Origin of the sequence: Brachybacterium massiliense (genome assembly GCF_900184245.1) — a bacterium.
Lineage (GTDB): Bacteria > Actinomycetota > Actinomycetes > Actinomycetales > Dermabacteraceae > Brachybacterium > Brachybacterium massiliense.
Genome location: NZ_FXXB01000005.1, coordinates 114,198 through 171,173 on the forward strand (window position 1 = coordinate 114,198; position 56,976 = coordinate 171,173).

The 56,976-nt window shown below is 71.3% G+C and carries 50 protein-coding genes and 2 pseudogenes (1 of these 52 cut by a window edge); 31 read left to right on the plus strand and 21 right to left on the minus strand.

Features of this window, described 5'->3' with window-relative positions:
* Positions 1–188 precede the first annotated feature (188 nt).
* The 3 genes from BN4251_RS03500 to BN4251_RS03510 form a co-directional block, all read right to left on the minus strand.
* A complete protein-coding gene (locus tag BN4251_RS03500) occupies positions 189–971 on the minus strand; it encodes a hypothetical protein (RefSeq protein WP_087483761.1) in 783 nt (260 codons plus the stop codon).
* Positions 968–1,885 (minus strand): ATP-binding cassette domain-containing protein, encoded by a 918-nt coding sequence (locus BN4251_RS03505; RefSeq protein WP_087483762.1) that lies wholly within the window; start codon positions 1,883–1,885, stop codon positions 968–970. The genes BN4251_RS03500 and BN4251_RS03505 overlap by 4 nt, the downstream gene beginning before the upstream one ends.
* 114 nt (positions 1,886–1,999) lie before the next feature.
* Positions 2,000–2,707 carry a response regulator transcription factor gene (locus BN4251_RS03510; protein ID WP_087483763.1) on the minus strand — a complete coding sequence of 236 codons (708 nt, stop codon included), beginning with the start codon at positions 2,705–2,707 and terminating at the stop codon, positions 2,000–2,002.
* A 188-nt stretch (positions 2,708–2,895) separates the two neighbouring features.
* Here BN4251_RS03510 and BN4251_RS03515 point away from each other — a divergent pair, with 188 nt between their 5' ends.
* The gene (locus BN4251_RS03515; protein WP_087483764.1) at positions 2,896–3,075 is read left to right on the plus strand and encodes a hypothetical protein; all 180 of its coding nucleotides are present in this window, start codon (positions 2,896–2,898) and stop codon (positions 3,073–3,075) included.
* Positions 3,076–3,091: 16 nt separating this feature from the next.
* Here the strand turns inward: BN4251_RS03515 and BN4251_RS03520 are convergent, their stop codons facing one another.
* The 3 genes from BN4251_RS03520 to BN4251_RS03530 form a co-directional block, all read right to left on the minus strand.
* Positions 3,092–3,865 (minus strand): response regulator transcription factor, encoded by a 774-nt coding sequence (locus BN4251_RS03520; RefSeq protein WP_425426180.1) that lies wholly within the window; start codon positions 3,863–3,865, stop codon positions 3,092–3,094.
* On the minus strand, positions 3,850–5,130 hold the full coding sequence (locus BN4251_RS03525; protein WP_087483765.1) for a sensor histidine kinase: 1,281 nt from the start codon (positions 5,128–5,130) through the stop codon (positions 3,850–3,852). Before BN4251_RS03525 ends, BN4251_RS03520 begins: the two co-directional genes overlap by 16 nt.
* A gap of 83 nt (positions 5,131–5,213) precedes the next feature.
* Positions 5,214–5,900: an NADPH-dependent F420 reductase gene (locus tag BN4251_RS03530; protein ID WP_087483766.1), complete on the minus strand. Its 687-nt coding sequence runs from the start codon at positions 5,898–5,900 to the stop codon at positions 5,214–5,216.
* Positions 5,901–6,053: 153 nt separating this feature from the next.
* On the opposite strand from BN4251_RS03530, the gene BN4251_RS03535 reads away from it, so the two are divergent.
* On the plus strand, positions 6,054–7,115 hold the full coding sequence (locus BN4251_RS03535; RefSeq protein ID WP_087483767.1) for a CAAX protease: 1,062 nt from the start codon (positions 6,054–6,056) through the stop codon (positions 7,113–7,115).
* Between the two features lie 21 nt (positions 7,116–7,136).
* On the opposite strand, the gene BN4251_RS03540 is transcribed toward BN4251_RS03535, so the two are convergent.
* Genes BN4251_RS03540 through BN4251_RS03550 form a run of 3 tightly spaced genes read right to left on the minus strand, consistent with a single transcriptional unit; the run spans position 7,137 to position 10,329 of the window.
* Positions 7,137–8,402: an ABC transporter permease gene (locus BN4251_RS03540; protein WP_087483768.1), complete on the minus strand. Its 1,266-nt coding sequence runs from the start codon at positions 8,400–8,402 to the stop codon at positions 7,137–7,139.
* Positions 8,399–9,259, minus strand: a complete 861-nt coding sequence (locus BN4251_RS03545; RefSeq protein ID WP_342744506.1) for an ABC transporter ATP-binding protein — start codon at positions 9,257–9,259, stop codon at positions 8,399–8,401. Before BN4251_RS03545 ends, BN4251_RS03540 begins: the two co-directional genes overlap by 4 nt.
* Complete coding sequence (locus tag BN4251_RS03550) at positions 9,256–10,329, minus strand: efflux RND transporter periplasmic adaptor subunit (protein WP_087483770.1); 1,074 nt, start codon at positions 10,327–10,329, stop codon at positions 9,256–9,258. The genes BN4251_RS03545 and BN4251_RS03550 overlap by 4 nt, the downstream gene beginning before the upstream one ends.
* A 206-nt stretch (positions 10,330–10,535) precedes the next feature.
* Here BN4251_RS03550 and BN4251_RS03555 point away from each other — a divergent pair, with 206 nt between their 5' ends.
* From BN4251_RS03555 to manA, 7 genes are all read left to right on the plus strand, one after another.
* The gene (locus BN4251_RS03555; RefSeq protein WP_087483909.1) at positions 10,536–11,471 is read left to right on the plus strand and encodes a serine hydrolase domain-containing protein; all 936 of its coding nucleotides are present in this window, start codon (positions 10,536–10,538) and stop codon (positions 11,469–11,471) included.
* 61 nt (positions 11,472–11,532) lie between these two features.
* Positions 11,533–12,873, plus strand: coding sequence for a hemolysin family protein (locus tag BN4251_RS03560; RefSeq protein ID WP_087483771.1), 1,341 nt, complete (start codon positions 11,533–11,535; stop codon positions 12,871–12,873).
* A gap of 134 nt (positions 12,874–13,007) precedes the next feature.
* Entirely contained in the window at positions 13,008–14,759 is a 1,752-nt protein-coding gene (locus BN4251_RS03565; RefSeq protein WP_087483772.1) for a pyruvate dehydrogenase, read from the plus strand.
* A gap of 67 nt (positions 14,760–14,826) precedes the next feature.
* Complete coding sequence (rfbA, locus tag BN4251_RS03570; protein WP_087483773.1) at positions 14,827–15,750, plus strand: glucose-1-phosphate thymidylyltransferase RfbA; 924 nt, start codon at positions 14,827–14,829, stop codon at positions 15,748–15,750.
* Entirely contained in the window at positions 15,747–16,751 is a 1,005-nt protein-coding gene (gene rfbB / locus BN4251_RS03575) for a dTDP-glucose 4,6-dehydratase (protein ID WP_087483774.1), read from the plus strand. The genes rfbA and rfbB overlap by 4 nt, the downstream gene beginning before the upstream one ends.
* Before the next feature lie 43 nt (positions 16,752–16,794).
* Entirely contained in the window at positions 16,795–18,237 is a 1,443-nt protein-coding gene (locus BN4251_RS03580; protein ID WP_087483775.1) for a sugar nucleotide-binding protein, read from the plus strand.
* Between the two features lie 1,113 nt (positions 18,238–19,350).
* Complete coding sequence (manA, locus tag BN4251_RS03590; protein ID WP_087483910.1) at positions 19,351–20,553, plus strand: mannose-6-phosphate isomerase, class I; 1,203 nt, start codon at positions 19,351–19,353, stop codon at positions 20,551–20,553.
* A 48-nt stretch (positions 20,554–20,601) separates the two neighbouring features.
* Here manA and BN4251_RS03595 read toward each other — a convergent pair whose 3' ends face one another.
* Entirely contained in the window at positions 20,602–21,651 is a 1,050-nt protein-coding gene (locus BN4251_RS03595; RefSeq protein WP_087483776.1) for a MauE/DoxX family redox-associated membrane protein, read from the minus strand.
* 72 nt (positions 21,652–21,723) lie between these two features.
* Here BN4251_RS03595 and BN4251_RS03600 point away from each other — a divergent pair, with 72 nt between their 5' ends.
* The 4 genes from BN4251_RS03600 to BN4251_RS03615 all read left to right on the plus strand — a co-directional run bounded on the left by BN4251_RS03600 (position 21,724) and on the right by BN4251_RS03615 (position 27,567).
* Complete coding sequence (locus BN4251_RS03600; RefSeq protein ID WP_087483777.1) at positions 21,724–23,184, plus strand: aldehyde dehydrogenase family protein; 1,461 nt, start codon at positions 21,724–21,726, stop codon at positions 23,182–23,184.
* Positions 23,185–23,666: 482 nt separating this feature from the next.
* The gene (locus BN4251_RS03605) at positions 23,667–24,788 is read left to right on the plus strand and encodes a M48 family metallopeptidase (protein WP_245810176.1); all 1,122 of its coding nucleotides are present in this window, start codon (positions 23,667–23,669) and stop codon (positions 24,786–24,788) included.
* Positions 24,789–24,885: 97 nt separating this feature from the next.
* On the plus strand, positions 24,886–26,316 hold the full coding sequence (locus BN4251_RS03610; protein WP_087483778.1) for an MFS transporter: 1,431 nt from the start codon (positions 24,886–24,888) through the stop codon (positions 26,314–26,316).
* A 24-nt stretch (positions 26,317–26,340) separates the two neighbouring features.
* Positions 26,341–27,567 (plus strand): hypothetical protein, encoded by a 1,227-nt coding sequence (locus BN4251_RS03615; RefSeq protein ID WP_087483779.1) that lies wholly within the window; start codon positions 26,341–26,343, stop codon positions 27,565–27,567.
* Here the strand turns inward: BN4251_RS03615 and BN4251_RS03620 are convergent.
* Both BN4251_RS03620 and BN4251_RS03625 read right to left on the minus strand, forming a co-directional pair.
* Entirely contained in the window at positions 27,521–28,417 is an 897-nt protein-coding gene (locus BN4251_RS03620) for an HTTM domain-containing protein (protein ID WP_245810177.1), read from the minus strand. The genes BN4251_RS03615 and BN4251_RS03620 overlap by 47 nt on opposite strands.
* Positions 28,414–28,866, minus strand: a complete 453-nt coding sequence (locus tag BN4251_RS03625) for a hypothetical protein (RefSeq protein ID WP_087483780.1) — start codon at positions 28,864–28,866, stop codon at positions 28,414–28,416. The genes BN4251_RS03620 and BN4251_RS03625 overlap by 4 nt, the downstream gene beginning before the upstream one ends.
* Positions 28,867–29,192: 326 nt before the next feature.
* Here BN4251_RS03625 and BN4251_RS18855 point away from each other — a divergent pair, with 326 nt between their 5' ends.
* Together BN4251_RS18855 and BN4251_RS18580 are read left to right on the plus strand one after the other, a co-directional pair.
* Positions 29,193–30,035 (plus strand): transglycosylase family protein, encoded by an 843-nt coding sequence (locus BN4251_RS18855; RefSeq protein ID WP_281255304.1) that lies wholly within the window; start codon positions 29,193–29,195, stop codon positions 30,033–30,035.
* Entirely contained in the window at positions 30,032–30,229 is a 198-nt protein-coding gene (locus BN4251_RS18580; RefSeq protein WP_245810178.1) for a hypothetical protein, read from the plus strand. Before BN4251_RS18855 ends, BN4251_RS18580 begins: the two co-directional genes overlap by 4 nt.
* Positions 30,230–30,283: 54 nt before the next feature.
* Here the strand turns inward: BN4251_RS18580 and BN4251_RS03635 are convergent, their stop codons facing one another.
* Complete coding sequence (locus BN4251_RS03635; protein WP_087483781.1) at positions 30,284–30,835, minus strand: TetR/AcrR family transcriptional regulator; 552 nt, start codon at positions 30,833–30,835, stop codon at positions 30,284–30,286.
* A gap of 100 nt (positions 30,836–30,935) precedes the next feature.
* Here BN4251_RS03635 and BN4251_RS03640 point away from each other — a divergent pair, with 100 nt between their 5' ends.
* From BN4251_RS03640 to BN4251_RS03665, 6 genes are all read left to right on the plus strand, one after another.
* Positions 30,936–32,471 (plus strand): MFS transporter, encoded by a 1,536-nt coding sequence (locus BN4251_RS03640; RefSeq protein ID WP_087483782.1) that lies wholly within the window; start codon positions 30,936–30,938, stop codon positions 32,469–32,471.
* Positions 32,472–32,952: 481 nt separating this feature from the next.
* On the plus strand, positions 32,953–33,324 hold the full coding sequence (locus BN4251_RS17905; RefSeq protein WP_140398380.1) for a hypothetical protein: 372 nt from the start codon (positions 32,953–32,955) through the stop codon (positions 33,322–33,324).
* Positions 33,321–34,175 (plus strand): PHP domain-containing protein, encoded by an 855-nt coding sequence (locus tag BN4251_RS03650; protein WP_087483783.1) that lies wholly within the window; start codon positions 33,321–33,323, stop codon positions 34,173–34,175. Before BN4251_RS17905 ends, BN4251_RS03650 begins: the two co-directional genes overlap by 4 nt.
* 183 nt (positions 34,176–34,358) lie before the next feature.
* Positions 34,359–37,028 (plus strand): hypothetical protein, encoded by a 2,670-nt coding sequence (locus BN4251_RS03655; RefSeq protein ID WP_087483784.1) that lies wholly within the window; start codon positions 34,359–34,361, stop codon positions 37,026–37,028.
* A 184-nt stretch (positions 37,029–37,212) separates the two neighbouring features.
* Positions 37,213–38,280, plus strand: a complete 1,068-nt coding sequence (gene tdh / locus BN4251_RS03660; protein WP_087483785.1) for an L-threonine 3-dehydrogenase — start codon at positions 37,213–37,215, stop codon at positions 38,278–38,280.
* Between the two features lie 158 nt (positions 38,281–38,438).
* Positions 38,439–39,653, plus strand: coding sequence for a glycine C-acetyltransferase (locus BN4251_RS03665; RefSeq protein ID WP_087483786.1), 1,215 nt, complete (start codon positions 38,439–38,441; stop codon positions 39,651–39,653).
* Between the two features lie 27 nt (positions 39,654–39,680).
* Here BN4251_RS03665 and BN4251_RS03670 read toward each other — a convergent pair whose 3' ends face one another.
* On the minus strand, positions 39,681–41,030 hold the full coding sequence (locus BN4251_RS03670) for an MATE family efflux transporter (RefSeq protein ID WP_087483787.1): 1,350 nt from the start codon (positions 41,028–41,030) through the stop codon (positions 39,681–39,683).
* 231 nt (positions 41,031–41,261) lie between these two features.
* Between BN4251_RS03670 and BN4251_RS03675 the strand changes: the two genes are divergently transcribed.
* The 4 genes from BN4251_RS03675 to BN4251_RS17910 all read left to right on the plus strand — a co-directional run bounded on the left by BN4251_RS03675 (position 41,262) and on the right by BN4251_RS17910 (position 47,521).
* A complete protein-coding gene (locus BN4251_RS03675; protein ID WP_087483788.1) occupies positions 41,262–44,651 on the plus strand; it encodes an efflux RND transporter permease subunit in 3,390 nt (1,129 codons plus the stop codon).
* 53 nt (positions 44,652–44,704) lie between these two features.
* Positions 44,705–46,285, plus strand: a complete 1,581-nt coding sequence (locus tag BN4251_RS03680) for a sensor histidine kinase (RefSeq protein ID WP_087483911.1) — start codon at positions 44,705–44,707, stop codon at positions 46,283–46,285.
* Positions 46,282–46,971 carry a response regulator transcription factor gene (locus BN4251_RS03685; protein WP_087483789.1) on the plus strand — a complete coding sequence of 230 codons (690 nt, stop codon included), beginning with the start codon at positions 46,282–46,284 and terminating at the stop codon, positions 46,969–46,971. The genes BN4251_RS03680 and BN4251_RS03685 overlap by 4 nt, the downstream gene beginning before the upstream one ends.
* Before the next feature lie 88 nt (positions 46,972–47,059).
* A complete protein-coding gene (locus BN4251_RS17910) occupies positions 47,060–47,521 on the plus strand; it encodes a hypothetical protein (protein ID WP_140398381.1) in 462 nt (153 codons plus the stop codon).
* Positions 47,522–47,588: 67 nt separating this feature from the next.
* Here the strand turns inward: BN4251_RS17910 and BN4251_RS03695 are convergent, their stop codons facing one another.
* Both BN4251_RS03695 and BN4251_RS03700 read right to left on the minus strand, forming a co-directional pair.
* Positions 47,589–48,377 (minus strand): ferritin-like domain-containing protein, encoded by a 789-nt coding sequence (locus BN4251_RS03695; RefSeq protein WP_087483791.1) that lies wholly within the window; start codon positions 48,375–48,377, stop codon positions 47,589–47,591.
* 1 nt (position 48,378) lies between these two features.
* Positions 48,379–49,179 (minus strand): hypothetical protein, encoded by an 801-nt coding sequence (locus tag BN4251_RS03700; RefSeq protein WP_245810180.1) that lies wholly within the window; start codon positions 49,177–49,179, stop codon positions 48,379–48,381.
* A 286-nt stretch (positions 49,180–49,465) separates the two neighbouring features.
* On the opposite strand from BN4251_RS03700, the gene BN4251_RS03705 reads away from it, so the two are divergent.
* Positions 49,466–51,229 (plus strand): hypothetical protein, encoded by a 1,764-nt coding sequence (locus BN4251_RS03705; RefSeq protein WP_087483792.1) that lies wholly within the window; start codon positions 49,466–49,468, stop codon positions 51,227–51,229.
* Positions 51,230–51,285: 56 nt separating this feature from the next.
* Here the strand turns inward: BN4251_RS03705 and BN4251_RS03710 are convergent, their stop codons facing one another.
* Positions 51,286–52,614, minus strand: a complete 1,329-nt coding sequence (locus tag BN4251_RS03710) for a pyridoxal phosphate-dependent decarboxylase family protein (RefSeq protein WP_087483793.1) — start codon at positions 52,612–52,614, stop codon at positions 51,286–51,288.
* A gap of 231 nt (positions 52,615–52,845) precedes the next feature.
* On the opposite strand from BN4251_RS03710, the gene BN4251_RS18585 reads away from it, so the two are divergent.
* The 4 genes from BN4251_RS18585 to dnaB all read left to right on the plus strand — a co-directional run bounded on the left by BN4251_RS18585 (position 52,846) and on the right by dnaB (position 55,211).
* Positions 52,846–52,995, plus strand: coding sequence for a hypothetical protein (locus tag BN4251_RS18585; protein WP_245810181.1), 150 nt, complete (start codon positions 52,846–52,848; stop codon positions 52,993–52,995).
* A gap of 38 nt (positions 52,996–53,033) precedes the next feature.
* Complete coding sequence (locus BN4251_RS18590; RefSeq protein WP_245810182.1) at positions 53,034–53,171, plus strand: N-acetyltransferase; 138 nt, start codon at positions 53,034–53,036, stop codon at positions 53,169–53,171.
* A gap of 47 nt (positions 53,172–53,218) precedes the next feature.
* On the plus strand, positions 53,219–53,728 hold the full coding sequence (locus BN4251_RS03725; RefSeq protein WP_087483795.1) for a mycothiol transferase: 510 nt from the start codon (positions 53,219–53,221) through the stop codon (positions 53,726–53,728).
* A 100-nt stretch (positions 53,729–53,828) separates the two neighbouring features.
* Complete coding sequence (gene dnaB, locus BN4251_RS03730; RefSeq protein ID WP_087483796.1) at positions 53,829–55,211, plus strand: replicative DNA helicase; 1,383 nt, start codon at positions 53,829–53,831, stop codon at positions 55,209–55,211.
* Between the two features lie 23 nt (positions 55,212–55,234).
* Here dnaB and BN4251_RS03735 read toward each other — a convergent pair whose 3' ends face one another.
* The 3 genes and pseudogenes from BN4251_RS03735 to BN4251_RS03740 form a co-directional block, all read right to left on the minus strand.
* Positions 55,235–56,017: a hypothetical protein gene (locus BN4251_RS03735; RefSeq protein WP_087483797.1), complete on the minus strand. Its 783-nt coding sequence runs from the start codon at positions 56,015–56,017 to the stop codon at positions 55,235–55,237.
* A 21-nt stretch (positions 56,018–56,038) separates the two neighbouring features.
* On the minus strand, positions 56,039–56,197 hold the full coding sequence (locus tag BN4251_RS18185) for a hypothetical protein (RefSeq protein ID WP_170931816.1): 159 nt from the start codon (positions 56,195–56,197) through the stop codon (positions 56,039–56,041).
* 12 nt (positions 56,198–56,209) lie between these two features.
* Positions 56,210–56,605: pseudogene (locus BN4251_RS03740) on the minus strand (transposase); the annotation flags it as partial.
* On the opposite strand from BN4251_RS03740, the pseudogene BN4251_RS03745 reads away from it, so the two are divergent.
* A pseudogene (locus tag BN4251_RS03745) lies at positions 56,549–56,794 on the plus strand (cation acetate symporter); the annotation flags it as partial. The pseudogenes BN4251_RS03740 and BN4251_RS03745 overlap by 57 nt on opposite strands.
* A gap of 132 nt (positions 56,795–56,926) precedes the next feature.
* On the opposite strand, the gene BN4251_RS03750 reads toward BN4251_RS03745, so the two are convergent.
* A protein-coding gene (locus BN4251_RS03750; protein WP_087483798.1) for a hypothetical protein crosses the window boundary here: on the minus strand, positions 56,927–56,976 show its 3' end. 880 nt of this gene lie beyond the right edge of the window; only the last 50 of its 930 coding nucleotides appear in the window; its start codon lies beyond the right edge, outside the window — the gene reads right to left on this strand; its stop codon occupies positions 56,927–56,929.

The following is a 56,976-nucleotide window of genomic DNA, read 5'->3' on the forward strand; positions in this document are numbered from 1 at the left end:
CACTTGGGCAGGATATGGCGCGTGTCTTGAATGTGCTCCGGCCGAATGCGAAACGAAGTGACGCGAAGAGGCGATGTGAAGCCTTTGCGCATAGTGCCAGTCAGGGACCCGTTCCTTCGTCGCCGCTCCGGGACTACAACGTCGTGACCCGCAACAGATAGAACCGTAGCTCGGAGTGGATCCCGCCCTCACTTCACGTCGGCCCGGCGGAAGATCAGCCAGGACACCAGCCCCATCACTGCGATGAATACCGCAGAGACCGCGAGGGTCCCCAGCAGCTCCCCGCCGCTGGAATCCACCGTGGGCAGGTGCTCGAGCGCGAAGGGGGTCAGCCTCACCAGCGCGTCGAGGCCCTGGATCTCGGAGAGCTCGCCGGCCAGCAGATCCGCGAGGAAGGACCACACGAATCCGGCCGCCATCACCACCAGCGGGCGCTTGAGCCAGATCGCGAGCGGTAGGCACACGGAGAGCTTCGCCGCGGTCAGCAGTCCGCTGGTCAGCGTGATCGCCAGGATCGACCGGACCTCCCCGGCATCCAGTGCCCCTCCCTCGGCGAGCAGCAGCGAGAAGGCGGTGGGGATCGCCGGGGCGAACTCAGCCTCGGTCGCCCGACCCACCAGCACGGCCAGGCCGTAGGGAAGCGACAACGCTGTGACCAGGCCTGCCGCGATCACCGTCTTCGAGGCGACAAAGGCGCCGCGCCCCGAGGCGAGCAGTGCATTGTGCACCGACTTCGTCTCGAACGGCTGGGAGACCACCACGCCGAACAGCAGCGGGCCCAGCAGCGAGACGAGCAGGATGTCGCTCAACCCCTGCACCCCGCTCGCGGCCTCCGGACCCAGGGAGCCCTGGGCCAGGACGTGCTGCAGCCAGGTGTACAGCACGGCCGCGACCGTGCAGGCCAGCAGGCACAGGACGGCCGGGCCGCTGTGTCGCAGCACGTACAGATCAGCACGCAGCTGGTTGATCATGACTCACCTCCGACGACGGACAGGAAGAACGATTCGAGGCTCTCGCCCTCACGGGCCAGCCGCGTGGGCCAGACATCTGCGGCGATCAGGTGGCGCAGCACCTGCTCGGCCTGATCGGCGTGATGGGGCAGGCGCACCGTGCCGCTCGGCATCACCCGCGCGTCCGAGCCGGGCAGTGCCTGCTCGAGCGCGGTGACCAGGGCTTCGGTGTCCCCTGCGGCAACCTCGAGGTACTGCTGGGTCTGCGCCTCGAGCTCCTCGAGGGTGAGGGTCATGCGCACCTCGCCGGCTTCGACGATCAGGTAGTCGGTGGCGGTCTGGAACAGCTCGGGCAGGTTGTGGCTCGAGATCAGCACCGTCATCCCGCGTTCCGCGGCGAGGTGCTGCACCAGGCGCCGCACCTCGACCACACCGAGCGGGTCCAGGCCGTTGACCGGCTCGTCGAGGATCAGCAGCTCCGGATCCGCGATCAGGGCGAGCGCGATCCCGAGCCGCTGCCGCATGCCGAGGGAGAAGTCCTTGACCTTCTTCCGGCCGGTGTCGGGCAGGCCCACCAGCTCGAGCAGCTGCTGCTCGATCGCCGCATCGGGCACGCCCCGCTGGAGGCGGTGCAGGTGCATGTTCTGGGCCGCGGTCATCCCGCCGTGCAGGCTGGGGGACTCGATCAGCGTGCCGATGCGGGCCAGGTCCCGTTGGCGGGGCGCGTCCGCGCCCGAGCCGAACAGCTCGATGCTGCCCGAGGTGGGGGTGCTCATCCCGGAGACCAGCCTCATCAGGCTCGTCTTGCCGGCGCCGTTGCGGCCGATCAGTCCATAGATCCGCCCGCGCCGCAGCCGGATGCTCATCGAGCTCACCGCTGTGTGCTCGCCGTAGCGCTTGGTGAGATCACGCGTCACCAGGACGTCCTCGTTCACGTCCCGCACCTCCTCCAGGTTGCCGTCGATGCTGTGACGCTACGGGCCGGGAGTGGGGCAAAGGTCAGGAGGTGGCCGCAGAAGGTCAGGAAAAGGTGAGGATCTCCGGGACGCTCAGGTCTCGGGCAGGGCGCGCAGTCGGTAGCCGAGCCCCCACACGGTCTCGATCGGATCGAGCGCCGGTGCGGCCTCACGCAGCTTCGCCCGAAGGTTGGAGACGTGGGTCTTCACTGCGGCGTCATCGCCCACGAACGGCTCCTGCCACACCGCCTCGTAGATCCGCGGCCGCGAGAACACCTGGCCGGGGGACTCCAGCAGCAGCTGGAGCAGGCGCAGTTCGGTCGCGGTCAGCGAGAGCGATGTGCCGTCCAGGGTCGCGCGGGCATTGGCGGGGTCGAGTTCGAGCGGGCCGTGGACCAGCGGTCCGGGCGCCGAGGCGGCGGGGGAGGCGCGGCGCAGCAGCGCCTCGATCCGGGCGGTGAGCTCGGTGAGGTCGAAGGGTTTGGTCACGTAGTCGTCGGCCCCCAGGCGCAGCATGTCCACCTTCGTGAACACGGCGTCCTTGGCCGAGAGCACGAGCACCGGCACCTCGCCGGCCCGGCGGATCTCAGCCAGCAGCACCGAGCCGTCCACGTGCGGGAGCATCAGGTCCAGCACCACCAGGTCGGGGCCCGACGCCGCCCCGGGCGGGTCCGCGGCGAGCAGGGCGCGGGCCTCCAGCCCGTCGCGGGCGCCGCGCACCTCATGCCCCTCGGCCTGGAGGGTCTCGGTCAGCAGGGCGTGCACCTCCGGGGTGTCCTCGACGATGAGGATGCGGGCCATCTGGTCCTCCGGGGACGGTGCGGTCGGTGCGGTGCCAGTATGCCGTGCGGAGCGGCGTATCGTTGAGCCTGCTGGCGGCGCGGTCGCGCGCACGGCCTGCCGAGGACGAGACGATCCGGCGCCTCCGTGAGCGCCGTCGAGAGAGGACCGAGGATGATGCGCCGGCAGAGCGGAGCGGGGGAGGCGTCGTGACCACGCTGACCTTCGTGCTGGTCCTGCTCACAGGGATCCTGTTCTTCGCCTCGATCATCGGCATCTACATCACCAACGTCACCGCGAAGCCGGGCGGGATCCCGCACTGGGTGCTGGGCCTGGGCCTGGCCACGCTCCTGGTGGGGGCCGCGGCGATGATCTCCGCGGTGGTGTAGGGCGCGGTGGTGCGGCTCAGCCGCCCAGCTCGAGCACCCGGATCGCGAGCTGCACCCGGTTGGTGACCTGCAGCTTGTGATAGAGCCTGCCCAGGTGGGTCTTCACCGTCGCGATCGACATGAACAGCCGCTCACCGATCTCCTGATTGGCGAGCCCCTCCGCGACCAGCCGCGCGACCTCCCATTCCCGGCCTGTCACACCCTCGGGAGCACGGGAGCGCGCCGTCGAGTCGGCCGACGGCGACCCGTCGGCCCCGCCGGGACCGGGACCCGCGGCGGCCGCTTCGCCGTCGGCGGCGAGGCGCACCAGGCGGGAGAGCACGTCGGGGGAGAAGCGGGGACGGTCGGCGGCGGCATCGAGCACCGCCTGGACCACCTCGGCGGGCGGGGAGTCCTTCAGCAGGAAGGACACGGCCCCTGCGCGCAGCGCCTCGAGCAGGAAGTCATCGGTGTCGAAGGCGGTCAGCATCACCACCCGCGCCGCGTCGCCCTCGGCCTGCAGGGCGCGCAGCGCCTCGAGGCCGGTCATGCGCGGCATGCGGATGTCCATGAGCACCACGTCAGGGGCCAGGGCGCGCACCTGCTCGAGGGCCGCGGCGCCGTCGGCCGCCTCGCCGATCACCTCGATGCCGTGGGCGCCGTCGATCATCAGCCGCAGGCCAGCGCGCATCAGCGCCTCATCATCGACCAGCAGCACCCGCACGCCGCCGCAGGAGCCGGCGTCGGACTGCCCAGACGGTTCCGACTGCCCGGGCCGCTCGGGCTGCGTGCTGTTCACCATGGCATCCATGCTTCCATCTCGAAGTCGTCCCCGCGCACGCCGTGGCGGGCGTCCCCGCCCAGCAGCCGGGCCCGCTCCTGCACGCCCAGCAGCCCGTGCCCCGTCGACGGTGCGGCCGACGGCGCCGCGGGAAGCGGGTTGCGGGCCCGCAGATGCACCTGCTCTCCCTTCCGGGAGATCGTGACCCGCAGCGCCGAGCCCGGGGCGTGCTTGGCGGCGTTCAGCGTCACCTCGCCGAGGATCCGCGCGAGCGCCACCACGGTGCTGCGATCCCGGCACTCGAGCTCCTCTGCGGCAAGACTCTCCCAGGTCAGGGAGACGTCCTGGCCGTCCACGCGGGCGCGCTCGATGATCCCCTCGAGGGTGGGGGCGGTAGCCAGCGGGGCATCGTCCTCGGCGGTGCGCAGACCGGACAGCACCGTGCGCAGCTCCCGATTGGCCTGCTGCGCGGCATCCCGCACAGTGCCCGCGGCGGCGCGCAGCGCCTGCGGCGAGAGGTCCTCGCGATAGGCCATCGCCCCCGCGTGCATCGCGATCGCGGCGAGGTGGTGGGAGATGCTGTCGTGCATGTCGCGGGCCAGCGCCGCCCGCTCCTCGGCCCGTACCCGAGCAGCCTCGGCGTCCCTTTCGCGCACGAGCGCCGCGGCCTCGCTCTCCGCGGCGGCGGCCTCGCGCCGCGCGGTCTCCCGCTCCCGCTCCGCGGAGGCGGCCCGCTCCCGCAGCGAGGCGAGCAGCTCGTGCCGGGTGCCCACCACATGCCCGATCAGCAGCGGGATCAGCGCGAGCACCATCATGATCCCCGCCGCGACCAGCACCTCGGCCTCCGGCTCCGCGCGCCGGAACCGGGAATCGAGGCTCATCGCCGTCATCGAGGTGCCTGCGACCAGCAGGATCACCGCGACATCGAGCACAGTGCGGCGTCGCAGCCCGATCCGATACAGGGCGATCCCGGCGGCCGGCGCCGCCCAGCTGCTCAGCCCCACGGAGGCGGCGATCAGCAGGTGCAGCGCGCTGTGCACGCGGCCGGGAGGCAGGAACCGCAGCGGCCCGATCAGCAAGGTCGCGCCCACGCCGATCAGCGCGTCCAGGACGTACATCCCCACCAGCCCCTGCGGCGGCTGATCGGAGAACTCCGTCAGCAGTGTGCCGAAGCTGATCAGGATCACCAGCAGTCCCAGCGCCGCGCTGACCAGGCTCTGCGCGAGCGCGATCACCCACTGGCCACGGCTGCGCACCGAGGGCGGCGCCGGGGCGCGGGGCACGAGACGGGTCATGGCACCAGCGTAGGGAGCAGGCTCGACCGACGGATCAGCCGCTCGGCCGATCCTGTGACGTCCGCCCTCCGCCGATCGGCGGGTCAGACCCCCTCGCCGAGCGCCGCCATCACCTCGCGGCCCCGCTCCGTCTGCTCGAAGCGCTCCACGATCTCGCGCAGCCCCGCCACATCGGCGCTGCTGCCGAACGCCTCGGTGTACGGCTGCAGCCGCACCCCCTCGGCGAGCGGCCCGATCAGCAGTGGGTCGAAGCCCAGCTCGTCCACCAGCTGCGCGACCTCGTCCGCGGCGGGCGTGGGCCCGGCGATCGCGATCGCGGCGCGGGGAGCGGGGCGGTGGGCGAGGTCCTCGAGGTCGTGATAGCCCATGTGGTTGAAGGCCTTCACCACGGTCGCGCCGGGCAGCTGCTCCTGGATGAACTCGCTGGTGGAGGCACCGGCGCGGGAGAACTGCTCGAGGATCCCGTCGGTCTCCCACCAATAGTTCATCGCATCGACCACAGTCCTTCCCGCGAGGGCCTCCGCCGGGATCGTGGCGTGCTTGCCCAGCGGCAGCGCAAGGATCACCAGGTCCGCGCGCTCGGCCGCCTCACGGGCGGTGACGGCGCGGGCGCCGGGAGCGAGGATCTGGGCGATCAGCTCGATCCGGGACGGATCCCCGGAGCCGGAGAGCAGCACGTCATGCCCGGCGGCGAGGGCGAGGCGCGCCAGCACGGTGCCGACCTTGCCGGCGCCGAGGATCCCGAGGGTGCGAGGAGTCGTGGTGGTCATGCCCGTCCCAACGCCCGCCGCGGGCGGGAGCTTCCGGGCAGTGACCGCTCTCGCTCCCGCCGGATCCCGCGAGCTGCTCGAACAGCGCACAGCTCTGCCCGACCCACTTTGCAGAACCGGTTCCCAGCACCGGCGCTCTAGAGTTGGTACGCCATGCGCCGACACACCGACACCCCCGAGGACCAGCTCGCTCCCGCCGAGCGGCCTGCCCCCTTCCACCGCCTCGCGACACTGCGACCCGCCTGGGGGAGGTGGCACAAGCCGCTGCTGACCCTCGGTGCGGCATTCCTCGCCTACATCGTGCTGATCTCCGTGGTGCTGGTGCTGGCGATCCTGGTGCTCGCCCTGGTGCCCGGCGAGAACGTCACCCTCGGTGTGGCCAGCGGCGATCCCGCCAGCCCCCTCGACGTCACGCTCGCGCTCGCGATGGGGGCGACATGGGTGCCCGCCGGGATGATCGGGGTGCGCTTCGGCGGCTGGCGCCCGCTGGGCACGATCTGGTCGGTCGCTGCACGGGTGCGCCGGGGGCTGCTGCGCGGCTACGGGGCCTGGGGTGCGGCGATGGGCACGGTGGTGGTCGCGGTCGCCGCGGCCGCCGGGGCGATCGCGGGAACAGGCGACGGTGCCGCCGCAGCGGGGGCCTCTGCGCCGCAGCTGCTGCTGGTGGCCCTGGTGGTGCTGGTCCTCGCCCCGGTGCAGGCGATCGGGGTCGAGATGACCCTGCGCGGCGCGGTGATGCAGGCCGTCGGCACCTGGCTGCGCTCTCCCGTGCTGCCGATCCTCGCCGCCACCGGTGTGGTGCTGATCGGCCGGGAGCTCACCGCGGCCGTGGTGGTGCCCGCCCTCGCGCTCGCCCTCGCCGCTGCGGTGCTGGCCTGGAAGACCGGCGGCCTGGAGCTGCCGATCGTGCTGAGCGGGAGCGTCATGATCGGCTCCCACCTGGTCTCCGCCGTCGGCGTCGGAACCGGCGCGGGAGCAGGCGCGGCCGCGCTCAACGCGGCGGCCGCCGCCCCGGGCACCTCCTCCGCCGCCCTCACCGACAGCGCCGCCCGGGCCGGGGACGCGGCGCTCGCCGGCGGCATCGGCGCGGCGATCACGCTGCTGGTGCTGACCGGCGCGAGCCTGCACTGGATCAGCTCCCGTGAGCGCATCGGGCTGCTGCAGCCCGTCACCCGCGCCGCCGGCGAGCCCGTTCCGGAGGCCGTGCCCTTCTGAGGTCTCCGAGGCGGTGCCGCGTCAGCTGCGGATCGCGTCGATCACCCGGATGCGGGTGGCGATCAGCGCGGGCAGTGCGCCGGCCAGCACACCCACTGCGGTCGCCGCGGCGAGGCCCGTGATCACCGCGCCCACCGGGAACGGCGGCAGATCCACCAGGCCGGCCCGGGCGAAGACGTCGGTCACGAACGGTGCCTTCACCAGCGCCACCGCCGCCGCCACGCCCACCGCGCCAGCGATCACCGTCGCGACCACGGACTCCATCAGCCCCCCCATGAAGACCCTCCCGCCGGTGGCGCCGTAGGAGCGGCGGATCCCGATCTCCCGCACCCGGTAGCGCACGGTCACCAGGGAGATGTTCACCAGGCCCATCGCGCCCAGCAGCAGGATCACCACGGCCACCCCCGCGATGGCGTAGCCGAACATCGAGAACACCTGCATCTGCTCCATGCCGAAGGAGCTCGGGTACACCTCGAAGTATCCGGCCGGCGTGTCCGAGAGGCGCTGGGCGAGGTGCTCGCGCACCTCCTCGCCCTGCTCGGGCGGGACCCAGGCGAGGTACTGCGAGGCCGCCGCGCCCTCCGGCCCCACGCCCGGCAGCGCGGCGATCCCGCCCATCGCGAGGTACGCCTGCGGGGCCCAGTCCGTGGAGGGATCTGCGGCCATCACCCCCACCACGGTCGCGATCTCCTTCTCGCTGGTGCCGCTCGGGCCGTACAGCGTGATGGTCTCGGTGCCGAGGTCAGGGCGGCCCAGCTGCTCGTACAGCGGCTGGTTCACCACGAGCGCGGGCGCCAGGCGCCGGTGATCGGAATCGGCCAGCCAGCGCCCCTCGGCGAGCTGGACGCGGTACATCGCGCCGTAGGCGGGATCCACCCCGGTCAGCTCGGCGCTCACCACCCCCTGCGGCGTCTGGATGCGGGTGCTCATATACGCCTGGCGGCTGCGCTGGGTGATGCCGAGGCGGTCCAGCTGCTCGAGCACGATCGCATCCTGCTCCGCGGGGGTGATCTCCTTCGCCGAGCTCGAGGACTGCTCGATGATGTCGCCCGCCTCGTCGAAGGTGAGGTGCTGGTCGCCGAGCGGCTGGATGGACAGCAGCGTGTCCCGCCCGCTGCTCTTCTCCATGGACTGCTGCAGCGCTCCGCCGAGCATGCCGCCTCCGCCCATCACGACGGTCAGCGCGAACACGGAGAACGCGACACCGATCAGGGACAGCAGGATGCGGCCCTTGTGCACCCGCAGCTCGCCGTAGGCCTCGACGATCGAGGCGAGGAATCCGGTCATGCCTGGGTCTCCTGGAGGGGTGCGGTCCGTGCGGCGTCGGCCGGTGGGGAGGTGCGGGCCGACGGGGCAGTGCTGACTGGCGGGGCGGTGCCGGCCGACGGGGCGCCGACGGCCTCGCGGCCCGCGCGGATCCCGACGGTCGCCGAGAGCGCCTCGCGCGCGCCGTCGGTGCGGACGTCGTGGAGGGTGCCCTCATCGAGCAGGAACGAACGCCGGGAGAGCGCCGCGACCTGCAGATCATGGGTGATGGTCACCAGCGCCGCCGAAGAGTCGCGGGCGATCTCGTCCAACAGAGCCATCACGGCCTCGCCGGTGGTGACGTCGAGGGCACCGGTGGGCTCGTCGGCCAGGATCAGGCGTGGCCTGCGCACCAGGGCGCGGGCCACCGCCACCCGCTGCTGCTCCCCGCCGGAGAGGCGGGAGGGCAGCTGCTGGGCCCGATCGGCCAGACCCACCCGCTCGAGCATCTCCAGGGCGAGCTTCTCGCGCCGCCAGAACTGACCGGCGCTGCCGTACATCAGCGGCATCATCACGTTCTCGAGCGCGGTGCGCCCCTCGAGCAGGTTGAACTGCTGGAACACGAAGCCGATCGAGGCGCCGCGCAGGCGGGCGCGCCGACGATCGCCGAGGCGGGAGACGTCCAGCCCGTCGAACAGCAGCTCGCCGCCGGTCTGGTGATCGATCAGGCCCAGCAGGTTCAGCAGGGTCGTCTTACCGGAGCCGGAGCGGCCGACGATCGCGACATGGTCACCGGCCTCGACGCTCAGGTCGATGCCGCGCAGGATGTGCAGCTCCTCGTGGCTGGGCAGCCGCACGGAGCGGCGCAGGTCGCGCAGCTCGAGCAGGGGCGCGCTCACCAGGCGTCCACGCTGTGCATGTCGTCCTCGGCGTCCACACCGGGAGCGAACTGGAGGACCTCCTGGCCCTCCTCGAGCCCCTCGGTGACCTCCACGGTGCCTTCGCCGCGCATGCCGAGGGTGACCTCGAGGGGCATCGGCTCGCCGGTCTCCTCGTCCATCGCGTACACGGTGCCGGAGGTGCCCTCGCCCTCCACCGCGGTGGTGGGCACGGTGAGCACGCCGGTGCGGGAGCCGAGATCCACGGTCACCTGGACGCCGAGCCCCGGGACCACGCGTGCGTCGGCCGGGACGGGGCAGGTCAGCTGCGCGGCGGAGACCTCACCGCCGGAGGAGAGCGGCTCACCGGTGAAGGGATCGACCTCGCCCTGCGGCGCCTCGGGCTGCTCCACCTCCGAGTCCTCGGTGATGGCGGGGGAGCCGCAGGTGACGGGGTCCTGGGAGGTGGGCAGCGCGGCGGTCGCCTTCAGGTCCACGTCCAGCAGGGACAGCTGCTGCTCGGGCGTGAGGTCCGCGATGATCGAGTAGGTGCCCGGGGAGATGGTGGCCACGGCATCGCCCTTGGCGAGCACGTCCCATTCGGCGACCTCCATCCCGCGGAGGGTGCCGGTCGCGGTGGCGACGAGGTTCAGATACCGGTACTCGGTCGCGGGTGCCTGCGGTGCCGGCGCCCGGGCGGCCTCCTCGCCCTCGCCCAGCTCCTCGGGTGCCATGGGCATCTCGATGATCTCGGGCTCGACCACCTGACGCACCTGCAGGATCCGCTGCCCCTGCTCCACGTGATCGCCGTTGTGCAGCCAGATCTTGGTGATCTCCCCGTCGGCCGTGGCCTTCAGCGGGGTGCCTGCGTCGGGCTGGACCATTGCTGCCAGCACCAGCTCGGAGGAGAGGTCGCCGGTCTCGACGGGGACCAGGGCGTACTGGTCGAACTCGGCGGTGGGGAACTGCGGATCCTCCTCCGCCGCATCCGCGCCGGAGGGGAAGAAGGCCATCTTCACCAGTGCCAGGGCGATCAGGCTGAGGATCAGCATCCAGATCACGGGGAAGACATAGCGGCGCAGGGCGTCCATGGGCGCCTTTCGTTCAGGTCGACGACGGTGCCGACGGGGAAGGGGGACTGTGGATCCGCGACCGCTCGACGGGGGATGATGAGGAGGGCGGAGCGGTGCGCGAGCTTCCCAGTGTGTCTCGTACGGTGCGCCGTGACCACCGACTTCGGTGGAGATTCTGCGCAGAAGGATGGTCCCGTGGTCTGATGCGGGCGTACCGTGACGCAATGACCGTCGACGCCGCCAGCCCCGCCGTGCCCGACCCGCTCCTGCTGCTGCCGCTGCGCCAGCGGTTCCTTGAGCAGCGTCTCGGCGTTCGCGCGGTGCACCTGCACCGCACCGGCCGCCCAGAGCTCAGCCACCGCTTCAGCGAGGACACCGCCGAGAACATCTACTCGATCTCTAAGACGGTGACCGCGCTCGCCGTGGGCATCGCCGCCGCGGAGGGCCTGCTGGATATCGAGGACCTGCTCATCGACCACCTCGACGCCCCACAGGGCGGATACGGTGCCGGCCTCGAGCAGGTGCGACTGCGCCACCTGCTGACCATGACCTCCGGGTCCCCGATCCTCGGCTTCCTCGACGAGCAGCGCGACCACCCCGACCTCACCTCCCTCCTGCTGGGCACGGGACTGATCGCCGAGCCCGGGCAGCGCTGGGAGTACTCCAACGGCTCGATCTTCCTGCTCTCGCGCGTGCTCAGCGAGCGCACCGGGCAGAGCCTGCGCGACTGGCTGATGCCGCGCCTGTTCGAGCCGCTGGGGATCCTCAACCCGCAGTGGCACACCACCCGCGACGGCCACAGCTGGGGCGCCACCGGCCTGCATCTGAAGAGCGGCCAGCTCGCCCGCATCGGTCGGCTCCTGCTGCAGGACGGGATGTACGACGGCGCACAGCTCGTGCCTGCCGCCTGGCTCGAGACGATGCGCTCGGACGATGCGTGGGTGGCCACCGGCGACCCCGAGCCCGAGAGCGCGCAGTACGGCTACGGGATCTGGAGATGCACGCCCGAGGGCGCCTGGCGGGCGGACGGCGCCTACGGGCAGCTGATCATCGTGCTGCCCGAGCAGGACGCCGCCGTCACGATCACCTCCCGGCTCGAGGGGCGCGGCGCGGCGGAGATCCTGCGGGCGGTGTGGGAGGAGCTGCTGCCGCTGCTGTGAGCGGCCGCGGGCGAGAAGAGCTCTCAGCGGAGCACCCACGAGCACCCGGTAGCGTTGCGCCATGGATTGGACAGCGCTCCTGAACCTCGGCCTGGTGTTCCTCTTCGTGCTCATCGGCGGCGTGTTCGCCGGCACGGAGATGGCGATCGTCAATCTCCGCGAATCGCAGATCAAGCAGCTCGAGGAGAGCGGCGGCAGCGGTGAGAGCACCGCGAAGCTGGTGCGCAATCCCAATCTGTTCCTCTCCGCCGTGCAGATCGGCGTGACCGTCGCCGGGTTCTTCTCCTCCGCCTACGGCGCCTCCACCATCGCGCCCTCCCTGGTGCCGGTGCTGACGGATCTGGGTGTGCCCGCCGCCACCGCCTCGACGGTGGCGCTGATCGGGATGACGCTGGTCATCGCCTACCTCTCGCTCGTCTTCGGCGAGCTGGTGCCCAAGCGCCTGGCGATGCAGAACGCGCTGGGGATGACCAAGATCGTCGGCCCTCCGCTGAACCTCTTCGGGCGTCTGATGCGCCCGGTGATCTGGCTGCTGTCCGTCTCCACGAACCTCGTCGTGCGTGTGCTGGGCGGAGATCCGGACGCCAACCGCGAATCCGTCTCCGCCGAGGAGATCCGCTCGATGGTGCGCAGCTCCGAGGCGCTGGACCAGGCGGAGTCGCGGGTGCTGGCGGACGTGTTCGACGCCTCCGAGCGCACCGTGGTCGAGGTGATGCAGCCCCGCCACCAGGTCCACTTCCTCCACGGCGACCGCACCGTGGTCGAGGCCCGCCCCGAGATCCGCGACTCCGGCTACTCCCGCTATCCCGTCACCGGCGAGGACGTCGACGACGTGCTCGGCTTCGTGCACGTGCGCGACATGCTGCTGGTCGAGGACCCGGAGGGCACGACCCTCGCCTCGCTGGTGCGGCCCATCGAGCACATCCCCGGCACCGTCGAGGTGCTGGTGGCGCTGAACCGTATGCGCGCCCACGCCGACCAGATCGCCGTCGTGGTCGACGAGTACGGCGGCACCGACGGCATCGTCACCCTGGAGGACCTGCTCGAGGAGCTGGTGGGCGAGATCTACGACGAGTTCGACCGCGACAGCTGGCCCTCCCCCGGAGGCCTGGACCGCATCGTCGAGGCCGACGGCACCTTCGACGGCGGGCTGATCCTGCAGGAGTTCGAATCCGCGACCGACATCGCCCTTCCGGACACCGGCGGGTACGAGACGGTGGGCGGTTTCTTGATGGCGCAGCTGGGCCGGATCCCCGAGGCCGGCGACAGCGTCGAGATCGACGGCGGCGTGCTCGAGGTGACCGAGGTGGACGAGCGGCGCGTCAAGACCGTGCGCTTCATCGTCGCGGAGCCCGCCGAACCCGCGAGCGAGAGCTCCCTCGAGGAGCCCGAGGAAAGCTGAGCCGTGCTCGCGGATCGCTGACCGATCGGCCCGGAACCCGCGGCAGGAGGGGGCTACGAGGCTAGGGTGAAGGGAACGGGCGCCGCGCCTGGGGGCCGGCGCCCATCCGGACGCGACATCCCAGGAGGCACCGCATGGCCCGCAGCACCTTCGCCCAGCTCCTCGTCACCCAGCTCCGCGACCTCGGCGTCGAGCGCATCTACGGGGTGGTCGGGGACTCCCTGAACCCCGTGGTCGACGCCGTGCGCACCACCGAGGGCATCGAGTGGATCCACGTGCGCAACGAGGAGGCAGGAGCTTTCGCCGCCGGGGCCGAGGCCCGCGTGACCGGCAGGCTCGCCGTATGCGCCGGCTCGTGCGGCCCCGGCAACACCCACCTCATCCAGGGTCTGTTCGACGCTCACCGGGACAACGCCCCGGTGCTCGCGATCGCCTCCCACATCCCCTCGGGCAAGATCGGCACCGGGTTCTTCCAGGAGACCCACCCGGAGGCCCTCTTCCGCGAGTGCTCCCACTTCTGCGAGATGGTCAACTCCGGCGGCCACGGCGCCACCCTGCTCCACGCCGCGGTGCAGACCGCGATCGCAAAGCAGGGCGTCTCCGTGCTCGTGCTGCCCGGAGACGTCGCCGACGAGGAGGTGGACGGCCCGCTCACCCGCGACCTCGCCACCGAGCTGGGCCGCGTCCAGCCGGCCGCCGGCCCCGTGGGCCGACTCGCCGAGCTGATCGACGAGGCGGACACCGTCACCCTCTTCGCCGGCGCCGGGGTGCGCGACGCCCGCGAGGAGGTGCTCGCGCTCGCCGAGCAGGTCAAGGCACCCATCGGCCACGCCTTCGGCGGCAAGGAATGGATGCAGTACGACAACCCGTACGACGTGGGCATGAGCGGTCTGCTGGGCTACGGCGCCTGCTACGAGGCGATGCACGAGGCGGACCTGCTGATCATGCTGGGCACCGACTTCCCCTACAGCGAGTTCCTGCCGGGGGCCGACGGGAAGCGAGCCCCGAAGATCGTGCAGATCGACGCCGACGCCTCCCGCCTGGGCCGCCGCGTCCCCCTGGATCTCGCTCTCCACGGCGACGTGGGCCTCACCCTGCAGGCGGTGCTGCCGCTGCTGACCTCCCGCAAGAGCCATCGCTTCCTGCACAAGCAGCTCAAGGCCCACCACAAGGCGCTGACCGGCGTGGTCGCCGCGTACACCAAGAACGTCGAGAAGATGACTCCGATCCATCCGGAGTTCGTCGCCGCCACCCTCGATGACCTCGCGGAGGACGATGCGATCTTCACCGTGGACACCGGCATGTGCAACGTATGGGGCGCCCGGTATCTGACCCCCAACGGGAAGCGCCGCCTGTTCGGCTCCTGGCATCACGGCACCATGGCGAACGCGCTGCCGCAGGCGATCGGCGCCTCTCTCGCGTTCCCGGACCGGCAGGTGATCTCCCTCAGCGGCGACGGCGGGCTGGGCATGCTGATGGGCGAGCTGCTCACCGTGAAGCTCCACCAGCTGAACACGAAGATCCTGGTGTTCAACAACTCCAGCCTCGGCATGGTCAAGCTCGAGATGCTGGTGGAGGGCCTGCCCGATCACGGCACCGACCACGAGGACGTCGACTACGCCGCGATCGCGAATGGCGTGGGCCTGCCCTCGGTGCGGATCACCGATCCGAAGAAGCTCAAGAAGCAGCTCGCCCTGGCTCTCGCGGCCCCCGGCCCGATGCTGATCGACGTGGTCACCGACCCGGACGCCCTCTCGATGCCCCCGAAGATCACCGCTCAGCAGATCCGCGGGTTCGCGAGCGCCTCCACCAAGGTGGTCCTCGGCGGCGGCGTGGGCAAGATGCTCGACATGGCCTCGTCGAACCTGCGGAATATGCCGCGCTGAGCACCGCACCCACGGCAAGATGTCCGATATGGGTGCATTTGACGGATAGTTCTGGCATCATGCCTGCATGAGAGGGATCATCCTTGCCGGTGGCACCGGGTCGCGACTGCACCCGCTGACGATCGGCGTCTCCAAACAGCTGATGCCGGTGCACGACAAGCCGATGATCTACTACCCGCTGAGCACCCTGATGCTCGCCGGGATCCGCGACATCCTGATCATCACCACCCCCGAGGACCAGCCCGCGTTCCGACGAGTGCTGGGGGACGGCGACCGCTTCGGCGTGACCCTGCAGTACACGGTCCAGCCCTCGCCGGACGGGCTCGCGCAGGCCTTCACCCTGGGCGAGAGATTCCTCCAGGGCGGGAAGGCGGCACTGGTCCTCGGCGACAACCTGTTCTACGGCCAGGGCATGGGCGCGCAGCTGCGACGCTACGAGGAGGTCGACGGCGCCGCGGTGTTCGGGTACTGGGTCAGCGACCCCCGCGCCTACGGCGTGGTCGAGATGGGGGAGGACGGCCGTGCGCTCTCCCTCGAGGAGAAGCCCGCCCAGCCCCGCTCGAACCTCGCCGTGCCGGGCCTGTACTTCTACGACGAGACGGTGGTGGAACGGGCGAAGTCCCTGCAGCCCTCCGCCCGCGGGGAGCTCGAGATCACCGATCTGAACCGCGGCTACCTCGAGGACGGCAGCCTGCACGTCGAGGTGCTCACCCGGGGCACGGCCTGGCTGGACACAGGCACCTTCGAGGACCTCGCGGCGGCCGGCGACTTCATCCGCACCGTCCAGCAGCGCCAGGGCCTGACCATCGGCGCCCCCGAGGAGGTGGCGTGGCGGATGGGCTATCTCAGCGACGAGGAGCTGCGCGAGCGTGCCCAGCCGCTGGTGAAGTCCGGATACGGCAGGTTCCTGCTCGATGCCCTCGAACGCGAGATCGCCGACCGCCCGCTCGACCTCAGCCCCTCCACCGCAGCCCTGCGAGCCTCGGCATGAGCGCCCGTCACCTGCTGGTCACCGGTGGGGCCGGGTTCATCGGCTCCGCCTTCGTCCACCACGTCATCGAGCGCACCGAGAACACCGTCACGGTGCTGGACAAGCTCACCTATGCGGGGCATCGCGCCTCCCTCGAGGGTCTGCCCGGGGACCGGGTGCGCCTGGTGGTGGGAGACATCGCGGAGGCGGCGATCGTGGAGCCGCTGGTCGCCGAGGCCGATGCGGTGGTGCACTTCGCCGCGGAGTCCCACAACGACAACTCTCTGCACGATCCGGCCCCGTTCCTGCACTCCAACCTGGTCGGCACGTTCACACTGCTGGAGGCGGTGCGGCGGCACGGGACCCGCTTCCACCACATCTCGACCGACGAGGTCTACGGCGACCTCGCCCTGGACACCCCGGAGCGGTTCACCGAGACCACCCCGTACAACCCCTCGAGCCCCTACTCCGCCACGAAGGCGGGCAGCGACCTGCTGGTGCGGGCGTGGGTGCGGTCCTTCGGAGTGCAGGCGACGCTCTCGAACTGCTCGAACAACTACGGGCCGCGCCAGCACGTGGAGAAGTTCATCCCCCGCCAGATCACGAACCTGATCGACGGGATCCGTCCCCGCCTCTACGGGGCAGGGTTGAACGTGCGCGACTGGATCCATGCCGAGGACCATTCCAGTGCTGTGCTGCGCATCCTCGAGGCCGGCGAGATCGGCCGCACCTACCTCATCGGCGCCGACGGGGAGAAGAGCAACAAGCAGGTCGTCGAGCTGATCCTGGCCATGATGGGCTGGGACCCAGACGATTACGACCACGTCACCGACCGCCCTGGCCACGACCTGCGCTATGCGATCGACGCGACCGCGCTGCGCGAGGAGCTGGACTGGTCCCCGCGGTTCCGGGACTTCGAGGCGGGACTGGCCGCGACGATCCTCTGGTACCGCGAGAATGAGGACTGGTGGCGCCCGCAGAAGGCCGCCACCGAAGCGAAGTACATGGCCGTCGGGCAGTGATCGCGCAGGCGGACTGCTGCCCTCCCGCGATCGAGAGGACCCCATGAGCGAGCTCGCCGTCCGCACCACCCCGATCCCCGGGCTATTGGTGCTGGACCTGCCCGTGCACGGCGATGCGCGCGGCTGGTTCAAGGAGAACTGGCAGCGGGAGAAGATGCTCGCCGCGGGCCTGCCGGACGTCGGCCCCGTGCAGAACAACATCTCGTACAACCAGGCCGTCGGAGTCACTCGCGGGATCCATGCCGAGCCATGGGACAAGTACATCTCCGTCGCCTCGGGCCGCGTGTTCGGCGCCTGGGTGGATCTGCGCGAAGGTCCCAGCTTCGGGACGGCCTTCTGGCACGAGATCACCCCCGGCGTGGCGGTGTTCGTGCCGCGCGGGGTGGGCAATGCCTTCCAGACCCTCGAGGCGCCCGCCGCCTACACCTACCTCGTCAACGATCACTGGTCCGCGGCCGCGCAGGCCGAATACACCTTCCTGCACCTGGCCGACGAGACTGCGGCGATCCCCTGGCCTATCCCGCTCGACCAGGCAGAGCTCTCCGCGAAGGACCAGCAGCACCCGCGACTGGCCGAGGTGGTGCCCGTCCCGCCGCGCCGCACCCTGGTGCTCGGCGGGAACGGCCAGCTGGGCCGCGCCCTCACGAGCCTCTGGGAAGAGCGAGCGGAGGTGGACGTCGTGACCCGCGCGGAGCTGGATCTCGCCGATCCCGAGAGCATCGAGGTCTTCGACTTCTCTCCGTACGGCACGATCGTCAACGCCGCCGCGCACACCGCGGTCGATGCCGCGGAGACGGAGCAGGGGCGGCGCGAGGCCTGGGCGGTGAACGTCAGCGGCGTCGGTCGCCTGGTCGAGGCCGCCCGTGCCCACCGTGCGACCCTCGTGCATGTCTCGAGCGATTACGTCTTCGACGGCGCTGTCGAGCTCCACCATGAGCACGAGCCGCCCAGCCCGCTCGGCGTCTACGGCCAGACCAAGGCCGCCGGAGAGCAGCTCGTGCGCACTCTGGGGGACCACTATCTCGTGCGCACCAGCTGGGTGATCGGCGACGGGAGAAACTTCGTGGCCACGATGGCGGACCTCGCCGCCCGCGGCATCGACCCGTCCGTGGTCGAGGACCAGATCGGCCGCCTCACCTTCACCGCCGACCTCGCCGCCGCGATCGACCACCTGCTCACCGCCCGCCCCGAGCCGGGCACCTATCACGTCACCAACGAGGGCGAGCCCCTCAGCTGGGCGGACATCGCCGCTGAGGTCTACCGCCTCACCGGCCACGACCCCGTCCGGGTGCGCCCGGTGACCACGGCCGAGTACTACGCGGGCACGACGGGCATCGCCCCTCGCCCCGCCCACTCCACCCTCTGTCTCGCCAAGCTCCGCGCCACCGGCTTCACCCCGCGCGACCAGCTCGACGCCCTCGCCGAGCACCTCGGCGAGCAGAGCGTCGACCGCGAGCGCCGGGAGGCGCCGGCACAGACCCCCTGACGCGGCACCGCACACCCAGATCCGCCCGTCACCGGCGCGTCCGTGTGGAATGCTGGGCGGTCGGGAGGAACCGTCGTCGAACAAGGGGTGCCGAGAATGACCCTGATCCATCCGCGCAGCCTCGAGCGCTGGCAGGAATGGCGCAGCTCCCGCCGTCGGGTCCCCGGCATCCACCGGGCCCTCCCGCACCGCGCCGAGGCCCTGGCTGGATACACGCTGCACAGCCGCGAGGGGGAGGGACCGGCCCGCACCCTGCTCGGCATCGATACCGCTGACGGCGCCTCCTACGGCGGCCTGCCCGCCGTGCTGCCGTACATCCACGGCAGCGCCGACGTGATCACGCCCGCCGGTCTCACGCTCGAGGTGCTCAGCGGCCCGCAGTGGCACCGCCGCCACATCGCCGAGCCCGCCCGGGCTCTCGACGGACTCGGCATCACCTCCGTGCTCACCCTCGGCTGGCATCTCGAGGTGGGCAGTGCCGTGCACGCCTGGGCGCGCGAGGCAGGGATCCCCGGCGCGGTGATCCAGCACGACGTGCTCACTCCGTTCGCCCCGCCCCTGCCGCCCGAGACCACCCTGCTGGCCTGGACGGCGCAGGACGGCCGGTTCCACAGCGCCGGCCGGGACGAGGTGGAGGTGCGGGTGGTCGGCTCGCAGAGGTTGTGGGAGGCGAGCCACGCGGCCTCCGACGCCGCCCCCGAGCTCGAGGAGCGCCCGGTGTTCCTGGGCCAGCTCGCCGAGATCGAGCTGCCCCGCCGCGTCACCCTCGGCGCCGCCCACTCCTACGCCCGCAGCGCCCAGGCGCTCTACCGGCCCGGGCCCGGGGAGACCGACCGATCTGCCCGTCTCGCCCACGCCCTGCTGCGTCGCCGCGGCATCGAGCTGCAGGACCCGCCGCTCCCGCTCGCCGCGCAGAGCCGTCCCGTGGTCGCCGTGTTCTCCGCGGACATCCTCGAGGCCGCGGTACGCGGCCTGCCCGCCTGGGTGCACGCCCCGCACGCCCCCGCCTGGGTGCACGAGCACTGGGAGCGCTACGACATGCGCCCCACCGGCGGCGAGCCCCGACGAGCCGGCGCGCCTGATCGCCCAGATCCTCGAGGGCGGCGCATGAGCCTGCTCGACCTCACGGGGCGCCGCCAGCGCTACCTGTGGGGATCCTCCACCGCGATCCCGGACTTCCTCGGAGAGGCCGCCGACGGGAAGCCCTGGGCCGAGCACTGGTTCGGCGCCCACCCGCTGGCCCCGGCCACCCTGCCCGGAGGAGGCACGCTCGAGCACGCGATCGCCCAGGACCCTGCCGGGATGCTCGGGCAGGATGTCGCCCGGGCCTTCGGCGGCCACCTGCCCTATCTGGTGAAGGTGATCGCCGCCGAGCGCCCGCTGTCCCTCCAGGTCCACCCCTCCCGGGAGCACGCCGCGGAATCCTTCGCCGCCGAGGACGCCGCGGGCCTGCCGCTGGACTCCCCGCAGCGCACCTACCGCGACGCGAACCACAAGCCGGAGATGCTGGTGGCGCTGACCCGCTTCACGGCGCTGTGCGGCTTCCGCACCCCGCGCCGCGCCGCCGCGATCCTCGAGGGCCTCGGCACGGATCTCACCGACCGGCTCCACCGCCTGCTGGTGGACAACCCCACCGCCCACGGCATGCGCGCCGCCTTCCGCATCCTGGTCTCGGCCTCGATGCGGCCCGGCCCCGACGCCGTGGACCAGGTGGTCGCCGCCTGCCGGGCCCGCGCCGACGCCGGCGCCTCCCCCTCCCTGCGCATCGACCGCTTCGTGACGTTGCTGGCCGAGCACCACCCCGGCGACCCGGGCGTGGTGGCGGCGCTGCTGCTGAACCCGGTGACCCTGCAGCCGGGGGAGGCGATGTTCGTGCCCGCCGGGGCGCTGCACGCCTACATCCACGGGGTGGGCATCGAGATCATGGCCGCGAGCGACAACGTGCTGCGCGCAGGACTCACCCCGAAGAAGGTCGACGCCGACGAGGTGCTGCAGTGCGTCAGCGTCACCGCCGCACCACCCCTGCGGGTCGCCCCCGAGCGGCAGAACCCCACCTCGATCGCCTATTACGCGCCGGTGGACGACTTCGAACTGGCCGTCACCGCGCTCGAGGATCCGCCAGGCGTCGAGACCGCCCCGCATCCGGTGCCGGGCTCCGGCCCCCGGATCGTGCTGGGCCTGGACGGGGAGACCACCCTGCTCACGGCGACGGGCTCCCGCACCCTGCCCGCGGGACGCGCCGTCTTCGTCCCGGCCTCGGCAGGTCCCCTGCATGCGCGGGGCCACGGACGGTTCGCCCAGGCCAGCGTGCCCTGAGCGGCTCCGGCAGCAGAGCCCGGCACGAGGGACGCCGTGCAGAGGGGCTCAGGCGGTGGGGCCCTGCAGCTCACCGGCCTCCTGCGCCGCGCCGAGCTGCTCGATGATCTCCTCGACGAACTCGATCACCGCGCTGCCGCCGTCCACCGGCCCGCCCGCCAGCAGGCCGTCGGCTCCCAGCAATACGGCCGACGGCGCCGTGCGCGCCCCCAGCGCACGCCGTGCCGTGAACTGCAGATCGTGCAGCGCATGCTCGCCCACCCGCTCGAGCGTGCGCTCCCTCAGCTGGTCCAGAGGACGCGACAGCACCGCCTTGACCTGCAGGAACGGCGAGAGAGCGGTGAGCCAGCCCGGCACCTCGTCCAGCACCCGCTCGCAGGGCCCGCAACCTTCGGAGACGAACACCAGCAGCGCCGCACGCTGCCCGGCCAGCTGCTGCAGCGTGATCAGGCGGGTGTCAGCCTGTTGCAGCACTGCGGGCGGGATCGGAGCGCGCTCGTAGTCGAGCAGCTCCTCGTCCTCCTCCTCGGCGGCCAGCTGCTCGCCGGCCGCGTCGGAGGGTGCGGCGTCGGCCTCGCGGGCGGAGATCCCGCCCAGCGCGAGGGCCGTGAGCACGATCGCGAGCAGCAGGGCGGCGCCCATGCCGATCACCGTGAGCGGCTGCCGGACCAGCGCGGTCTCCATCAGCCCCGACAGCGCGGAGACCACGGTGAGCAGGCTCAGCATGCTCAGCAGCACGTTGCGGGCCAGCGTGGTGCGGGAGACCGTCGGGGAGGCGAGCGTGCCGAAGCAGGCGCACTCCACCCTCTCCTCGAAGGTCAGGGCTCTGGCGATGATCACCAGATAGGTGAGCATGAGCGCGGTGATCGCGACGGCCACGAGCGTCTGCAGCGGCGCCGAGGGCACCCACAGCACGAGCGCGAGCGCGACCTCGACCACCGGCAGCAGCGTCGCCACCGAGCGGTGGAACGGCCGCAGCGGCAGCCGCAGCGAGGTCATCGCGTCCTCGGTGTCCTGCCGCGCCCCGAGCTTCGCGAGCCCGGAGGCCAGCAGCGTCAGGGTCAGCAGGATCGGTGCGGCGATCAGCAGACTCGGCATGCGCTCACTCCTTCCACCGACCCATTGTCGCCGACGGGCCGCGCGTGCAGGTGCAGGCCCTACCCTGAGGCCATGTCGACCACCGAGCACGACACCGCCCCCACCGACCTCGCCGCTCCCGAAGACGCCGCGAGCGACGACACCGCTGCGCGAGCCCGCATCGACGCGGACGTCACCGCGCTGCGCCGCTCCTTCGACGCCGGCACCACCCGCAGCCTGGAAGCGCGCCTGGCCCAGCTCGAGGCGCTGCGCTGCGGGCTGCGCCGCGAGGAGCCGCGCCTGGCCCGCGCCCTCGCGCAGGATCTGGGCAAGTCCCGCACCGAGAGCGCGATGACCGAGATCGGCGTGGTCGCCCAGGAGATCGCGCACACCGCGAAGCACCTGAAATCCTGGCTGAAGCCCACGCCCCTGTCCCTCGGGCCGATGCTCGCGCCCGCCACCGGGCAGCTGCGCCGCGAGCCGCTGGGGACCACACTGATCATCTCGCCGTGGAACTACCCGGTGAACCTCACCCTCGCACCGCTGGTCGCGGCGATCGCGGGCGGGAACACCGCGCTCGTGAAGCCCAGCGAGGTGGCGCCCGCGACCTCCGCGGCGCTCACCCATCTGCTGCGCACCCACCTCGATCCCGAGTGGGTGCGAGTGGTCGAGGGCGGTGTCGAGGAGACCACGATCCTGCTCGAGCAGCGCTTCGACCTGATCTTCTACACCGGCAACGGCGCCGTGGGCCGGATCGTGGCCCGCGCCGCCGCCGAGCACCTGACCCCCACCGTGCTCGAACTGGGCGGGAAGTCCCCGGTGTTCGTGGACGAGGGAGCGGATCTCGCCGTCACCGCCCGCCGCATCGTGTGGGGCAAGTTCACCAACGCCGGGCAGACCTGCATCGCCCCCGACTACCTGATGGCCACCCCGCGCACCCTCCAGCGCCTGATGCCCCACCTGCGCCGGGCCACGCGCGCCCTGTACAGCGGCGCTCCCCGGCGCAGCCTGGACTACGGGCGCTTGGTCAGCGCCAGGCACTTCGACCGCGTGCTCGCCCTGATCGACGACGACAAGGTCATCTGCGGTGGCACCGGTGACGCCGACCGCGAGGCGCGCTTCATCCCGCCCACGATCATGCAGGACGTGGATTGGGACGATGCGGTGATGGGGGAGGAGATCTTCGGGCCGGTGCTGCCGCTGCTGGCCGTCTCCGGGCCCGACGAGGCGATCGCCCGCATCCGCTCCGGGGACAAGCCCCTGACCGCCTACGTGTTCTCCCCGCGCCGCGCCGTCGAGGAGCGCTTCGCCGAGGAGACCTCCTCCGGCTCCCTCGCCCTCGGCGTGACCCTCGCCCACGTGGGCACCCCCGGGATGCCCTTCGGCGGGGTGGGGGAGTCCGGGATGGGCGCCTATCACGGCCGTGCCGGCATCGAGGCGTTCACCCATGCCAAGCCCGTGGTGAAGAAGCCGCTGAGCCCGGACACGCTCAGGCTCGTGTACCCGCCCTACCGGGGGATCAAGCGCCGCCTGCTGCGCCGCCTGTTCCGCTGAGCGCAGCGCGGGCGCCCGTGAGGGACGCGTCCGCACGGGAGGGGTCTGCAGGGGATGGGCCGGTGCGGCTCCGCCGTCCGTCGGCCCGGCATCAGCCGTTCGGCCGACGGCCCCGGCGCCGATCGGCTCTCGCGCCTCCGACCTGCGGCCATGATCTGTGCACATTCGCCCTCTCGAGTGGTCGCGCGGTGCTGTGCGGGGATAGCGTCGGAGCCGACGACGCACCGCGTCCCCTCGCACAGGAAGCACCGCCATGACGACTCTGCCCCCAGGACCCGCGCCGCAGCCCGGCACCCAGCCGCCGCTGCCCCCGCCGCCCGCAACCCGCGCCGCAGCCCGGCACCCAGCCGCCGCTGCCCCCGCCGCCCGCACCGCAGCGCCCGAAGCGTCCGGGCCTGTTCAACGGCGCCACCACCGAGGGGATCCGGGGACGCCGACGCATCCGCCACCCCTGGGAGCTGCCGCTGCTGGGGGTGGGCGTGGTGCTCGCGCTGATCGCCTACGCGCTGTGGGTGTGGATCCTCGCCTTCCCCGCCCGGCGCGCGCTGGTCAACGAGGAGCAGATGCTCCTCGACTGGCTCGAGGAGCTCGGCGCCGCCGACCTCCTGATCCAGTTCGGGCTGCTGCTGCCCCTGGTCCCGCTCATCCTGTGGGTCGCTCGCGCCATCATGTACGCCCAGATGCGCGCCACCGCCGTGCGGATGAGCCCCACCCAGTTCCCCGAGGGGTACCGGATGGTGGCCGAGGCGGCCCAGCACTTCGGGATGCGCCGCGTGCCGGACGCCTACGTGATGATGGGCAACGGCGTGCTCAACGCCTTCGCGTCCGGCCACGGCTTCCGCCGCTTCGTGATCATCCACTCCGACATGTTCGAGGTGGGCGGGCGCACCCGCGATCCCGAGGCGCTGCGCTTCGCGATCGGCCACGAGGTGGGCCACCTCGCCGCCGGCCACATCTCCTACTTCCGCCTGGTCTTCACGTACGTGCTGGGCATGATCCCGATCCTCGGCACCGCCTTCTCCCGCTCGCAGGAGTACACCGCCGACAACTACGGCTACGCCTTCGCGCCCGCCGGGGCGCCCGGCGTGATGGGCGTGCTCTCGGGCGGGAAGTACCTCAACGCCGAGGTCAACGTCAACGAGCTCGCCGATCGTGCCGCGACCGATCCGAGCCTGTTCGTGCACATCGTGAACTGGCTCTCCACCCACCCGATCACCACCTGGCGCGCCCACGCCCTGCGCGATCGCTCCAAGCCCGGCTCGCTGTGGTTCCGGCCCGGCGGCAGCATGTTCACCTCGCCGCTCCCGCCCGGGCACACCTGGTCCTCGACCTACCCCACCCCGGGCGATGCGCTCGCGATGCTCGATGCGGCCGACGCCCGCCGGCCCGCCGGTGCGGAGGGTCAGTTCGGCCGCTTCCCCGGCGCGGACTACTCCGACCGCCCCGCGATGCGGGCCCTGCAGACCTCCGCGCCGCTGCTCTCCCAGCGCACCGCCTACGCGATCCCGCACGGCCCCTACCGGGAGGACGCCAGGCGTCCCCGCCCCGACGCGAGGCCGCACCCCGGTGGACCCCCGTCGGCACCGCCCCAGCAGCACCCCTGAGCCGGGCTCCTGAGCCGACGGGCGGGTGCAGGGGAGCGCATGTCCGTCCCCTCACTCGCCCCTCCTCAAAGGTGCACTGAGTGCATATGGTGGACGGGTGATCCCCGACCCCAGCGCGCCGACTCCTCCGGTGCGTCGCAAGCCCCTGCTCGCCGTCCTCCTCGCCCCGCTGTTCATGGCCCTGATCGCCGTGAGCGTCATCAACGTCGCCCTCACCGCGATCGGGGAGAGCCTCGAGGCGGATTCCGGCGGGCTCCAGTGGGTGATCTCCGGCTACGCGCTCGCCTTCGGCATGCTGCTGGTCCCCGCCGGCCGGGCGGGCGATGCCACGGGGCGTCGCCGCATGTTCGTGATCGGTGTCGGTGTGTTCACCCTCGGTTCGCTGCTGTCCGGCTTCGCAGGCAGCGTCGAGACCCTGAACATCGCCCGCATCCTGCAGGGCCTCGGCTCGGGCCTGCTGAACCCGCAGACGGTCGCCCTGATCCAGCAGCACTTCCGCGGCCAGGATCGCGCCCGCGCCTTCGCGCTGCTGGCCACCACGGTCGCGGTCGCGACCGCCGTCGGCCCCGTGATCGGCGGGCTGCTGATCCAGATCCTCGGCCCTGACCAGGGCTGGCGCTGGATGTTCCTGATGAACGTCCCGATCGGCGCGCTCGCGATCGCCGGTGCGTTCAGGTTCATCCCCGATGACAAGGCGCGCGGGAAGGCCCGGCCGGACCTCGACCCGATCGGCAGCCTGCTGCTGTGCATCGCGATCCTCGGCGTGATGCTGCCCTTCCTCGAGCGCGGCACGAGCGCCCTGGTGTGGCTGTGCTTCCCCGCCGGTCTCGTGGTGCTGGGCGTGTGGTGGTGGTGGGAGCAGCGCTACAAGCGCGCCGGCCGCCCGCCGATGGTGGACACCGCGATCTTCTCCAACAAGGCGTTCCGCAACGGCATTCTCATCGTCTCGGTGTACTTCCTCGGCGCCACCAGCGTGTGGATCATCGTGCCGCTCTACCTGCAGATGCACCTCGGCCACACCGCCTTCGAGGCCTCGCTGATGGGCCTGCCCTCCTCGATCGCGGCCGCCTTCTCCTCACAGATCGCCGGCCGCTACGTGCTCACCCTCGGCCGGCGCATGGTGATCGTGGGCTTCGGGATCGCCTTCCTGGGCCTGCTGGGCACCGGGATCCTCGCCGGCTTCGTGGAGAACGGCATGATCGCCTTCTGGTGGCTGGCCGCACCACTGATGCTGATGGGCCTCAGCCAGGGCATGACCATCTCCCCGAACCAGACCCTCACCCTGAACTCCGTGGACCCCCGCTTCGGCGGCGTGGCCGGCGGGATCCTGCAGCTGGGCCAGCGCACGGGCGCCGCGATCGGCACTGCGATGATCCCCGGCATCATCTTCTCCCTCACCGAGGGCGGTCATGCCTGGTTCGAGGCGTTCATCATCGCGATCGCTATCATCATGGCCCTGACCCTGGCGGCGATGGGCGTGAGCTTCGCGGACCGCGCCCGGGAGAAGCTCGGCAAGGGAGCGCTGTAGACCACGCCCCGGGGAGGAGACCGGATGGGGCCGCGAGGACGCGACCGTGAGCGGGGCCGGGGGCTGAGCCTCGGCTGGGACGAGGCCGGGCATCCGGCGACCGCTCCAGGCACCGCCGATGGGGGAACGGGCGCTCCGCCGCCCTCCTCGTCGCGCTTCTCGCCGCGCGCTCGCCGGATCCTCGCGATCACGGCGGCGACGCTGCTGGTGGCCGCGCTGACCGTGGGGCTGCCCCGGCTGCTCACCACCTCGAGCGCACCCGAGCGCGCGGTCACGGACTTCCTCCAGGCCGTCGTGGAGGGCGATGCGGAGCAGGTGCGCACGGCCGTCGAGGAGGCCCCGGACGCCAGCCCCGCCGCTCTCACGCCCGAGATCCTGCGCGCTGCCACGGGCCGCCTCGAGTCCTTCGAGATCGCCGGGGTCGAGGTCCGCGGCGACACCGCGACGGTCACCGCGCTGCTGCACGGCGGTGCCTCCACGGAGACCGTCGCGTTCGCGGTGAGCTCTCGCTCCGACAGCGCCTTCGCACCCGTCGCCTGGGAGCTGGACCCGGTCGCCCTGCCCGAGTTCGTGATCGATGTGCCCTTCGGTGTCGAGGAGATGACGCTCAACGGAGTCTCACTGCCGATCGAGGCGCTTGAGCCCGCACCACCGGGCCGCTCGCCGCAGCTGGCACTGCAACTGCTGCCCGGTGGCTACGAGCTCAGCATCCTCCGCTCCAGCCACTGGACACAGACCGCGACGCTCTCGCTCGAAGCGCCGATGACCTTCGGGGCCTGGCGCAAGCCCGCGCGGGATCTGCAGATCGAGCTCACCGAGGACGGGGAGCAGGAGGTGCGGGACCAGATCGACGCCGACCTCGCGGACTGTCTGCGCAGCACTTCGCCCGCTCCGCAGGGATGTCCGTTCGAGGCGCCGGGAGTCAGCGCCGAAGGGGAGTGGGCTCTCCTCGAGGAGCCCGAGTTCGAGATCGTGCACTCGAGCGCCGATGGACTGCTCTGGCAGGTGTGGGGCGGTGCCGCGGCGCACTTCGCTCCTCAGGGAGGACCGGGCGTGGACGTCCCCTTCGACGTCGTCGGCATCGCGTACATCGACCCCTCCGGTGAGCTGCGGTACCGGTCGGATGGATCCGGAGATGCGGCGTCCTTCAGCTACGCACTCTGCATGGACGCCGAGACCGGCACCGTGACCGGGATCCTGATGCTCAGCGACGAGGACGAGATCGAGGAGTGGTCGGGCTCCTGCGCGTGAGCGACGGCGACCGCCCGCCCACCCGCTGCGGCAGGCGGAGCTTCTCGAGCGGCAGGAACGCCGCCCAGCAGATCACCGTGGGCAGGAAGTGGATCCCCAGCAGCACCAGGGTGGACAGATGGAACCCCAGGTAGAGCACGACAGCGAGGTGCAGGGCCCGGCCGCGCAGGAACAGCACCACAGGGGAGAGGGCCTCGAGCGCGAGCCCGGCCCACTGCGCCGGCACGAACACCCACGGCGCGTGCTCGACCAGCAGGTGCGCGAGCGGGCTGCCGCGACGGATCGAGGCCCAGGTGAGGATCGCGCTGTTGCCCCAGTTCGCGAGGGAGCCCGAGTACAGGATCTTCGGGATCACCGAGAAGAAGTAGGTGCACACCACCGCGATCTGGATCGCCCTCAGCGCCCAGCCCGCCGCCTCGCTGCGCGCAGGAGCCTCCAGCGAGCCCTCGAGCTCGGGCCGTGCGGCACCGCCGACGGTGGGCAGCACGGCGGTCGCGACCATCAGCGCCATGTGGTCATGGGCGATGTAACCGTAGGAGTTGCTGTAGAGCATCCACACCCAGAACGCGGCCGCGACCACCGCGCCGGTCAGCCTCGGCCGCCATCCCGCGATCGCTGCGGCGCAGCCCGCCAGGATCACGGCCAGCAGCATCCAGGCCACCGGTGCCGTCACCGGCGGCAGGTGCAGCAGCCGCGCGAGTGCGAGCGGCGTGTAGAACCCCGCGTTGTCGGCATGGGAGAGCACATCGCGCGAGAAGGTCAGCACGTCCAGCATCACGAAGGCGTAGACGATCACCCGCAGCACCCGGATCCGGGCCAGCGGGAGCGCCGGGAAGAGGAACCCCCTCACGGCGCCTCCCATCGCACGACCTCCACGAACTCGTCCTCCCCGTGCGCGGTGCCGTCCTTCAGCGTGGTGATCCGCTGGCACAGCATGAGCGCATCCAGCGGCGGCTGTTCGGGGTGGCGCCTGTCGTGCTCGGCGGCGAGCGGGGCCAGCAGTTGCGGATCCGCCTCGATGCTGCGGAGGTTGTTCTCCACGTCGGCCCGCTCGATGCCGACGGTCCGCTGCCCGAAGGGGATGTCGAAGGGTTCCTCGCCCTCGCGCACGCCCTGCAGGCAGGTGTTGACCACCTCGCCGTTCGGATCGGTGCCGGTGGAGAACTGATCCAGCACCCCGAAGGGGAACAGGTCGTTCGACCGGGTCAGCCCGCCCACCAGCAGCACCCCCACGCACCCGAGCACCGCCAGCAGTCGCCAGGCCCGGGAGGCCAGGGGGAGCGGGGTCGTGGAGGGCACCTGGGAAGGGTATCGGGATCCGGCGAGCCAGCTGCGCCGGGCCCGGAGCGTGCGGCGTGGTGCCTTGTCCGAACCCGGGAAGGGGCGGAGGATCGGCATCACCCATGAACGACGAGCGACCCGCGAACGACGGACGGGCACCGGCGACCGGTAATCCCCACCTGACCTTGTACTCAGTAATTCCGTGTGTGTGATTCGAGAAATCGTCGTTCTGGGTAAAAGTTCTCTAAAACAAGTGGTCTGAAACTGGTCTCGGGCGCCCTGGAGTGCCTGATCCGGGGCACGGTGAGTGCATCGACCATGCTCACTTCCCCCAGGAGCCTCAGATGTCTGTGCCCCGCCGTGTCCCTACTCATCGTGCCGATGGCTCCGCCGTGTACTTCCGCAACGTGCGCGTGGCTCCGAGGATCGCCGCCGCCACCGGTGGTGCGGTGATCGCCGCCGGAGCGAGCGTGGCAGGCGGCGGCGTCGCCACCGCCGATGACAGCGTGTGGGACAAGGTTGCCCACTGCGAGTCCACCGGCAACTGGTCGATCAACACCGGCAACGGCTACTACGGCGGTCTGCAGTTCTCGCCCTCGACCTGGAAGGCCTTCGGCGGGCACGAGTACGCGAGCAACGCCCACCAGGCCACCAAGTCCGAGCAGATCGCCGTCGCCCAGCGCACCCTGCACCAGCAGGGCCCCGGCGCCTGGCCCACCTGCGGCAAGCGCGCGGGCCTGACCAAGACCAACGGCGGTGCTGATCCGAACGCGCAACCCGGCGATCGCGGCGGCTCCGCCTCCCGTGATGCCGAGCGCACCTCCCCCGGCGCCCTCGTGGTGGACGGCAAGTTCGGCCCGGCGACCACTCGCGCCCTCGAGGCCTGGGTGGGCGTGAGCCAGGACGGCTCTCTGTCCACCTCGGACATCAAGGCGCTGCAGACCAAGGTGGGTGCCGTCCCGGACGGGAAGATCGGCGCCGAGACCACCCGCAAGCTGCGCGCCGCGATCGGCCTGAGCAGCAACGGCGTGTGGGACTTCCGCAGCAACTACTCCACCGTCAAGGCGCTCCAGCAGCATCTCAACAGCGGCTGTCTCTTCTACACCTCTGACGCTGCCGCACCCTCGTGGTGGACGGCAAGTTCGGACCCGCTACCACCCGCGCGCTCCAGGCCTGGGTGGGCGTGAGCCAGGACGGCTCTCTTTCCACCTCGGACATCAAGGCGCTGCAGACCAAGGTGGGTGCCGTCCCGGACGGGAAGATCGGCGCCGAGACCACCCGCAAGCTCCGCGCCGCGATGGGCCATGGCAACAACGGGGTGTGGGACTTCCGCACCAGCTACTCCACCGTCAAGGCGCTCCAGCAGTTCCTCAACGGCTGAGCCACAGGTCCGCGCTCCATTGCAGGGTCCCTGCGCCGCGGGGCCCTCGTGCACTCAGCGGGCACGCGCGCTCTCGGAGGCCGCGAGCAGTCGGTCCACGATCGGCATCAGCTCCTCGGGCGAGGTGGACAGCCCGCCCGACGGCTCCGCCGCGCCGCCCAGTGCGGCATCGAAGTAGAGGCCATCGCCCAGCAGCAGGATTGCCCGGGCGGTGGCCTCTTCGCCCACCTCGGCCCGGATCAGCTCGAGCCATCGCTCGCGCGCGCGTCGCATCGCCTCCTGCGCACCGGTGTGCGACTCCTGGGCGAGCTGGGCGACCGCCACGAAGGCGAGATCGAAGTCGCCGCCCGTCCACACCGAGGTGCGCACGTAGTAACGCGAGGGGCCTTCCTGCGCGGCGGCCATCGCTGCGACGTCCTCCTCCAGCAGCGCGTCCATCCTGGTGATCAGCCCCTCCGCCAGCGCCTCCTTCGAGGCGAAGTGGTAGAGCAGCCCGCCCTTGGACACCCCGGCCCGGGCGGCGACGACCGCGAGGGTGGTGGCCCGGTGCCCGTCCTCGAGAAGCGTCGCCTGGTAGGCGTCGAGCAGGGCATCGCGAGCTGACATGAGACCGACCTTACTGCGGGAGGAGTCGCCGACCATTGAACTGTACCGTCTGGACGGTTTAGTGTGGTGGCGCTCCGCACCTCGGCGGAGCGCTCCCGCCATGCCCCGGAGGCCCCCCGTGCAGCCCGATACCCGGACCGAGACCCTCGCGCGCCCCGCCCGCAGCCCCTGGCTCGCTCTCGCGGTGCTCATGCTCCCCGTGCTGCTGGTCTCGGTGGACAACACCGTGCTCGCCTTCGCCCTGCCCGCGATCTCCGAGGCCCTCGCCCCCACCGGCCAGCAGCTGCTGTGGATCGTGGACATCTACCCGCTCGTGCTCGCGGGGCTGCTCGTGCCGATGGGTTCTCTCAGCGACCGCCTCGGCCGCCGACGCCTGCTGCTGGTGGGCGGCACGGGGTTCACCCTGGTCTCGGCGCTCGCCGCCTTCTCACCGGACGCGCCCACGCTGATCGCCGCCCGTGCCCTGATGGGCGTGTTCGGCGCGATGCTCATGCCTTCGACCCTCTCCCTGATCCGCAACCTCTTCGAGGATCCGACCCAGCGGCGCACCGCCATCGCGATCTGGGCTGCCGGGTTCTCGGCCGGGGCCGCGCTCGGCCCCGTCGTCGGCGGGCTGCTGCTGGAGAACTTCGCCTGGGGATCGGTGTTCCTCATGGCGGTGCCCGTGATGCTGCCACTGCTCCTGCTGGGCCCGGTGCTCATCCCCGAGTCGCGTGATCCGGCGCCCGGGCCGGTGGATCCGCTCAGCGTGCTGCTCGTGCTGCTGGCGATGGCCCCCTTCGTCTTTGCGATCAAGACCGCCGCCGTGCGCGGGCTCGACCTGACAGTGATCCTCTGCGCAGCGGTCGCCGTCGTGGCGGGTGTCGCTTTCGTGCGCCGCCAGCTCTCGCGTCCCGAGCCGATGCTCGACGTCTCCCTGTTCACGCGCCCGGTGTTCAGCGGCGCGGTGAGCGCGAACCTGCTCAGCGTCTTCTCGCTGGTGGGCTTCCTCTACTTCGTCTCCCAGCACCTCCAGCTGGTCAGCGGCCACTCGCCCATGAATGCGGCGCTGCTGCTGGTGCCCGGTCTGGTCGTGACCATCCTCGCCGGCCTGCTCGCGGTGCGCCTGGTGCGCCGCCTCGCCCCCGCGACCGTGGCGACCCTCGCCCTGCTGCTGAACGCCGTGGCCTTCGTGATGGTGGCGCTCACCGGCAGTTGGGGCTCCGACCTGATGCTGGTGATCGCCTTCGCGCTCCTCGGGGCCGGGGTGGGCGCGGCAGAGACGATCAGCAACGATCTCATCCTCTCCGCGGTGCCCGCGCACCGTGCCGGGGCCGCCTCGGCCATCTCCGAGACCGCGTACGAGACGGGCGCCGTGCTCGGCACTGCCGTGCTCGGCAGCCTGCTGAACCTCGCCTACCGCTCCCGCGTCGAGCTGCCGGCGGAGCTGAGCGATGTCGAGCGCGCCGCGGCCTCCGAGACCCTCGGCGGCGCGACCGCCGTCGCCGAACGCCTGCCCGAACGGGTCGCCGGCCCGATGCTGGACTCCGCCCACCGCGCCTTCGACTCCGGCGTGGTGGTCACCGGCGCCATCGGCGCCGTGCTCATGGTGATCGCGGCACTCGTCGCGCACCGGACGCTGCGCGGCGCGCGCTGACGAGGCGTGCGCGTGGGCGGCGGGCGGGGCACTGCGGCGTCGAGCACCCCCTGTTCATGCTGTTCGCGCGGGGGAGGCCTGGGTCCGAGGAAGCTCGTGCGCACCAGACCTCTCTTTCTGCGTGCCCGCACGGCGCTGTCCCGACTCGGGCTATAGGGGCAAGCCGGGCAATACGGGTGCCGGGCGTTTCGTCGCGACGACGGGACGAGCTTCCCGACCGCACGCCCGAACCGGTACTGAGCTCAGCATCGGGAGGCACACGTGGCACTGCTGCCGCGCACAGCGAGGACGGTCGGGTCCATCGCGCTGGTGATCAGGCAGAGCCTGGCCTTCCTGAACCCGGCACCGTAACTGTCGGAGTCCGCGCTGCGGCTCACTGTTGTGATCGTCGATGCCTGGATGCTCGCGATCCTGGTCTCCGGTGCGGTCAATCCCCGCTTGATTGCCGCGGGCCCGAGATCTGCCCCAGGACGAGGCCGAGGTGCCTGTCCTCGGCGTCGAGTCAGACCTGCTGGATCTGGTGCGCGCGCAGCGACCGGGCATCGTGCTGTTCGCCGCGGGCTGCTCTGCGAGCGCCGAGGAGTTCCGCCGCGTGGCCTGGGAACTCGAGGGGCTCGATGTGGGCGTCATCGTGGTCCCCAGGGGCAGAGAGATCTCGGGCGATCGGATCCGGATGAGGCCCGGGGCGGGTCTGCCCCTGGTGCATGCCGATCACGGAGAAGCCTGCCGGATAAAGCGGGAAAAACATGGAAATCGGACATGCGGTTCGGTTCTCATCGCACCAGCGAAGACGCTTGGCCGCGGTGAACCACCCTGCGGCCCTGCTCGGCGACGTGCCACCCTGACCCCATGAGCAGCCTCCCCGCCGACAGCCACGTGCACAGCGAGTTCTCCTGGGACACCGGAGGGCCGGATTCCGCCGCACGCGGCACGATGGAGGCCACCTGTGCCCGCGCGGTGCGGATCGGGCTGCCCGCCTTGTTCTTCACCGAGCATCTCGATCTCGAGGACGCCTGGTTCACCGATCACGAGGACTTCGGCGACCACGAGAAGCACCTGGTGGGGGCCGACGGAGTGGTCGCCGTGCCGCGTTTCGACGCGGACGGCTACTTCGAGGCGATCGAGCGCTGCCGTGCCATGTTCCCGCAGCTGCACATCGGCACCGGGCTTGAGATGGGCCAGCCCCATCTGCGCATGGGCGCCGCCCGCAAGCAGCTGGACCTGACGCGCTTCGATCGGATCCTCGGCTCCCTGCACACCCTCGAGTTCGAGGGCGGGCGGGCCGAGCCGAACACCCTGTTCCGCCGCCTGCCCGCGGGCGAGGTGCTGCGCCGCTACCTCGCCGAGATCCCCGCACTGGTCGCGGGGGACGAGCCCTTCGAGATCGTCACCCATCTCGACTATGCCCTGCGGTACTGGCCCGCGGAGGAGGGCGGGCCCGTCGACCCCCGTGCCTTCGAGGAGGAGTTCCGCGCCGCGATGCGGGCGATCGCGGCCAGCGGACGGGCGCTCGAGATGAACACCCGCCGGCTCTGGCCGTGGATGCCTCAGTGGTGGGCCGAGGAGGGCGGACGCGCGATCAGCTTCGGCAGTGACGCGCACACCACCTACGCTCTCGCCCACGGCTTCCCCGAGGCGGTCGCGATGGTCGAGAGCTTCGGGTTCCGTGCCGGCGGCCGTGCCCAGGATCTCTGGCGGCGCTGAGCAGGGTCTTCTCCGTCTCACGCCAGCCCGCTCCCCAGGGGGATGAGGGTAGCCTGGGGGCGTCGTGGGGGAATCCTGGGTGGGAACTGAATGACGACAGCGCGCTGAGGTGCGCCCTGTCGCGCTGTCGAGGATCGGGCCCATGACGCTCCGCATCAATTCGACGACACGAAGGGGAACCCCATGACGGTCCCGGGCGACGGGCAGACCCCGCCGACGGATCCGCACTCGCAGGATTCGCAGCACTCAGGAGAGCAGCCGCCGCAGGCCCCGCAGTTCGGGTCGCCGGACTCCGCTCCGCAGGCTCCGCAGTTCGGTTCGCCGGACTCCGCGCCGCAGCCCGCAGCGGCTCCGGCCGCGACGGGCCTGACCGCGGCCGATCTGAGCAAGAAGCTCGGCGCCGCAGGCTTGATCAATCCGCTGCCGTCGCTGGCAGTGGGCGGAGCGACCTACGCCGGCGGCATCGTCATGGCGATCGTGACCATCGTGCTGGTCGCGGTCGCCGCGATGCTCACCGGCATCGGCAACCCCGTGGAAGCCTCGCTCGAGAGCATGGATCTCGGGCCCGAGGAGGCGCTCAGCGGCGTCGCCATGGCGCTGCGCTTCCCCTTCCAGCTGGTCGCTCTCGCCATGCTCGGCGGCCTGGGCTTCTCGGCCACCATCGAGGGAGTGAGCGCGAGCCTCTCGGTCCGGCTCCTGCCGGCCATGATCACGTTGGTGATGGTGCTGCTGAGCTTCTACGGCGGGCGCTTCGTGCAGCGTCGTCAGGGTGGCGGGCAGCTGGGCATCTGGGTGTCCGCCGTCGTCGCCGGCTTCGCGGTCGCCCTGGTCACGGTGCTCGCGGCGCTGATCTTCGCGCAGCCCCTCCCGCTTGGTGACGGCATCACGCTGCGCCTGCATGCCGCGGGCTTCGACTCCTTCTTCGGCGCGTTCTTCCTGATCGCGATCGCGCACGGTCTCGGCAGGGTCAGCCTGCGGTCCCGCCCCGCTTGGTGGCCCCTGCTCACCGACCTCGCGGCCGGGTTCAAGCTCGCCACCGTCCATGCCCTGCTCGTCACCGTGGTCGCCTTCCTCGCGATCGCCGTGGTCACCACCATCCAGGCGCTGGTGAACGGCGAGATGCCGCCGGTGATCTACGTGATCCTGCTGCTGCCGCTGCTGGGCGGCTATGTGCTCTCGTACCTCACGGGCCTGGACATGTTGTCTGCGCTCAGCGCGACCTCCCGCGGCGCGGGCATGCTCGACTTCCTGGCGGGCGGTCTCTCCGGCAGCGAGTACATCTCTGTCTTCTCGATGCCCTGGTACGCGTGGCTGGGCGCGCTGGTGCTCATCCCCGTGGGCCTGTGCATCGCCTCGCTGCTGTGGCAGCACCAGCGCCAGGTGGTGCCCGGCAACGTGATCGCGCTCGCGGTCTCGTGGGCGGCGCTCCCGATCGCCTACTTCATCGGGGCGCTGGCGCTGATGATCCTCGGCGTGGTCTCGATGCAGTTCGCCGTCTCCGGCGGCTTCCTGCAGAACGAGCGCTTCGGTGCGTCCCTCGGTCTCGCCGCGTGGACGCCGCTGCTCGCGGGCGTCGCCGGTGTGCTCGTGGAGCTGCTCTCCCGTTTCGTGGCACCGCTGGTCGCGCCCTACCTGCCGGGCAGGGCCCTGTCCTGGTTCCGGCGTCCGCTGGCTCCGGCGGCCGCCGGTGCCACGGTGCCCGGCACCGGTGCCACCTCGGCGACCGCAGAGGGCGCCCCGGCGGCCGCGGAGTCCGTGCCGGCGCCCGTGCCGATGCATGGTGCCGCTGCGGGTGACGTCCAGCAGCCACCGGCGCCCGTGCCGCTGTCGCCGGCGGCGCGCAAGCTCCTGATCGGCGGCGGCATCGCCGTCGGCGCCGCACTGGTCCTGGTCACAGGGCTGACGATCACCTTCAACGTTGTCTCGAGCACCCTGTACTCCCCGGAGAAGCAGGTCGAGCAGTACCTGAGCGCTCTGCAGGAGGGGGACGCCTCCACCGCCGTGGAGATCTCCGCGCCGAACGCGCCCTCCGCGGAGCAGGCCCTGCTGACCGACGCGATCGCCGGCGCGGCCGGGGAGCGGATCAGCGGGTTCGAGATCACCGGCTCCGAGAGCGACGGGGATGAGGGATACCTGGTCACCGCACGCGTCACGCAGGACAGCGTGACCACCACGCGCGTCTTCCACGTCGAGCGGGCCGGTCGCGCGGCCCTGGTGTTCCCCGACTGGCAGATGGGCCAGACCGAGTACGCCTTCCTCAGCATGGAGATCCCCTCCGGCACCACCTCGATCCTGGTCAACGGCCAGGAGGTGGCGGTGGACAGCCTTGCCGTCGAGGACGGCTTCGCCGTCGCCGCCGTGCTGCCGGGCCAGTACACCGTGGGCCTGCCGGCATCCTCGGAGTTCGTCGACGCCGAGGAGAGCACGGTCTTCGTCTCAGCAGACCCGGACGAGTGGTACGAGCTGCGCGCCGCCCCGGTCTACACCCTGAACGATTCTGGGCTGACCGAGGTCCAGTCCCAGGTCGACGCCGTGATCGACGAGTGCGCCACGTCCCAGGACCCCCTTCCGGGAGACGGGTGCCCCTTCGCATGGGCACCCAGCTGGATGGTCGAGGGCTCCGGCTCCTGGACCGTCGACTCCTACCCGACGGTGAAGCTCGAGAAGGACTACAGGGGAGAGGGCTGGACCCTGTCCAGTGACGGGGGACTGGGAAAGGCCACGTTCTCCTACCAGCAGGAGGGCTGGAGCGAGGACGACGAGCCCACCGACGAGACGGTCGCGATGCAATTCCACGTCAGCGGCACCGTGACCCTCGCGGAGGACGGCACCCTCACCGTGGAGTGCTGGTGAGCTGACCGCAGTGCCGCGCTGAGCGGCCATGCCGCGAAGATCCCGGTCCCGACCCCGCAGAGGCGTCGGGGCCGGGATCTTCCTCGTCGGGACCGAAGCGGACTCTCCGTGCCCCGATCTCCGATACCTTGGGCCCGGCGCCGCCCCGGTCGGCGCGATCGCACAGTCTCGAGGAGGAGAGCAGATGCGCGCACTGCGCAAGACGGCGCCCGGAGCGGGCCTGGAGTGGACGACCGTCCCCGAGCCCGGCTGCGGTCCCTGGGACGTGACGGTGAAGGTGCTGCGCACCGGGATCTGCGGCACCGACCTGCACATCCTGGACTGGGACACCTCCGCGCAGACCATGTGCGACACGGTGCCCTTCACCCCGGGCCACGAGTTCTACGGCGAGGTGGTCGAGGTCGGGCAGGAGGTCTCCGACGTGAGGGTGGGCGACCGCATCTCGGGCGAGGGTCACGTGGTGTGCGGCATGTGCCGCAACTGCCGCGCCGGCCGACGCCAGATGTGCATCCGCACCCGCTCTGTCGGCGTGCAGCGTGACGGTGCCTTCGCCGAGTACGTGACCCTCCCGCACCAGAACGTGTGGGTGCATGAGTCGGGCGGCGGCGAGGACCTGATCAGCCCCGAGCTCGGAGCCGTCTTCGATCCGCTCGGCAACGCCGTGCACACGGCGCTCAAGTTCCCCCTGGTGGGGGAGGACGTGCTGATCACAGGCGCCGGCCCGATCGGGCAGATGGCCGCAGCCGTCGCCCGCCACGCCGGGGCCCGCTACATCACCATCACCGACATCTCCCCGCAACGCCTGGCGATGGCGGAGGGCTGCGGCGCCGACGTGGTGCTGGACGTGGCGAGCATGAAGGTGCGCGACGCGCAGCGCCAGCTCGGCATGCGTGAGGGCTTCGACGTGGGCTTGGAGATCTCCGGGCAGGCGCGCGCCCTGCAGGAGATGATCGAGAACATGAACCACGGCGGGCGCATCGCGCTGCTGGGGCTGCCTGCCCAGCAGTTCGAGATCGACTGGACCATGGTCGTCACCCGCATGCTCACCTTGCAGGGCATCTATGGTCGGGAGATGTTCGAGACCTGGAACGCGATGTCCGCGATGCTCAGCACCTCCCAGGTGCTGCGCGCTGCGATCGAGCGCACTATCACCGGCGTGCTCCCCGCCGCGGACTGGCAGCGCGGCTTCGAGATCGCCAAGGCCGGCACCGCCGGCAAGGTCGTGCTGGACTGGAGCACCCTGGACAGCTGACCCCGCGGCACGGGCGCATGCCACGGCCACCCGCCGCAGGCCCGCTCGCCGCGGCGCGAGAAGTTCCACCCGGGCGGTACTTTTCTCGTCACCGCACGGGAAACTGCCGCTATCGCCCTCACACACCGTTCACCACCTCGCATGGAGAAACCACCACGATGTACACCGATCTCAAGGACCAGCTCACCGCCGAGCTCGAGGCGATCGAGCAGGCCGGCACCTTCAAGCACGAGCGCGTCATCTCCACCCCGCAGTCGGGCCGCATCACCGCCGGACCTCTCGGCCGGGACGGCGCCGAGGTGCTGAACTTCTGCGCCAACAACTACCTGGGCCTGGCCGATCACCCGGAGATCGTCGCCGCGGCGAAGCGGGCGCTGGACGAGCGGGGCTTCGGGATGGCCTCGGTGCGGTTCATCTGCGGCACGCAGGATCTTCACCTGCAGCTGGAGCAGGCGCTGTCCGCCTTCCTCGGCACCGAGGACACGATCCTGTTCTCCTCCTGCTTCGACGCGAACGGCGCCGTGTTCGGCCCGCTGTTCGGCGCGGAGGACGCGATCATCTCCGATGCCCTGAACCACGCCTCGCTGATCGACGGGATCCGACTGTCCAAGGCCGCCCGGTTCCGCTACCGCAACGCCGACCTCGAGGATCTGCGCACCCAGCTCGAGGCGGCCGCCGCGCTGCATGACGGGAAGGGCGCGCGGCGCACCATCATCGTCACCGACGGCGTCTTCTCGATGGACGGCTACCTCGCCCCGCTCGAGGGCATCTGCGACCTCGCCGAGGAGTTCGGGGCGCTGGTGATGGTGGACGATTCGCATGCGGTGGGCTTCATGGGGGAGACCGGCGCCGGCACGCCGGAGCACTTCGGGGTCTCGGACCGCATCGACATCTACACCGGCACCTTCGGCAAGGCGCTCGGCGGGGCGAGCGGCGGATACGTCTCGGGCCGCCGCGAGATCGTCGCCATGCTGCGCCAGCAGGGCCGGCCCTACCTGTTCTCCAACTCACTGGCTCCCTCGATCGTGGCCGCGACCCTCACCGCGCTCGAGCTGGTCGAGGGCAGCGGCGAGCTGCGCGAGACCCTGTTCCGCAACGCCGAGCTGTTCCGCGCGCGGATGAGCGAGGAGGGCTTCGACCTGCTTCCGGGCGAGCACGCGATCGTGCCGGTCATGTTCGGGGACGCGGCGCTCGCCGGGAGGATGGCAGATGCCATGCTCGAGAGGGGCGTGTTCGTCACCGCCTTCTCCTACCCGGTGGTGCCGCAGGGCCAGGCTCGGATCAGGGTGCAGCTCTCCGCCGCGCACACCGAGGAGGACATCGAGGCCGTGGTCGCGGCGTTCGTCGCCTCCCGCGAGGTCGTCCAGGGCTGAATCCAGCCTGTGCGGTGCGGCTCGGCCTCAGCCGCCGAGCCGCATCCATGCGTCGGTGCGCACCCGCAGTCCGAGGCTCACCGCGCGCAGCACCATGAACAGGAAGTTGCAGGCCAGCCACAGCATCGCCAGACCCAGCGGGCCCGCCGGCATCCACCAGGCCACGAGCGCCGCACCGGGCATGATCGCGAGCGCGATCACCGAGCCGACCTTCGCGAGGTAGGGGGCGTCCCCCGCCCCCATCAGCACCCCGTCCAGCACGAACACGTACCCGGCGATCGGCTGGGTGATCACCAGCACCCACAGCGCGGCGCGCAGGCTCTCCTGCACCGCGGGATCCGGGGTGAACAGCTCGGGCAGTACGTAGCTGCCCGCCAGCAGGATCACGGAGACCACCGCGCCGCCCAGCACGCCCCAGAGCATCAGCCTCCGGGTGACGGCGTGGACCGTGCGCGGATCCGAAGCGCCGAGATAGCGGCCGGTCAGGGCCTGCCCCGCGATCGCGAGCGAGTCCAGAGCGAGGGAGAGCATCGCGAACACGGTCGTGGCCAGCTGATGAGCGGCGAGCTGCACGTCGCCGAGCCGGGTCGCGACCACCGTCGCGGTGATCACCACGACGCGCAGCCCGAGAGTGCGCACGAACATCGGCACCGCGTCCCGGCCCACGGCCACGAGGTTCGAGACGTTCAGCCCGAGCGGGATCTGCTCGTCCAAGGCCCGGCGCACGATCACCCCGAGCAGCACCAGCGCCATTCCCCACTGGCACACGATGGTGCCGATCGCGGAACCGGCGATGCCGAGGTCGAGCCCGAAGATCAGCACGGCGTTCAGCGGGATGTTCGCCAGCGCCCCGCCCACCGCCACGATCAGCGGCAGCTTCGCATCCTGCAGCCCCCGCACGAGCCCGGTCGCGGCCTGCACGGCGAGCATCGCGGGCAGTCCCCAGGCGCTGATCTGCAGGTAGACGAGCCCCTCGGCGAGCACCTCGGGGGAGGGGCCGAAGGCATCCAGCAGCGGCTCACCGGCCAGCAGCAGGCCGAGGGTGGACAGGACGCCCACGAGCAGCGCGAGCCAGCACGCGTCGATGCCGCGGCTGATCGCCTCGCGATGGCGGCCGGCACCGAAGGCGCGCGCCACGGCGGCGGTGGTGGAGTAGGCCAGGAAGATCGCCAGGCCCACGATCGTGGTGAGCACCGTGGAGGCCAGGCCCAGTCCGGCCAGCGAGGTGGTCGAGACCCTGGCGATGAAGCTCGAGTCCACCAGCAGGAACATCGGCTCGGCGATCAGTGCCCCGAGGCTCGGGATCGCCAGGCGCAGGATGTCGCGGTCGACCGTCCGCCGCGCACGCTCCTCGCGCGGTCCGTCAGCAGCGCTCATCGTCGCAGCAGACCTCGCGGGTGCGGGGCGTGAACGGGCCGAGCGGCGGCGCGGGCGGGGAAGGCGGGAAGGGAGGGCACTCGTCCATTGTGCGACGAGGGTTCCGACGTTCGTCGGATCCTTCCGTCCAGGAACCCGTGAGAGAGTGCGCGCGGAGGACATGACGCTCGTTCCCTGCGCGGGACGGCGGGGCAGTACCTCCCCGTCGGAGACGATCCCCTGAGGAGCAGGATGAACCGCCTGGCCACGCTGAGCCTGAACAACCGGTCCTTCATCGCACTGGTCTGCATCGCCGTGTCGATCATCGGCGTGTTCATCATGACCACGATGCGCCAGGAGCTCATCCCGTCGGTCTCCCTGCCCCAGATCCAGGTGATGACCACCGCACCCGGCTCGAGCTCCGAGCAGGTGCGCGACCGGATCACCGGGCCCGTCGAGCAGTCTCTCAGCGGGCTCGAGAACGTGGAGGGCACCTCCTCGAGCTCGCAGGCCGGCATGTCGATGGTCACCGTCGAGCTCACCTACGGCAGCGACGTGGCGCGCGCCTCCAACCAGGTCGACGCCGCACTGTCCCGCATCGAGGGTCAGCTGCCGGAGGACGCGGACCCGCAGGTCATCTCCGGCGGCACGAGCGACCTGCCGGCCGTGGTGCTGTCCGTCTCCTCGGACCTGGACCCCTCCGAGCTCGCCTCCCGCCTCGAGTCCTCGGTCACCCCGGAGCTGGAGCGCGTCAGCGGGGTCTCCTCCGTCGCCGTGATCGGTGCCCCGCAGGAGATCGTCGAGATCACCCCCGATGAGGATGCGCTGGCCGAGAACGGCCTGACCGAGAACGACATCACCACCGCCCTGGACGCCCACGGGCTGTCCCTGCCCGGGGGTTCGGTGACCGACGGCGACCGCACCCTGGACGTGGTGCTGGGCCAGAGCGTGGAGTCGCTCGAGAGCCTCGAGCAGATCGTGCTGATGCCCGCCGAGGGCGGGGAATCGGCTCAGCAGGACGAGCAGGGTCAGGACGGCCAGGCCGCCCCGGGCGCCGACGGGCAGATGCCGCAGCCCGATGCACAGCCGCAGCAGCCGGCCGAGCCGGTCACCCTCGCCGAGGTCGCGACCGTCGAGCGCACCACCCAGGAGGCCACCTCGATCTCCCGCACCAACGGGCGCGAGTCCCTGGTGCTGATGGTCACCGCGACCGTCGACGGCAACGTCGTGGACGTCTCCGAGGACGTCGAGAGCGTGCTCGCGGAGCAGCTGCCCGGCGTCGGCGGCAGCGCCGAGGCCGATGTGGTCTTCGACCAGGCGCCCTTCATCCAGGAGTCGATCCTCGCGCTCGCCGAGGAGGGCCTGCTGGGCCTGCTCTTCGCCGTCGGCGTGATCCTGCTGTTCCTGCGCCGGGTGCGCCCCACGGTGGTCACCGCGATCTCGATCCCCACCTCGCTGCTGATCGCCTTCATCGGCATGTACGTCACCGGGTACACGCTGAACATGCTCACCCTCGCGGCGCTGACGATCTCGATCGGCCGCGTGGTCGACGACTCGATCGTGGTGATCGAGAACATCACCCGCCACCTCGCCTACGGCAAGACCAAGCGCCGGGCGATCCTCGACGGCGTCGCGGAGGTCGCCGGCGCGATCACCGCCTCCACGCTCGCGACCGTGGTGGTGTTCCTGCCCGTCGCCGTGGTCGCGGGCATGGCCGGGGAGCTGTTCCGGCCCTTCGCGCTCACCGTCGGCATCGCGATGATGTCCTCCCTGCTGGTGGCGCTGACGATCGTGCCCGTGCTCGCGTACTGGTTCCTCAAGGTGCCGAAGGGTCATGAGGAGGTCGACCCCGACGATGCCGCCGAGGTCGCCGCGATCCGCGAGCAGGCGGAGGCGAAGGAGGAGGGCACCTGGCTGCACCGGATGTACGCCCCCGTGCTGCGCCTGGTCCTGGACACCCTCCCGCGCCGCCTGCTCACCGTGGGCGCCTCGATCCTGGTGCTCGTGGGCACCGTGTTCCTGATCCCGCTGGTGAACGTCAACTTCCTCGGCGACACCGGCCAGAACATCGCCTCGCTCACCCAGACCCTCCCGGCGGGCACCGACCTCGAGCAGTCCTCCGAGAAGGCCACCGAGTCCGAGGAGGCGCTGCTGGAGATCGAGGGCGTCCAGACGGTGCAGACCACCATCGGCGGCGGACAGTTCGGCTTCGGCGGCGGCAGCGGGAACGAGGTCAGCTTCTCGATCACCACCGACCCCGACGCCGACCAGCAGGCGCTGCTCGACGAGATGGTCGCCGCGCTCGAGGAGCTGCCGGAGCCCGGCACGATCGAAGCGGCCGACATCGCCTCGCCCACCGGCTCGAACTCCGTGGACATCCTCATCACCGGCCCCACCGCCGACGCCCGCCAGGAGGCGAACGACGCGCTCCTGGCCGAGCTCGACCCGGTCCCCAGCGGTGTCTCCGAGGTCACCAGCGACCTGCAGGCCGATCAGCCCACCGCCGTGGTGACGGTGGACCGCGAGGCCGCCGCGCAGCTGGGGCTGACCGAGGAGGCCGTGATCGGCATGGTCGCCCAGCAGATGTACCCCGGCGCGGTCGGCACGATCACGCTGGACGACAACGAGCTGGACATCCACGTCGCCACGGGCGACGGCATCGAGACCTTCGACCAGCTGCGGGACATCCAGCTGATGGGCTCGATCCCGCTCGAGGACGTCGCGAGCGTCGAGGAGGAGCTCTCACGCCCCTCGATCGCCACCCAGGATAGCCTGGAGACCGTCACCGTGTCGGTCACCCCCGAGGGGGAGAACGTCTCGCCCGCGACCGAGGCCGCGAACGCCGCGATCGAGGCTGCGGAGCTGCCCGAGGGCGTCGAGGCCACCGTGGGCGGCACCGCCGCGGACATCGACGAGACCTTCGGCCAGCTCGGCGTCGCCATGCTCGCCGCGATCCTGCTGGTGTACGTGCTGCTGGTGTGGATCTTCAAGTCGCTGATCCAGCCGCTGATCCTGCTGGTCTCGATCCCCTTCGCGGCGACCGGCTCGTTGGGTCTGCTGCTGATCACCGGGGTGCCGCTGGGCCTGCCCTCGATGATCGGTCTGCTGATGCTGGTGGGCGTCGTGGTCACCAACGCGATCGTGCTGATCGACCTGGTCAACCAGTACCGGCGCGCGGGCATGAGCCTCGACGAGGCGCTGCACGAGGGCTCCGCGAAGCGCCTGCGCCCGATCCTGATGACCGCCGCCGCGACCATCTTCGCGCTGATCCCGATGGCGCTGGGCATCACCGGCAACGGCGGGTTCATCGCCCAGCCGCTGGCCGTGGTGGTCATCGGCGGCCTGATCTCCTCGACGCTGCTGACCCTGGTGATCGTGCCGGTGCTCTACCGCATGGCCGAGGGCCCGGGGGAGCGCAGGCGCCTGCGCGAGGAGGCCGCCCAGGCCGAGCTGCGCGAGAAGCGCGCGAAGGCCGAGGCGCAGAAGCGTGCCCAGCAACGCGCCCAGGAGCGGACCGCCACCGCAGAGACCGCCCAGGGTGCCGCCGTGACCACGGCTCCGGCGACCGATGATCCCCGCGGCTCGCTCAAGGAGCGCGGCGGCATCGTGGGGATCGTCAGGCGTCGGCTGGGCCGGGGCTGACGTGACGGGCGGGGCGGCGCCGAGCCCCGCCCCCGTCGCCTACCATGCGCACCATGCCCCAGCCGCGCCTGCGTCAGCGCTTCACCGATCTGCTCACCCGCGGGTGGTCGGTGCGGATGCGCGTGCTCACGGTGATGATGGCGTTCATGGCGGTGGGCCTGGCGGTGACCGGCGTGCTCACCTACGCGGCGCAGTTCCGCGCGCTCGAGCAGCGCATCAACGCCGAGCTGTGGCAGGAGCACAGCGAGCTGATCCTGATCGCCGAGGCGACCGATGAGGCCGGCGGCCCGGCGCACACCACGGTGGAGAGCGTGCTGCTGCAGGCCACGGAGTCCGCGGCCCCGTCGGACTATGAATCCGTGATCACCTTCCTCGATGACGAGCCGCTCTACCAGCCGCAGGCGCAGGACTTCGCGATGCTGCCGCGGGACTCCCCGGATTCCCCGCAGGTGCGCGATAAGCTGCTGGCGGCCCATCAGCCGCAGAGGTCGGTGATCGTGCCGCTCGAGGCGCATGGCCGGGACCTGCAGGTGCTGATCGCCTCGGTGAACGTCGAGGGGGACCAGGCGCAGGGCGTCTTCGTGGTCGCCAACGACATCGGCGCCCAGCGGCGCGACCTGTGGCAGAGCGTGTTCACCTTCGCGGCGCTGTCCGTGATCACCCTGCTGATCGCCGGCTGGGTGGGGTACGTGGTGACGGGGCGGCTGCTGCGTCCCCTCGAGGATCTGCGCTCGGCCACCGAGCAGATCACCGTCGAGGATCTCGAGTACCGCGTGCCCGTCCCCGATGAGCGGGACGACATCGCCGCGCTCGCGCAGAACTTCAACCGGATGCTCGCGCGCATCCAGGCGGGTTTCTCCGAGCAGCGCCGGTTCATGAGCGATGTGGGCCATGAGCTGCGCACACCGCTGACGATCGTGCGCGGCACCCTGGAGACCACCGATGTCGACGACGTCGAGGACGTGCGCGAGGCCCACGGCATCGCGATCGAGGAGCTGGATCGGATGGGGCGCGTGGTCGGCGACCTCTCGGAGCTCGCGGCCTCCACCCGCCCCGACTACGTCAAGCCCCGTCCCCTGGACCTCGCGGCCTTCACCCGCTCCGCCTTCGCCCGCATCGAGCACATCGCCCCGCGCGACTGGATCCTCGCCCGGAGCGTCGACGTGGTGGCCGACGCCGACGAACAGCGCCTCACCCAGGCGGTCGTCCAGCTGGCCGCGAACGCAGTGCGCTACAGCGAGGAGGGCAGCCGGATCCGCTTCGGCGTGGACCGGGTGCTGGGACCGGAGGGCCCCGAGATCCACGTGAGCGTGCAGGATGAGGGCATCGGCATCGAGCCCGAGGATCAGCGGCGCATCTTCGAGCGCTTCACCCGAGTGGACGGCAGTCGCGGCTCCGGCACGGGCCTGGGGCTGCCGATCGTGCTCGCGATCGCCGAGGGTCACGACGGTGTGGTGCGCCTGCTGTCCCAGCCCGGCCGGGGCTCGACCTTCACCATCGTGTTCCCGCAGTTCGCCGCCGGGGACCGGGCCGAGACGGACGGTGAGACCCCGTCGGCCCCCGCAGGCGATACTGGCACGGAGGGGCCCGGCCCCGCACAGACCCCCACCGCATCCAGGAAGGACCAGGCATGAGGATCCTCATCGCCGAGGACGAGGCGCGCATCGCACGGTTCATGGAGCGCGGGCTGAAGGCCAACGGCTACGCCTCCACGGTGGTGGAGGACGGCATCTCCGCCCTCGACCTCGCCTCGAGCGGCGACTTCGACCTGCTGATCCTCGACGTGGGACTGCCCCGCATGGACGGCTTCCAGGTGCTGAGGGCCCTGCGGGCGATGGACGTGCAGATCCCGATCCTGATGGTCACCGCCCGCACGGGTGTGGACGACACCGTCCAGGGGCTCGAGGGCGGCGCGAACGACTACATCGCCAAGCCCTTCCGCTTCGAGGAGCTGCTGGCCCGCGTGAAGCTGCGCGCCCGCGAGGCCAGCGCGGGAGCGGGCAGCGTGAGCGCGGACGTGCTCGAGCTGGGGGACCTCTCGCTGGATCTGCGCTCCAGGATCGCGACCTGCACGGTGGACGGCGAGACCCGCTCGGTCGAACTGTCCTCGCGCGAGTTCACGATGGCGCGCGTGTTCCTGGAGAACCCCTCCCAGGTGCTCACCCGGGACCTGCTGCTGTCCAAGGTGTGGGGCTACGACTACGACGGCGCCTCGAACGTGGTGGACGTGTACGTGGGGTACCTGCGCGGCAAGCTCGGCGCGGCGCGCCTGGTGACGGTGCGCGGCGCCGGCTACAAGCTGGTCGATCCCACCGCATGAGCTGCTGCGTCGCAGGTCACCACCGTGATGAGAGAGCCCTCATGGCGCCTTCACCGACATCTCATCGCAGGTGGCGATGATGCCTGACATGAAGACTCTGCGGGTGATCGGCATCCTCGCGGTCATCGCGCTCGCGGTGATCGCGGTGACCGTGCTGCCCTCGTCCGACGGCCTCCCGGCCGCGCGGGAGGGCATCGTCGTGGGCGAGAAATCTGCTGCCGGGGACCGCTCCGCCGCCGTGGAGCAGGGGGCCGACGGGGGCGCGATCGCACTGCCCGAGGCCAGTGCTGCAGGCGGCACGCCATCCGAACCCGAGGTGGGCACCATGGAGGCCGAGCCCTCACCCACGCCGGCGCCGAAGCCCGCCCCGGCCCCTGCGCCGAGCGGCGGGGACTCCGGCAGCTCCTCCACCAGCAGCTCACGCACCGCCGAGCCACAGCCCACGCGTCCCTCGGGCGTGTGCGAATGGGACGACGGCGAGCTCGACTGCGATGACGACGATGACGATGACGATGATGACGACGATGATGACGACGACGATGACGACTGAGCGGCGCCGCGGCGCCTGACTCCCACCGCACCCGTCGGCCGGGCCTCCGGCCCCGACGGCCCCGACCTCAGGCGGGCACGCCGAGCCGCGCGAAGGCGCTGCGGAAGATCGTCAGCCCGTCCAGCCCGGGCAGTTTCTGGATCCGCTTGTCGAGCTTGTCCATCTCGTCGCCGTGGCCGCCGAAGAGGTGGCCCATCACGTGCCGCACCTCGGACTCGTCCATCATGCCGCTGCCCACGGGCTTCCAGACCCGGGACATGACCATCCGCACGATTTTCTGCGCTGTCTGGGAGGCCTCGAGCCGCTCACGGCCCTGGGTGGTGTAGAACGCGACGTGGCGGGTCTCCTGCTGGGCGATGCGCTTCAGCAACGGGGACAGGGCGGGGTGATCGGTCATCGCGGAGAGCCGACGGTAGGCCGCCACCGCGGAGAGCTCGTTGGCGGCGCCCCACACCATGTGCACGGCCACGAAGTCGGTGCCGGCGAGGTTGGTGAGCACCGACTGCTTCAGCGGGCCCAGCGCCCCCATCCAGCCCAGCTTCTCCCGCTTCGCCTTCACCTCGTCGTAGTCCACGATGATCCCGTGGCGCGCCAGGACCATCGACAGCGCCTCGCCGTGCCAGAACTCCTCGCGGTTCCACATGGTCATGAAACCGCCGGCATCCTCCTCGCGATGGGAGGGGGTCACGAGCAGATCCCGCAGGAAGCAGGAGGTGTGGTACTCGACGTCGCACATGTAGCGCAGCGAGCGCAGCGTCTGGGCGTCCAGGGGCTGCGACTCGAAGGTGTCGAAGTCGAGGTCCTCGTACTTGACGGGCACCGAGGTCTGTGCGAACTGCTCGAGGTCGAAGGCCATGTCATCCTCCTCGCGGCAGTGAGCTGAGGTGTGGGTCCGGAAGGTCTGGGCCGGGCAGTAGGCGCGTGACCTCGAACCGGGCGCGCCGGAGAGCGGCGCGATCGGCGGCGGTCTCGCCGAGGATCCGCAGCGCGGCGGACAGGTCCGGATCGGGCACCCCGCCTCCTGCGAGTGGGGAGCCCAGAGCCAGCACCAGGCGGGCAGCAGCGGCCTCGCGGCGCGATCGGTTCACCCGGGCGATCGCCTCGGCGGTGAAGAAGTCGACGGAGGCCTGATGACGCTCCGCCACCAGTTCGAGGACCCGGCGGGCCTCCCCGTCGAGCCGCTGTGCGAGGAGCAGCAGTGCCGCCTGCAGGGACGCTTCCTGGATCGCCATCCGCGCCATGTGCCCGGCGGGGACGGCCTCGCCGCCCAGGCCCGTCCACAGCGGGCTCAGCAGCGGCTGGAGGCGATCGATGTGGATCCTGCGCAGCACGTGCACGGGGCGGGGCCGGGACCGGGGGACCGGCCGGACGGTCGGAGCGTCCCCGGTGAGCACATCCCGCAGGGCGCGGGACTGCCAGAAGCGGTCCACCATCCAGGTGGCGAGGAAGGCGGTGATCCGGGCCTCGTTGCCGGTGGTCGTCGAGAGCATCGCCCGGGACTCCGCGAGCGCCGAGGACTCCAGGCGCTGCAGCACGCCCAGCGCCAGGCGCTCCTGCGGTCCGAGCGGTGCCTCGGCCACGAGCAGTGCGGTGTCCACCTCGAGCCGGGAGGAGCCTCGGCGCACGTAGGCGTCGACGTCGACGTCGGTGCGCAGCACGGGGGTGACGGTGCGATCGAAGTGGAGATGCCCCGCGAAGGGCCCGCTGCGGGGCTGCGGCAGCGGCAGCTCGGCGGGGCGCAGGGCGGCCCGGAGGCGACCCAGGTCCGGATCGCGGCATGAGGATCGGGGGTCGGGGGAGGGGACGACGAGGTCGTGGGGCTCCCTGCCAGATCCACTGCCACAGTCCACCTCTTCTGCTCACCTGGCCCGTACGGGCCTCGGTCATTGTACGGAGGACAGGTGTTCATGTGCTGATCGGGCCGTGCTTGGTAAGTTCAAGGCTGTGATCACTCCCGGTGCCTCCTCGCTCCCGGGCCCCGACAGTGACATGGTCGGCCACGACCTTCCGGACCTGGGTCGCCTCCGGGCCGCCCTGCGCCCCGCCGAGCTGCCGCTGCCGCACCCCCGCAGCGTGCTCGAGGCGGCGCACCGCGCCTGGGATCTGCTCCACGCGGAGCACGCCCGCGATGCCGCCCGCCTGGTCGAGGAGTTCCGTACGGCACAGGCCCCCTCCTCGCACCGCTTCCACCTGTTGCGCGCAGGCCTGCACGCCGCGCTGCTCAGCGCCGATCCTGCACGGATCGAGCGCGCGCTCACCCCGATCGTCTCCCTGCTGCACCGCCAGGGCTTCGCCTCCCAGGCCGCGGCGACGGTGTCCGTCCTGCTCGAGCGGTGGCCCTCGGAACGCGGTGCGCCGAGTACGGCGCGCGAGGCGCTCAGCCGCTCCGGCGTCGGCCGCCGCCGTGGCCGCACCCCGGAGGCGCCCCCGGAGATGCTCGTGGTGGTGCGAGCCTTGGAATGGCCCGCGCTCGCCGCCCCGCGCCGTGCCGTCACCGATCCGCGGCGCGATGCCGCGCGGCTGAGGGCCGCGCTGAGCGCACTGCCCGCAGTGCGCGAGCAGCTGCTGGTGGATCCGGAGCGCGAGCTGCGGGTGCGCCTCGCGCAGGCGCTCGAGGGCGCCGGTGATCCTGCCGCGGCGACCACCGCGGCGCTGGACCTGCTCGAGCTCGTCGAGGAGCAGCAGACCGAGTCCGAGCAGCCCCCCATGGACCCCCTGCGCAGCGTGATCGCGGCACATGCGGTGCTGGCCCGCACCCTCTTCCGCGAACGGCCGCTCCCGGCCGTGCACCATGCACTGGAGGCACTGGAGTCGCTGCATGACGTCGAGGATCCGCCGCTGCGGATCGGCCTGATCACCTCCCTGCTGGAGGCCCTGATGGCCGCCGGCGCCACCTCCCAGGCTTCCTTCACAGCGGGCCGGCTGGCCTCCCTCCAGCGCACCCTGGGCCGGGACTCGCTGCGGATCGCGCCGTTGCTGGCGGTGGCCGCGCAGCGCGTGCAGGCCGAGCGCTATGACGCCGCCCAGGTGCCGCTCGAGCAGGCCCGCGCCATCGCCCGGGAACAACGGGATCACCATGCGCTGCTGGAGGCCTCGCGCCTGGCAGCGAGCATCCACGAGCGGCGCGGCGACCACGCCTCCTCACTGGTCGAGCTGCGCCAGATGGCCTCCCACGCCCGCTGGCTGGCCGACGACCTCGAGACCCCCACCTCCGCCCAGGGCGAGCTGATCCGCACCGAGCTCGAGGCGAACGCACTGATGATGCGCCGTGCGCTGGATCTCGGGCGGCTCGACCCGGTGGTCGCGGCCGTGCGCGCGATCGAGCGCCGCACTCGCGAAGGGGGCGGGGGAGCGCCGCTGCCGGCCGAGTTCCTGTGGGACCACCGGGTCGATGCGCGGGTGGGACTGTTCCTCGCCACCGGCGATGCCCACGCGCGGGAGGTGCCGGGGGTCTCGGCCGAGGACTGCGAGCTGCGCCGCCGCGAGGCGATGCAGGCGATCGACGAGATGCCCGCCGGCCACGACCAGCGCGCCCGCTACTGGGCCACCTACCTCGATGACCGCCACGCCCACCTGCTCGCGGCCCGCGGCGAGACGGGGCGGGCGAAGAAGGCTGCCCGGCGCGCCCACGAGGGCTGGCAGCGCCTGGGGATGGAAGAGGACGCCGCACGGGTCGCGGCCCTGCAGGCGGCGCTCAAGGGCGCCTGAGCGCAGGTCACCGCTCGGAGCGCCGGGTGCGCGGCTCGCGCGCGGCCCCACGGCTCTCAGCTGCCGTCGGCCGCCCGCATCGTGGTGCGCAGCACCTTGATGACTGCCTCCGGATCCGTCCCCGGGTTCACGAAGGCGAGCCGCAGTGCGATCTCGCCCCGGAACGCGGTGGGCACGCACAGCAGAGTCCCCTCCTTCGCCAACCGCTGCGACCAGCGGCGATAGGCGGCCGGGGCCCAGCCGGGCCGACGGAACACCACCACCGACAGCTCGGGCTCGGCCAGCAGCTCCAGGTGCTCGGTCTCCTCGATCGCGCGCGCCACCGTGCGGGAGGAGGCCAGGCAGCGCTCCACGGCCGCGGTGTAGGAGGCGGTGCCGTGCGTGGCCAGCGAGTACCACAGCGGCAGGCCACGGGTACGTCGCGAGAGGTGCGCGGCCAGGTCCGAGGGGTTCGACTCCCCGCGGTCGATCGAGTCGAGATAGGCGGCGTGCTGGGAGTGCGCGGCAGCGGCCGGGCGCGGGTCCCGGTACAGCAGTGCGCAGCAGTCGTACGGCGCGAACAGCCACTTGTGCGGGTCCACGATGAAGGAGTCGGCCTGCTCGATGCCGGTGAAGCGCTCCCGCACGCTCGGGGCGGCCAGCGCCGCGCCGCCGTAGGCGCCGTCCACGTGCACCCAGGCCCCGTGACGGTGCGCGGCCTCGACCACCGAGGCCAGATCGTCCACGATCCCCGCGTTGGTGGTGCCCGCGGAGGCGACCACCGCGCAGATCCGGTCATCGGCGGCGAGCACCTCCTCGAGCGCCTCCCCGGTGAGATGGCCGCGATCATCCACGGGCACGCTCACCACGTCCATGTCCAGCAGGCGTGCGGCCGAGGAGATCGAGGAGTGCGCGGTCGAGGCGCAGGCCAGAGCCCAGCCGCCCTCGGGCCGGCGCCCGCGCCGCTGCAGCGCGTGCTCCCGGGCGGTGGCCAGCGCCGAGAGGTTCCCGTGGGTGCCTCCGGCCACGAACACGCCCGCGGACTCCTCCGGCCAGCCCAGCAGGTCCGCGAGCCAGCGCAGCACCTGGTTCTCGGCGAAGATCGCGCCCGCGCCGTTCTCCCAGATCCCGCCGAACACGTTCGCGGCCGAGACCACGGTGTCGAAGGCGACCGCGGCCCGGGTGGGCGCGGCGGGGATGTAGGCGAGGTTCATCGGATCCTCGGCCGAGCGCGTCGCCGGCAGCAGCACCTGGTCGAACAGCTCCATCGCGCGTGCCGCGCCGATGCCGTCCGCGGTGATCGTCTCGCCCACATCCGCCTGCAGCTCCGCGGCGCTGCGCGCGGTGGTCTTGGGATCGGTGGCGACCGTGGTGTGGGAGGCGGCCCAGTGCAGCGCGATGCTCACCGCCTCGCTCTCATCGCCCCAGATCGGGGAGGGCGGCCGGTGGCGTTGCAGGGCCTCCGAGGCGTCGGAGAAGGCGCTGCGCTCCGCCGAGGCGGTCGCGGCATCCGGGAGGGCGGGGGCGCTGTGGTCGGGTCACGTCCAGCATGGTCGCATGCGGGCGGCCGACGGGGACCCCTGACAGCTCGGCCCCGCCTGCCGTACCGTGGAGGCAGAGGCCGGAAGGAGCCCGAGATGAGCCCCGAGTACGAGGAGCACGTCTACGGCCCCGAGGAGCGGATCGCCGTGCGCGACAATGCCGCGGCGGACCGCTACGAGGCGGTGCGCGGTGGGGACGTGGTGGGCATCCTCCTGTACGAGCGCAGCGCCGGCGCATCGAGCTGATCCACACCGTCACCGATCCCGCTCACCGCGGCGAGGGAGTGGCCTCGGTGCTGGTGCGCACCGTGCTGGCAGAGGCCCGCGCGATCGAGCTGCCGGTGCTGGTGATCTGCCCGTTCATCGAGAGCTGGCTGCATCGCCACCCCGAGCAGTCCGTCGGAGTCGTGGCCGAGGATTGAGCGCCGCGGGCGGCCCGCTCCGCACGTATCAGGAGTAGCGTTCGAGCATGGACTCCCTCGACGTGCTCCGAGACCTCGCCTCCCGCCCCCGTCACGCGGCCGCAGCCCTGCGCGGGCGCCTCGATCCCAGCATCCTCAACGCCCGCCCCGGCGGGCACGACAACTCCGTGGCCTGGCTGCTGTGGCACTCCGGCCGCGAGATCGACGTGCAGCTCGCCGACCTCTCCGGTGACGAGCAGGTGTGGACCTCGCAGGGCTTCGACCAGCGCTTCGACCTCGGTGAGCTCGGCGACTCGGTGGGCTACGGGCACAGCCCCGCCGGGGCCCGCCGCATCATCATCGAGGACGGCCCGGACCTGCTGGACTACGTCGACGCCGCGCTCGCCGCGCTCGAGGGCTACCTGGGCACTCTCCCCCCCGCCGATCTCGACGACGTGATCGACGAGCAGTGGGACCCGCCCGTCACCCGCGGCGTGCGCCTGATCAGCATCGCCGATGACGCCATCCAGCACCTCGCCCAGGGCGCCTACGTGCTCGGGATGCCGCAGCGCGGATGAGCGCGGCGCAGCGGGCGCGACGCTCCCTCCCCACCGGGCCCGCGCCCACCGCCGCGAAGATCACGTCCCGACGGTCAGGCGGGGTTCCTACACTGGCCCGGTGACATCCACCGAAGCCTTCGACGCCGGACCCGACCGCGGCCTGGAGCGCACCCCTCCCCAGGACCTCCCCGCCGAGCGGGGCGTGCTCGGCGGCATGATGCTGTCCAAGGACGCGATCGCGGACGTCGTCGAGACGGTCCGCGGCAACGACTTCTACCGCCCCGCCCACGAGATGATCTTCGAGGCGATCATCGACCTGTACGGGCGCGGCGAACCGGCGGACCTCGTCACCGTCTCCGATGAGCTGACCAAGCGCGGCGAGCTGGCCCGGGTGGGCGGCGGCGCCTACCTCGCGGACCTCATCGACATGGTCCCCACCGCCGCGAACGCCGGCTACTACGCCGAGATCGTGGTCGAGCGCGCCCAGCTGCGTCGCCTGGTCGAGGCCGGCACCCGCATCGTCCAGCTCGGTTTCGCGGCCGACGGCGGCGAGGTGGACGAGGTCATCAACGAGGCGCAGGCGCAGATCTACGCGGTCACCGAGCGCGGCCAGAGCGAGGACTTCCTGCCGCTGGGCGAGGTGATCGACGAGACCCTGAACACGATCGAGGCCACCCAGAACCGCGGCGGCCAGGTCACGGGCGTGCCCACCGGCTTCGCCGAGCTCGATGAGCTGACCCAGGGCCTGCACGGCGGCCAGATGATCATCTTCGCCGGCCGTCCCGCCATGGGTAAGACCACGCTCGGCATGGACGTGCTGCGCTCCGCCTCGATCCACAACGGCCAGACCTCGGTGATCTTCTCCCTGGAGATGGACAAGACCGAGATCACGATGCGTCTGCTCTCGGCCGAGGCGCAGGTGCCGATGAACCGCATGCGTGACGGGTCGATGGACGATCGCGACTGGCAGGCGATGGCCCGTGCGATGAGCCGTATCGCCGATGCGCCGCTGTTCATGGACGACTCGGCGAACATGTCGCTGATGGAGATCCGGGCGAAGTGCCGCCGGCTGAAGCAGAAGCACGATCTCAAGCTCGTGGTCATCGACTACCTGCAGCTGATGAGCTCGGGCAAGAAGGTCGAGTCCCGTCAGCAGGAGGTTTCGGAGTTCTCCCGTGCCCTGAAGCTGCTGGCCAAGGAGATCGACTGCCCGGTCATCGCGATCTCGCAGCTGAACCGAGGCAGCGAGCAGCGCACGGACAAGACCCCGATGATGAGCGACCTGCGCGAGTCCGGCTCGATCGAGCAGGATGCCGATGTCATCCTCCTGATCCACCGCGAGGACTACTACGAGAAGGAGTCCGCGCGCGCCGGCGAGGCGGACCTCATCGTGGCCAAGCATCGAAACGGCGCCACCAAGACGATCCCGGTCGCCTTCGAGGGCCACTACTCGCGCTTCAAGGACATGGCCCACTCCGGAGGCGGCGGCTTCAGCGGCTGAGGCGGTCGACTCGCCGCGCCCGGTCAGGCGTCGGCGAACGGTTCGCCCGCTACGTGTTCGGCGAGCAGCGACTCGGCCTCCGTGAGATCGCTCCGCGTGACCGGAGCGTCGAGCAGCGGATGCATGCCGCCGCGCCAGAGGCGGACGCCGCCCGTGCGCCACACCATGAGCCCCGGTGCGGACAGCGGGGCCGACGAGTGGACGAGGTGGGCGCGCCGGGCCCGCAGAGTGCCCTCCTCCGGATCTCGCAGGGGCGGCATTTCAAGGGCTCGAAGCATCGAGTCTCCTGCCGATCCGCGATGGTCGCGCACATGCCACGAGCGTTGGCGCAGGTCTTCGGCGAGGCCGGGCAGCTCGGGCCCGGGCAGGGCGAGCACCTCGCCGTCGCGGAGCTGCGGCGCGGCGCCCGGCCCGAACGCCCGGGCGGTCAGCTCGGCGAGGCCGGCGGTCACAGCGCCGAGCGGGCCGACCGGCGGCTCGTCGAGCCATCGCAGCTCCTCCCCGGGTGCGATCGCGGCGCGGGCGAGCACCTGGTCCTGACCGTCGACGCCGGTCATCTCGAACCAGGCCTCGGCGGTGTCGGTGCTGCTTGCCCTGCCGAAGAACATCGATGGTGCCTGGGCCTCCGACGGATCGTCGTCCGGCCAGCGGGTGAACCACCTCGAGCCGTCCCCGACCCAGCGGCGCAGCACGGCGCCCAGCTCCCCCTCGTGGCAAATGCCGAGGACGGCCGCGCCGGGGCGCAGCAACCCGGCGGGCGCGTCCGAGGCCGAGGGCCAGGGCTCCCAGACACCTTTCGCGTTCATTGAGCCTCCCTGAAATAACCCTCAGTCGATCTTCGCAATCATGCCGTCAGCGTATAGAGATGCGACACGCTTTCCTTTGGTGTCCTTAAGTTTCCAAGCGCGATCTCCATGCCCGGCCGTGTCCTTATCGATCGACCAGGCTTGCCCGCGGCTCTCTTTGTAGCCGGTCTTTGTCTTCACCGGAAATGCGGCTCATCGCATTTGAGGGTGTAGCCAGGGTCTGAAGCCGCCTGATTCGAGGAGGCTGCGGGCGATGTAGTTGGTGAGATTCCGGAAGCCGAGGGCCGAACCGCGGAGTTGCTCAAGCCGGCCGTTGATCGCCTCGGTGGGCCCGTTGCTGGTGCCTGGGCGATCGAAGAACGCCAAAATGTCGTCAGCGCGTCCGGTCAGCGTCCGGCCGAGCTTTCCCAGCTCGACGAGGTTGTCTGGGACCTTCGCTCTGAGGGCCGCGATGACCTTCTCCATCATCATTCTGGCTCTGGTCCGGTCGGGTTCTCGATAGGCAGCGATCATGGCCTGGTAGATCTCCCAGGTCGCGCGGTCATCCTGATCGCCTTCTCCCCGGTGGTCTCGGGCTCGGAGACCGCGATGATCCCGGGTGTGGACTTCGCCTGGTTCCCGCTGTCGAACCCGGCGATCATCTCGGTGCCGCTGGGCTTCTTCCTCGGCTGGCTCGGCTCGGTCACCTCCCCGGAGACCAACGAGCTCAAGCAGGCCGAGATGGAGGTGCGCTCCATGACCGGGGCCGGCTCCGAGAAGGCCACCGTCAACCACTGAGCAGACGGCCCACCCCGGCCGGCGGCGTGCTGCCCGGTGGCGGCCGCCCGAGGTTCTGCGCCCTGAGGACCGATCCGGACACCGACACCGGTCCTCAGGGCGCAGAACTTCCTCTACCGGTGCCCGCCCGGCTCAGGCCAGGCGCAGCCCTGACTCGGCCCGCACCGCCCGGTCGTGCAGGT

Coding starts and splice junctions, on each gene's coding strand:
- BN4251_RS03500 (WP_087483761.1), bottom strand. CDS start 971: ATGATCAACCAGCTGCGTGCTGATCTGTACGTGCTGCGACACAGCGGC.
- BN4251_RS03510 (WP_087483763.1), bottom strand. CDS start 2,707: ATGGCCCGCATCCTCATCGTCGAGGACACCCCGGAGGTGCACGCCCTG.
- BN4251_RS03520 (WP_425426180.1), bottom strand. CDS start 3,865: ATGGATGCCATGGTGAACAGCACGCAGCCCGAGCGGCCCGGGCAGTCG.
- BN4251_RS03525 (WP_087483765.1), bottom strand. CDS start 5,130: ATGACCCGTCTCGTGCCCCGCGCCCCGGCGCCGCCCTCGGTGCGCAGC.
- BN4251_RS03530 (WP_087483766.1), bottom strand. CDS start 5,900: ATGACCACCACGACTCCTCGCACCCTCGGGATCCTCGGCGCCGGCAAG.
- BN4251_RS03535 (WP_087483767.1), top strand. CDS start 6,054: ATGCGCCGACACACCGACACCCCCGAGGACCAGCTCGCTCCCGCCGAG.
- BN4251_RS03540 (WP_087483768.1), bottom strand. CDS start 8,402: ATGACCGGATTCCTCGCCTCGATCGTCGAGGCCTACGGCGAGCTGCGG.
- BN4251_RS03550 (WP_087483770.1), bottom strand. CDS start 10,329: ATGGACGCCCTGCGCCGCTATGTCTTCCCCGTGATCTGGATGCTGATC.
- BN4251_RS03555 (WP_087483909.1), top strand. CDS start 10,536: ATGACCGTCGACGCCGCCAGCCCCGCCGTGCCCGACCCGCTCCTGCTG.
- BN4251_RS03560 (WP_087483771.1), top strand. CDS start 11,533: ATGGATTGGACAGCGCTCCTGAACCTCGGCCTGGTGTTCCTCTTCGTG.
- BN4251_RS03565 (WP_087483772.1), top strand. CDS start 13,008: ATGGCCCGCAGCACCTTCGCCCAGCTCCTCGTCACCCAGCTCCGCGAC.
- rfbA (WP_087483773.1), top strand. CDS start 14,827: ATGAGAGGGATCATCCTTGCCGGTGGCACCGGGTCGCGACTGCACCCG.
- rfbB (WP_087483774.1), top strand. CDS start 15,747: ATGAGCGCCCGTCACCTGCTGGTCACCGGTGGGGCCGGGTTCATCGGC.
- BN4251_RS03580 (WP_087483775.1), top strand. CDS start 16,795: ATGAGCGAGCTCGCCGTCCGCACCACCCCGATCCCCGGGCTATTGGTG.
- BN4251_RS03595 (WP_087483776.1), bottom strand. CDS start 21,651: ATGCCGAGTCTGCTGATCGCCGCACCGATCCTGCTGACCCTGACGCTG.
- BN4251_RS03600 (WP_087483777.1), top strand. CDS start 21,724: ATGTCGACCACCGAGCACGACACCGCCCCCACCGACCTCGCCGCTCCC.
- BN4251_RS03615 (WP_087483779.1), top strand. CDS start 26,341: ATGGGGCCGCGAGGACGCGACCGTGAGCGGGGCCGGGGGCTGAGCCTC.
- BN4251_RS18855 (WP_281255304.1), top strand. CDS start 29,193: ATGTCTGTGCCCCGCCGTGTCCCTACTCATCGTGCCGATGGCTCCGCC.
- BN4251_RS03635 (WP_087483781.1), bottom strand. CDS start 30,835: ATGTCAGCTCGCGATGCCCTGCTCGACGCCTACCAGGCGACGCTTCTC.
- BN4251_RS03640 (WP_087483782.1), top strand. CDS start 30,936: ATGCCCCGGAGGCCCCCCGTGCAGCCCGATACCCGGACCGAGACCCTC.
- BN4251_RS03650 (WP_087483783.1), top strand. CDS start 33,321: ATGAGCAGCCTCCCCGCCGACAGCCACGTGCACAGCGAGTTCTCCTGG.
- BN4251_RS03655 (WP_087483784.1), top strand. CDS start 34,359: ATGACGGTCCCGGGCGACGGGCAGACCCCGCCGACGGATCCGCACTCG.
- tdh (WP_087483785.1), top strand. CDS start 37,213: ATGCGCGCACTGCGCAAGACGGCGCCCGGAGCGGGCCTGGAGTGGACG.
- BN4251_RS03665 (WP_087483786.1), top strand. CDS start 38,439: ATGTACACCGATCTCAAGGACCAGCTCACCGCCGAGCTCGAGGCGATC.
- BN4251_RS03670 (WP_087483787.1), bottom strand. CDS start 41,030: ATGAGCGCTGCTGACGGACCGCGCGAGGAGCGTGCGCGGCGGACGGTC.
- BN4251_RS03675 (WP_087483788.1), top strand. CDS start 41,262: ATGAACCGCCTGGCCACGCTGAGCCTGAACAACCGGTCCTTCATCGCA.
- BN4251_RS03680 (WP_087483911.1), top strand. CDS start 44,705: ATGCCCCAGCCGCGCCTGCGTCAGCGCTTCACCGATCTGCTCACCCGC.
- BN4251_RS03685 (WP_087483789.1), top strand. CDS start 46,282: ATGAGGATCCTCATCGCCGAGGACGAGGCGCGCATCGCACGGTTCATG.
- BN4251_RS17910 (WP_140398381.1), top strand. CDS start 47,060: ATGAAGACTCTGCGGGTGATCGGCATCCTCGCGGTCATCGCGCTCGCG.
- BN4251_RS03695 (WP_087483791.1), bottom strand. CDS start 48,377: ATGGCCTTCGACCTCGAGCAGTTCGCACAGACCTCGGTGCCCGTCAAG.
- BN4251_RS18585 (WP_245810181.1), top strand. CDS start 52,846: ATGAGCCCCGAGTACGAGGAGCACGTCTACGGCCCCGAGGAGCGGATC.
- BN4251_RS03725 (WP_087483795.1), top strand. CDS start 53,219: ATGGACTCCCTCGACGTGCTCCGAGACCTCGCCTCCCGCCCCCGTCAC.
- BN4251_RS03735 (WP_087483797.1), bottom strand. CDS start 56,017: ATGAACGCGAAAGGTGTCTGGGAGCCCTGGCCCTCGGCCTCGGACGCG.